Origin of the sequence: Dolichospermum planctonicum, from assembly GCF_005402965.1 — a bacterium.
Lineage (GTDB): Bacteria > Cyanobacteriota > Cyanobacteriia > Cyanobacteriales > Nostocaceae > Dolichospermum > Dolichospermum planctonicum.
This window is the reverse complement of record NZ_BJCF01000027.1, coordinates 1-57671: the sequence shown is the minus strand read 5'-3', so window position 1 is coordinate 57671 and position 57671 is coordinate 1. Positions and strand designations below refer to the sequence as shown.

At 37.3% G+C, this 57671-nt stretch carries 55 protein-coding genes, 2 pseudogenes and 1 riboswitch (1 of these 58 running past the window's edge); of the genes and pseudogenes, 31 read left to right on the top strand and 26 right to left on the bottom strand.

The window, feature by feature from the left end; all coding sequences use genetic code 11:
* On the bottom strand, positions 1-2418 hold the 5' portion of the coding sequence (locus FFO06_RS12770) for a DUF4347 domain-containing protein (protein WP_137908382.1). 1992 nt of this gene lie to the left of the window's left edge; the window shows 2418 of its 4410 coding nt (coding positions 1-2418); its start codon is at positions 2416-2418; the stop codon falls past the left edge of the window.
* A 1031-nt stretch (positions 2419-3449) separates the two neighbouring features.
* Between FFO06_RS12770 and FFO06_RS12765 the strand changes: the two genes are divergently transcribed.
* Positions 3450-4580 carry an acyltransferase family protein gene (locus FFO06_RS12765; protein ID WP_137908381.1) on the top strand — a complete coding sequence of 377 codons (1131 nt, stop codon included), beginning with the start codon at positions 3450-3452 and terminating at the stop codon, positions 4578-4580.
* A 122-nt stretch (positions 4581-4702) separates the two neighbouring features.
* On the opposite strand, the pseudogene FFO06_RS12760 reads toward FFO06_RS12765, so the two are convergent.
* The 5 genes and pseudogenes from FFO06_RS12760 to FFO06_RS12740 form a co-directional block, all read right to left on the bottom strand.
* Positions 4703-4918 (bottom strand): annotated as a pseudogene (locus tag FFO06_RS12760) (Uma2 family endonuclease); the annotation flags it as partial.
* A 34-nt stretch (positions 4919-4952) separates the two neighbouring features.
* Complete coding sequence (locus FFO06_RS12755; protein WP_137908380.1) at positions 4953-5363, bottom strand: type II toxin-antitoxin system VapC family toxin; 411 nt, start codon at positions 5361-5363, stop codon at positions 4953-4955.
* Between the two features lie 2 nt (positions 5364-5365).
* Positions 5366-5659, bottom strand: a complete 294-nt coding sequence (locus FFO06_RS12750; protein ID WP_137908379.1) for a hypothetical protein — start codon at positions 5657-5659, stop codon at positions 5366-5368.
* A gap of 225 nt (positions 5660-5884) precedes the next feature.
* A complete protein-coding gene (gene obgE / locus FFO06_RS12745) occupies positions 5885-6913 on the bottom strand; it encodes a GTPase ObgE (protein ID WP_137908378.1) in 1029 nt (342 codons plus the stop codon).
* A gap of 180 nt (positions 6914-7093) precedes the next feature.
* Positions 7094-7771, bottom strand: a complete 678-nt coding sequence (locus FFO06_RS12740) for a Mo-dependent nitrogenase C-terminal domain-containing protein (RefSeq protein WP_137908387.1) — start codon at positions 7769-7771, stop codon at positions 7094-7096.
* A gap of 186 nt (positions 7772-7957) precedes the next feature.
* On the opposite strand from FFO06_RS12740, the gene FFO06_RS12735 reads away from it, so the two are divergent.
* The gene (locus FFO06_RS12735; protein WP_137908377.1) at positions 7958-9070 is read left to right on the top strand and encodes a glutamate--cysteine ligase; all 1113 of its coding nucleotides are present in this window, start codon (positions 7958-7960) and stop codon (positions 9068-9070) included.
* 29 nt (positions 9071-9099) lie between these two features.
* On the opposite strand, the gene FFO06_RS12730 is transcribed toward FFO06_RS12735, so the two are convergent.
* Together FFO06_RS12730 and FFO06_RS12725 are read right to left on the bottom strand one after the other, a co-directional pair.
* Positions 9100-10923 (bottom strand): peptidoglycan D,D-transpeptidase FtsI family protein, encoded by a 1824-nt coding sequence (locus FFO06_RS12730; RefSeq protein ID WP_137908376.1) that lies wholly within the window; start codon positions 10921-10923, stop codon positions 9100-9102.
* Between the two features lie 87 nt (positions 10924-11010).
* On the bottom strand, positions 11011-11661 hold the full coding sequence (locus tag FFO06_RS12725; protein WP_137908375.1) for a hypothetical protein: 651 nt from the start codon (positions 11659-11661) through the stop codon (positions 11011-11013).
* Positions 11662-11896: 235 nt separating this feature from the next.
* On the opposite strand from FFO06_RS12725, the gene FFO06_RS12720 reads away from it, so the two are divergent.
* The 6 genes from FFO06_RS12720 (at position 11897) to FFO06_RS12695 (ending at position 17991) form a co-directional block, all read left to right on the top strand.
* A complete protein-coding gene (locus FFO06_RS12720) occupies positions 11897-12130 on the top strand; it encodes a hypothetical protein (protein ID WP_370743745.1) in 234 nt (77 codons plus the stop codon).
* A gap of 98 nt (positions 12131-12228) precedes the next feature.
* Positions 12229-12897: a glutathione S-transferase family protein gene (locus tag FFO06_RS12715; protein WP_137908373.1), complete on the top strand. Its 669-nt coding sequence runs from the start codon at positions 12229-12231 to the stop codon at positions 12895-12897.
* Positions 12898-12928: 31 nt separating this feature from the next.
* Positions 12929-13243: a hypothetical protein gene (locus tag FFO06_RS12710; RefSeq protein ID WP_137908372.1), complete on the top strand. Its 315-nt coding sequence runs from the start codon at positions 12929-12931 to the stop codon at positions 13241-13243.
* A gap of 135 nt (positions 13244-13378) precedes the next feature.
* Positions 13379-15670, top strand: a complete 2292-nt coding sequence (gene glgB, locus FFO06_RS12705) for a 1,4-alpha-glucan branching enzyme (protein WP_137908371.1) — start codon at positions 13379-13381, stop codon at positions 15668-15670.
* Positions 15671-15815: 145 nt separating this feature from the next.
* The gene (locus FFO06_RS12700) at positions 15816-16742 is read left to right on the top strand and encodes a phosphodiester glycosidase family protein (RefSeq protein ID WP_137908370.1); all 927 of its coding nucleotides are present in this window, start codon (positions 15816-15818) and stop codon (positions 16740-16742) included.
* Positions 16743-16764: 22 nt separating this feature from the next.
* Complete coding sequence (locus FFO06_RS12695; RefSeq protein WP_137908369.1) at positions 16765-17991, top strand: molybdopterin molybdotransferase MoeA; 1227 nt, start codon at positions 16765-16767, stop codon at positions 17989-17991.
* Positions 17992-18027: 36 nt separating this feature from the next.
* On the opposite strand, the gene FFO06_RS12690 is transcribed toward FFO06_RS12695, so the two are convergent.
* The 17 genes from FFO06_RS12690 to FFO06_RS12615 form a co-directional block, all read right to left on the bottom strand.
* A complete protein-coding gene (locus FFO06_RS12690; protein WP_137908368.1) occupies positions 18028-18720 on the bottom strand; it encodes a DUF4276 family protein in 693 nt (230 codons plus the stop codon).
* Positions 18717-19913 (bottom strand): AAA family ATPase, encoded by a 1197-nt coding sequence (locus tag FFO06_RS12685; RefSeq protein ID WP_137908367.1) that lies wholly within the window; start codon positions 19911-19913, stop codon positions 18717-18719. The genes FFO06_RS12690 and FFO06_RS12685 overlap by 4 nt, the downstream gene beginning before the upstream one ends.
* Positions 19914-20194: 281 nt before the next feature.
* Entirely contained in the window at positions 20195-22039 is a 1845-nt protein-coding gene (ftsH3, locus tag FFO06_RS12680) for an ATP-dependent zinc metalloprotease FtsH3 (protein ID WP_137908366.1), read from the bottom strand.
* Positions 22040-22193: 154 nt separating this feature from the next.
* Positions 22194-22328 (bottom strand): hypothetical protein, encoded by a 135-nt coding sequence (locus FFO06_RS22325; protein WP_268904599.1) that lies wholly within the window; start codon positions 22326-22328, stop codon positions 22194-22196.
* 11 nt (positions 22329-22339) lie between these two features.
* The gene (locus tag FFO06_RS12675; protein ID WP_137908365.1) at positions 22340-23551 is read right to left on the bottom strand and encodes an acetate kinase; all 1212 of its coding nucleotides are present in this window, start codon (positions 23549-23551) and stop codon (positions 22340-22342) included.
* A 265-nt stretch (positions 23552-23816) separates the two neighbouring features.
* The gene (locus tag FFO06_RS12670; protein ID WP_137908386.1) at positions 23817-24461 is read right to left on the bottom strand and encodes a universal stress protein; all 645 of its coding nucleotides are present in this window, start codon (positions 24459-24461) and stop codon (positions 23817-23819) included.
* A gap of 158 nt (positions 24462-24619) precedes the next feature.
* Positions 24620-24732: riboswitch (cyclic di-AMP (ydaO/yuaA leader) on the bottom strand.
* A gap of 236 nt (positions 24733-24968) precedes the next feature.
* On the bottom strand, positions 24969-25418 hold the full coding sequence (locus FFO06_RS12665; RefSeq protein WP_190372050.1) for a type II toxin-antitoxin system HicB family antitoxin: 450 nt from the start codon (positions 25416-25418) through the stop codon (positions 24969-24971).
* Complete coding sequence (locus tag FFO06_RS12660) at positions 25415-25576, bottom strand: type II toxin-antitoxin system HicA family toxin (RefSeq protein ID WP_199306414.1); 162 nt, start codon at positions 25574-25576, stop codon at positions 25415-25417. Before FFO06_RS12660 ends, FFO06_RS12665 begins: the two co-directional genes overlap by 4 nt.
* 89 nt (positions 25577-25665) lie before the next feature.
* A complete protein-coding gene (locus tag FFO06_RS12655) occupies positions 25666-26667 on the bottom strand; it encodes a transaldolase (RefSeq protein ID WP_137908363.1) in 1002 nt (333 codons plus the stop codon).
* A 132-nt stretch (positions 26668-26799) separates the two neighbouring features.
* Positions 26800-28230, bottom strand: coding sequence for a pyruvate kinase (gene pyk / locus FFO06_RS12650; protein WP_137908362.1), 1431 nt, complete (start codon positions 28228-28230; stop codon positions 26800-26802).
* Between the two features lie 118 nt (positions 28231-28348).
* Positions 28349-29374, bottom strand: coding sequence for a type I glyceraldehyde-3-phosphate dehydrogenase (gap, locus tag FFO06_RS12645; RefSeq protein WP_137908361.1), 1026 nt, complete (start codon positions 29372-29374; stop codon positions 28349-28351).
* Positions 29375-29774: 400 nt separating this feature from the next.
* On the bottom strand, positions 29775-30293 hold the full coding sequence (locus tag FFO06_RS12640; protein WP_137908360.1) for a DUF29 family protein: 519 nt from the start codon (positions 30291-30293) through the stop codon (positions 29775-29777).
* A 5-nt stretch (positions 30294-30298) separates the two neighbouring features.
* On the bottom strand, positions 30299-30817 hold the full coding sequence (locus FFO06_RS12635) for a DUF29 family protein (protein ID WP_137908359.1): 519 nt from the start codon (positions 30815-30817) through the stop codon (positions 30299-30301).
* A gap of 315 nt (positions 30818-31132) precedes the next feature.
* The gene (locus FFO06_RS12630; protein WP_137908358.1) at positions 31133-31462 is read right to left on the bottom strand and encodes a helix-turn-helix domain-containing protein; all 330 of its coding nucleotides are present in this window, start codon (positions 31460-31462) and stop codon (positions 31133-31135) included.
* Between the two features lie 236 nt (positions 31463-31698).
* Positions 31699-34080 (bottom strand): phosphoketolase family protein, encoded by a 2382-nt coding sequence (locus tag FFO06_RS12625; RefSeq protein WP_137908357.1) that lies wholly within the window; start codon positions 34078-34080, stop codon positions 31699-31701.
* Positions 34081-34329: 249 nt separating this feature from the next.
* Positions 34330-35481, bottom strand: a complete 1152-nt coding sequence (dnaN, locus tag FFO06_RS12620) for a DNA polymerase III subunit beta (RefSeq protein ID WP_137908356.1) — start codon at positions 35479-35481, stop codon at positions 34330-34332.
* An 86-nt stretch (positions 35482-35567) separates the two neighbouring features.
* Positions 35568-36329, bottom strand: a complete 762-nt coding sequence (locus tag FFO06_RS12615) for a DUF1995 family protein (RefSeq protein WP_137908355.1) — start codon at positions 36327-36329, stop codon at positions 35568-35570.
* 195 nt (positions 36330-36524) lie between these two features.
* On the opposite strand from FFO06_RS12615, the gene FFO06_RS12610 reads away from it, so the two are divergent.
* Positions 36525-37871: a DEAD/DEAH box helicase gene (locus FFO06_RS12610; RefSeq protein WP_137908354.1), complete on the top strand. Its 1347-nt coding sequence runs from the start codon at positions 36525-36527 to the stop codon at positions 37869-37871.
* A 94-nt stretch (positions 37872-37965) separates the two neighbouring features.
* Here FFO06_RS12610 and FFO06_RS12605 read toward each other — a convergent pair whose 3' ends face one another.
* Positions 37966-39108: a cysteine desulfurase family protein gene (locus FFO06_RS12605; protein ID WP_137908353.1), complete on the bottom strand. Its 1143-nt coding sequence runs from the start codon at positions 39106-39108 to the stop codon at positions 37966-37968.
* A gap of 141 nt (positions 39109-39249) precedes the next feature.
* Between FFO06_RS12605 and FFO06_RS12600 the strand changes: the two genes are divergently transcribed.
* From FFO06_RS12600 to FFO06_RS12490, 22 genes and pseudogenes are all read left to right on the top strand, one after another.
* Positions 39250-40881: a DUF655 domain-containing protein gene (locus FFO06_RS12600; protein ID WP_137908352.1), complete on the top strand. Its 1632-nt coding sequence runs from the start codon at positions 39250-39252 to the stop codon at positions 40879-40881.
* 281 nt (positions 40882-41162) lie between these two features.
* The gene (locus FFO06_RS21990; RefSeq protein WP_236097138.1) at positions 41163-41300 is read left to right on the top strand and encodes a hypothetical protein; all 138 of its coding nucleotides are present in this window, start codon (positions 41163-41165) and stop codon (positions 41298-41300) included.
* 276 nt (positions 41301-41576) lie between these two features.
* A complete protein-coding gene (locus tag FFO06_RS12590) occupies positions 41577-42914 on the top strand; it encodes a glycosyltransferase family 4 protein (RefSeq protein ID WP_201275454.1) in 1338 nt (445 codons plus the stop codon).
* 163 nt (positions 42915-43077) lie between these two features.
* A complete protein-coding gene (locus FFO06_RS12585; RefSeq protein ID WP_137908351.1) occupies positions 43078-43503 on the top strand; it encodes a hypothetical protein in 426 nt (141 codons plus the stop codon).
* 93 nt (positions 43504-43596) lie between these two features.
* The gene (locus tag FFO06_RS12580; RefSeq protein ID WP_137908350.1) at positions 43597-44433 is read left to right on the top strand and encodes an ABC transporter permease; all 837 of its coding nucleotides are present in this window, start codon (positions 43597-43599) and stop codon (positions 44431-44433) included.
* Positions 44434-44644: 211 nt separating this feature from the next.
* Complete coding sequence (locus FFO06_RS12570) at positions 44645-45415, top strand: Uma2 family endonuclease (RefSeq protein ID WP_137908349.1); 771 nt, start codon at positions 44645-44647, stop codon at positions 45413-45415.
* 21 nt (positions 45416-45436) lie between these two features.
* Complete coding sequence (locus FFO06_RS12565) at positions 45437-46075, top strand: hypothetical protein (protein WP_137908348.1); 639 nt, start codon at positions 45437-45439, stop codon at positions 46073-46075.
* Positions 46076-46192: 117 nt separating this feature from the next.
* Positions 46193-46645, top strand: a complete 453-nt coding sequence (locus tag FFO06_RS12560) for a DUF29 domain-containing protein (RefSeq protein WP_137908347.1) — start codon at positions 46193-46195, stop codon at positions 46643-46645.
* Between the two features lie 25 nt (positions 46646-46670).
* A complete protein-coding gene (locus FFO06_RS12555; RefSeq protein ID WP_137908346.1) occupies positions 46671-47138 on the top strand; it encodes a DUF29 domain-containing protein in 468 nt (155 codons plus the stop codon).
* Between the two features lie 100 nt (positions 47139-47238).
* Positions 47239-47850 (top strand): hypothetical protein, encoded by a 612-nt coding sequence (locus tag FFO06_RS12550; RefSeq protein ID WP_242025982.1) that lies wholly within the window; start codon positions 47239-47241, stop codon positions 47848-47850.
* Between the two features lie 100 nt (positions 47851-47950).
* Positions 47951-48147: pseudogene (locus tag FFO06_RS21985) on the top strand (ABC transporter ATP-binding protein); the annotation flags it as partial.
* Positions 48148-48159: 12 nt separating this feature from the next.
* Positions 48160-48474: a type II toxin-antitoxin system VapB family antitoxin gene (gene vapB / locus FFO06_RS12540; protein WP_137908345.1), complete on the top strand. Its 315-nt coding sequence runs from the start codon at positions 48160-48162 to the stop codon at positions 48472-48474.
* Positions 48455-49066, top strand: coding sequence for a retropepsin-like aspartic protease (locus FFO06_RS12535; RefSeq protein WP_137908344.1), 612 nt, complete (start codon positions 48455-48457; stop codon positions 49064-49066). Before vapB ends, FFO06_RS12535 begins: the two co-directional genes overlap by 20 nt.
* Before the next feature lie 162 nt (positions 49067-49228).
* On the top strand, positions 49229-50476 hold the full coding sequence (locus FFO06_RS12530) for an ABC transporter ATP-binding protein (protein WP_137908343.1): 1248 nt from the start codon (positions 49229-49231) through the stop codon (positions 50474-50476).
* Between the two features lie 24 nt (positions 50477-50500).
* Complete coding sequence (locus FFO06_RS12525) at positions 50501-51454, top strand: class I SAM-dependent methyltransferase (protein WP_137908342.1); 954 nt, start codon at positions 50501-50503, stop codon at positions 51452-51454.
* 9 nt (positions 51455-51463) lie between these two features.
* Entirely contained in the window at positions 51464-52288 is an 825-nt protein-coding gene (locus FFO06_RS12520) for an FkbM family methyltransferase (protein ID WP_137908341.1), read from the top strand.
* A gap of 17 nt (positions 52289-52305) precedes the next feature.
* The gene (locus FFO06_RS12515) at positions 52306-53211 is read left to right on the top strand and encodes a glycosyltransferase family 2 protein (protein ID WP_137908340.1); all 906 of its coding nucleotides are present in this window, start codon (positions 52306-52308) and stop codon (positions 53209-53211) included.
* Positions 53212-53541: 330 nt separating this feature from the next.
* Positions 53542-54105 carry an acyltransferase gene (locus FFO06_RS12510; RefSeq protein ID WP_137908339.1) on the top strand — a complete coding sequence of 188 codons (564 nt, stop codon included), beginning with the start codon at positions 53542-53544 and terminating at the stop codon, positions 54103-54105.
* Positions 54102-55064, top strand: coding sequence for a glycosyltransferase (locus FFO06_RS12505; RefSeq protein ID WP_137908338.1), 963 nt, complete (start codon positions 54102-54104; stop codon positions 55062-55064). The genes FFO06_RS12510 and FFO06_RS12505 overlap by 4 nt, the downstream gene beginning before the upstream one ends.
* A gap of 63 nt (positions 55065-55127) precedes the next feature.
* Positions 55128-56102, top strand: a complete 975-nt coding sequence (locus FFO06_RS12500; protein ID WP_137908337.1) for a glycosyl transferase — start codon at positions 55128-55130, stop codon at positions 56100-56102.
* A gap of 35 nt (positions 56103-56137) precedes the next feature.
* The gene (locus FFO06_RS12495) at positions 56138-57097 is read left to right on the top strand and encodes a glycosyltransferase family 2 protein (RefSeq protein ID WP_137908336.1); all 960 of its coding nucleotides are present in this window, start codon (positions 56138-56140) and stop codon (positions 57095-57097) included.
* Between the two features lie 117 nt (positions 57098-57214).
* A complete protein-coding gene (locus FFO06_RS12490) occupies positions 57215-57589 on the top strand; it encodes an FkbM family methyltransferase (protein WP_137908335.1) in 375 nt (124 codons plus the stop codon).
* Positions 57590-57671: the final 82 nt, after the last annotated feature.

Below are 57671 nucleotides of genomic sequence, written 5' to 3'. Positions count from 1 at the left end.
TGGGTCTGTGGTGGAAAGATTACCCACTACTGTACCAATAACTTGGTTTTCGGCAATTGTGCTGGTGGAGAGTGTGAGGTTGGTGGGTGCTTGGTTAGTAAACTCACTCACATTAATAATCTTTAAACCACCGTCACCATCAGCCACATAGGCGTAATTACCCACTACTTGCACACCCTGAGCATAGCCAGATGTATCATAATTGCCCTTGAGGGTGGGGGTAGTGGGGTTGCTTATGTCTATTATTTGTAGTCCTCCATACCAACCATCAGCTACGTAAGCATAGTTACCCACTACTTGCACACCCCAAGCATAGCCAGATGTATCATAATTGCCCTTGAGGGTGGGGGTAGTGGGGTTGCTGATATCAATGATTTGTAGTCCTGAATCATAATCAGCTATGTAAGCATAGTTACCCACTATTTGCACACCTCTAGCCTCGCCAGATGTATCATAATTGCCTTTGAGGGTGGGGGTAGTGGGGTTGCTTATGTCTATTATTTGTAGTCCTCCATACCAACCATCAGCAACATAAGCGTAGTTACCCACCACTTGCACACCATAAGCATCGCCAGATGTATCATAATAGCCTTTGCGGGTAGGGGTAGTGGGGTTGCTAATGTCTATTATTTGTAGTCCTGAATCCCTATAAGCAATATATGCGTAGTTGCCCACTACTTGCACACCTTCAGTAAAGCCATATGTATTATCCTCATAATATATATTATAATTGCCCTTGAGGGTGGGGGTAGTGGGGTTGCTAATATCTATTATTTGTAGTGAAGAACCATCAGCCACATAGGCATATTGACCCACTACTTGCACATCATAAGCACTGCCAGATGTATCATAATTGCCCTTGAGGGTGGGGGTAGTGGGGTTGCTAATGTCTATTATTTGTAGTCCTGACCAACCATGAGCTACATAAGCGTAGTTACCGACAACTTGCACACCTCTAGCATATTCATGTGTATTATAATTGCCCTTGACTGTGGGGGTAGTGGGGTTGCTGATATCAATGATTTGTAGTCCTGAAGTCCAATCAGCTACGTAAGCATAGTTACCGACTACTTGCACACCATAAGCACTGCCAGAGGCATTATAAGTGCCCTTGAGGGTGGGGGTAGTGGGGTTGCTAATGTCTATGATTTCTAGTCCTGAATTATCATAAACAACATAAGCGTAGTCACCCACCACTTGCACACCATTAGCATAGTTAGGTGTATCATAACTCCCCTTGAGGGTGGGGTTTGTGGGGTTGCTAATGTCTATGATTTGTAGTCCTGAAACACTATAAACAACATAAGCGTAGTCACCTACCACTTGCACACCTACAGCATAGTCAAAAATATCGCTATTCGTATCATAATTGCCCTTGAGGGTGGGGGTAGTGGGGTTGCTAATATCAATGATTTGTAGTCCTGAATCAAAATCAGCAACATAAGCGTAGTCACCCACTACTTGCACACCTCTAGCATAGCTACTATTATAACTGCCTTTGCGGGTGGGGGTAGTGGGGTTGCTAATGTCTATTATTTGTAGTCCTAAAAAACGATCAGCCAGATAAGCGTAGTCACCCACCACTTGCACACCCCAAGCATAGTCAGATGTATTATAACTGCCTTTACGGGTGGGGGTAGTGGGGTTACTAATGTCTATTATTTGCAGTCCTGAAAAACTATCGGCAACATAGGCATAGTTACCTACCACTTGCACACTATTACCATCATAAATATCGTAACTTCCCTTGACAAGGGGTTGGGCAGGGTTGCTAATATCAATGATCTCCAACCTATCCCCCACGGCATAGGCATAATTACCCACCACTGTCACAGCATTCGCATAGGTTAAAAAATCCCACTCTCCCACTAATGTGGGTGCAAATACTCCCTGGTAGGTGTTGAGGGTTTCCGCAACAATATCTGACAAATGTAGAGACGTTCTATGGAATGTCTCTGTAACGGGAATATTTACCTCTAACTGCCAATTTCCCCCTAATGCTGCATTGCCGGTTTTTGTGGTGGAGGCGCTAATGGTGGCGTTGGTAATTTGATGTAATTTGTGAATAAATTCTGCCCCAGCGTCGCCAGCAGCGACGTTACAGCCATATAGTAAAATATTCTGAGGTTGCCACTGTTGTAACTGTTGGGTGTAATTGTGAATATTGGTTAAGTTTAGTTGACTATTACCTAAATATAAGCATCCGGGCGCACCGTGGGAAAGGATGTGAATGGTGGTGATGTGGGGATGTTGTTGTAAAATTTGGCTAATTTGCTCGATTCCGTCTTGCTCTGGGGAAATAATAACTGTTTTTACGCCTTCGATAATTCCTGCTTGGAGGGTGTGATAGTCGGAAAGGGAGGCATCTATAAAAACAATTGTTGTTGCGGTTTGACGGAGAAAAGAGTTGTTAGACATAATTTTTTCCTTTGCACCTGGTACTGTTGGTTTTTGTTATATGGGGTAGAAAATGAGCAACTTCACGTAATAAAACCTTGTCATAATATAATTTTAATTGATTAAAGTCAGAACTACAACCGTATATTTTTAGATTTAATGTGTGTTAGTTAGTGTCACATACATAATACTCTGGTAACATTCATGCTTTTACATTTGTCAGAATCAGGATATCCAGGATGAAAGGATGTACAGGATGAAGATGGGGATTTTCTGATGATGTCAATGATTTAAAATGGTGCGTTACTAGTCGCTAACACACCCTACTCAAAAAGCTGTTCCCTGTCACCTATCACCTGTTACCTGTCACCTAATTTATGTCAGAATCAGGATATCCAGGATGAAAGGATGTACAGGATGAGGAGGGGGATTTTCTGATGATGTCAATGATTTAAAATGATGCGCTACTAGTCGCTAACACACCCTACTCAAAAAGCTGTTCCCTGTCACCTATCACCTGTTACCTGTCACCTAATTTATGTCAGAATCAGGATATCCAGGATGAAAGGATATACAGGATGAAGATGGGGATTTTATGATGATGTCAATGATTTAAAATGGTGCGTTACTAGTCGCTAACACACCCTACTCAAAAAGCTGTTCCCTATTCCCTGTCACCTATCACCTGTTACCTGTCACCTAATTTATGTCAGAATCAGGATATCCAGGATGAAAGGATGTACAGGATGAGGAGGGGGATTTTCTGATGATGTCAATGATTTAAAATGGTGCGTTACTAGTCGCTAACACACCTTACTCAAAAAGCTGTTCCCTGTCACCTATCCCCGTGGCGTAGCACCTGTCACCTAATTTATGTCAGAATCAGGATATCCAGGATGAAAGGATGTACAGGATGAGGAGGGGGATTTTCTGATGATGTCAATGATTTAAAATGGTGCGTTACTAATCGCTAACACACCCTACTCAAAAAGCTGTTCCCTGTCACCTATCCCCGTGGCGTATCACCTGTCACCTAATAAGATATTCTGTCTATGCGTCTGAGTTCACTTGATGTGTTTCGTGGTATTACCATTGCAGCGATGATTCTTGCTAATATGGCAGGAGTCGCTGATGATGTTTATCGTTCCCTGAGTCATGCACAATGGCACGGTTGTACACCCACCGATTTAATATTTCCTTTCTTTTTATTCATTGTTGGTGTAGCAATGACTTTTTCTCTGTCAAAATATACAGCAGAGAACAAACCTAACAAAGCAGTTTATTTACGTATTCTCCGTCGGGCTGCTATTTTATTTATTTTGGGTTTACTGTTAAATGGTTTTTGGAATCAAGGTATTTGGACATTTGATTTAAGTAGTATCCGCTTGATGGGGATATTACAACGAATTGCTTTAACCTACTTATTTGCATCTTTGATAGTTTTAAAATTACCTCAGAAAAATCAATGGCTAGTAGCAGGAGGATTACTAATTGGTTATTGGCTGATAATGATGTATATTCCTGTTCCTAATTATGGTGCAGGAGTGCTGACGAGAGAAGGTAATTTTGGGGCATTTATTGATAGATTAATTATTCCCAAAGCACATTTATATAAAGGTGATGGATTTAATTTCATGGGAGATCCTGAAGGACTTTTTAGCACTATTCCAGCGATAGTTAGCGTTTTAGCTGGGTATTTTACTGGACAATGGATCAAAGATAAAAAACAGGCTAATTCCCAAACTAGCATGGATTTGGTATTATTTGGTTTATGTTGTTTAGTAATTGCAATTATTTGGGATGTGGCATTTCCCATTAATAAGAAAATTTGGACGAGTTCCTATGTTTTATTTACCACTGGTTGGGCATTAATGTTATTAGCAGCTTGTTATGAGTTGATAGAAGTGAGGTTAATAAAACGCTGGAGTAAACCTTTTGAAATTATGGGACTAAATGCGATCGCTCTTTTTGTGGCTTCGGTAATTCTAATTAAAATTACAGTAAAAACCCAAATTGGTACAGGTGAAAATGCCATTAGTATCTATAATTGGATTTATCAAAATATTTTTGCATCTTGGGCGGGAAATTTCAACGGTTCATTTTTATTTGCACTTGTTACCCTGTTATTTTGGTATAGTGTTGCTGTTTTGATGTATCAGAAACGCTGGTTTATTAAAGTGTAAATAAAACTCTTGTGGGACGGGCATCTTGCCTGTCCAAATTCTGTAATAAATTCATTCTTTCACCTCAAAATCTACTTTATCATAGATATCTTCCAGCAAAATTTGACAAGCAATAGCAGCTAAAGCCGTTGGTCTGTAACAAAAACTTGATAGGGTTGACGTTTAAGAGCAAAATTTAGTATGGCATAAAAATTGCCAGCAAGTTGGTTGTGATCTGGTGTTCCGCCTGTCTTATGTATAATTAATCCATTAATATATTCATGTCGTATATCTGAATTTACTTCTAGTTCTAGATATTCTGCGGGTGAATAGTAGAGTGTTTCTTGTGCAATAGTCATGATATTTTAACTCCCAAGGCTGCAAGTTGTTCATTTATTCAAATAGTGTAGTAAACCCTTCTTGGGTAAAGTGTCTGTCATGAGTTAGTATTTCAGTAATGCCTAATTGCTTCATAGTTTGCATAGAAATACAATCTGTGAGGCTGTATTCTTTGTCAGCACGTTGTTTATAAAGTTCAAGCCCTGCTAAAAATGTTTTATGAGTTTGGGGTATAATCTGCACATAATCATTGTGCAAAATATCTTGAACTCTATTAATAGCATTTTGCCTTGTTTTACTATCATAAGTTGAGAAGAAATTGAGAAACTCTGTTAACACTTCATCCGTTGTTACTAGATAAACTGAAACAAGGTTTTTACTATAATTTATTACGGTTAAATGCCATTCATCTTTAGGATTAAATAAGGCAACCCAGTAAAAAGTATCTACGAATAATGTTTTCATAATTATTGTTTGGGTTTACCGTAAAGATAATGATCAATTTGTGCTGCACCATCTCTAGGTAATTGGGCAATAACTTCTTCTGTTAAATCTTGATTACCTTCTTCAAATATTTCCCAAATTGGTTTACTTTTCTGTTGCTGTTCACTAGATTCTATAGTTAATTGATTAGCAGAATTAGACTCATTAGTTTGTTGATTTCTTCTGTTTTTAGCAAATAATAAAAAATCTAACAATTCTTCAATGAGATTTTCTGGTATTTGTTCGATTTCTCTGATTAGTTGTTCTTTAGCTGTCATAGTTTTACCTCATTTCAGATTTTATTCATCTAGAGAATTAATACCCAAGGCTGCAAGTTGTTGATTTATCCAAGCTAATAATAATTTTATTCACTAAACGCCGAGAAGTTCCAGAAATACTGGAACTCTCAAACTAGATACCCGAATTAGTGTAAAACTAATTCCTACATTTTGAGTCAGTTAACACAATATTTGTGACTTTACTTAACAAAATCAACCCACCAATTAAACCAGAACTTCCTGGGCTGCCAACACATTAATCTCATCTAAAATCCGCCAAATTTCCTGCATCATAGGATCTAAACCAGTGCGAGTTACCGCCGAAATTATGAAAACTGGGGCTAAGGCCAGATGATTTAATTGTGTAGCTAAAGCTTGCAAATCAACGGTTTCCCTATCAACAGCATCTATTTTATTCAAAGCTAAAATTTGCGGACGTTTAGCTAAACCTCGTCCATAGGCTTTAAGTTCTTCTTGAATGGTATGATAATCAGCAATGACATCTTCACTTGTCGCGTCAATTAAGTGTAATAAAACCCTTGTCCGTTCAATGTGACGTAGGAAATCATGACCTAAACCCGCTCCATGGGAAGCACCCGCAATTAAACCAGGAATATCGGCGAAAACCGTACCATCACCCGTGGGTTTTTTGACTACACCCAAATTAGGAATTAAAGTAGTAAATGGATAATCGGCTATTTTGGGACGCGCAGCCGATAAAGAAGAAATTAATGTAGATTTACCAGCATTTGGTAAACCAATAATTCCCACTTCTGCTAACAGTTTCAACTCTAAACGTAATACCTTTTTTTCACCTTCTAAACCAGGAAGTGCATATTCGGGAACGCGGTTACGGTTACTTAAAAAATGTTGATTTCCCAGTCCACCTTTTCCACCTTCTGCAACTCGAAAAACTTGTCCAGGTTCAACTATATCGCATAGTAAAACACTTGTTACCGCATCATAAACAGCAGTACCACAGGGAACTTCGATAATTAGATCTTTCCCCCCTGCTCCAGTGCAATTATTTGGACCACCGCGTTCTCCGTCCTCGGCTTTAAACAGATGTTTATATCGAAAATCTAGTAAGGTTTGGAGGTTGGTATCAGCCACAAAAATTACTGAACCACCTTTGCCCCCATTTCCTCCAGAAGGACCCCCTGCGGGTACATATTTCTCTCTTCGGAAAGCGACAATACCATCACCTCCTTTACCTGCTTCTACTTCAATTACTGATTGGTCTATAAATTGCATAATTAGTCAGTTGTCAGTTGTCATTTTCTTTTTGAAAAATTACCAATATATTTTTCGGTAATTCGGTAATATACCATTTTCTAGTCCACTGAGGTACAAAATTATCTGCTTTTATCTGCGGTGAACTTCTCTATTTTTGTACCTATTTTGTACCTATGAGGATGGGAAATGCTATTAACTTTAAATATAAGGTGTAATATCCTCACCACAGTCATCTGCTAAGTATGAAAGAGCGCGGAAGCGTAAACCTACCATTTGTTCATAAAGGGGGTTAATTTTACAAAGTGGGGGAATATGAACTATTTTCCGGCCAAATAAAGTTACATCTCTTTCAAAGGGACATTGGGAAGGAATCATTTTACACAAAAACCGCGCTACTCTGGGATCTTGAATATCTAACCCGTCTAACCATTGACGCAAGGGATTTAAAACATCAGATGTTGGGGGGGGTTGAAGTCCAGCCGGTGGGGAATCTTGGGTTTGTGTGCTATCCTCTAGGGTATGACGTAAGGCTGTGAGTAAATTTTCTTGCAGTTCTAATTTTTGACATAATTGCTGAAGTAGATCATCTTCACTAGGAGAGTATATACCATCAGCGATCGCTACCATTACCGCTGTCCGCAAAAAATTTTCCGCTATGGGTGTACCTTTACCCAATATAGCCGCTAATTCATCAACTCCAATTATTTCTAGGCTATCCCATTCCACCGTAGGGGTTAATTCATTTTTGGTCAGATTAGTAATTAATTCCTGTTCTTGAGCATCAAAATTACCATCTGCCCAAGCAATTGTCAGTAATCCACGCAACCAAGCAATAATTTGTTCACTACTGTAAGGAGTTTGAGCAACACTGATCATCATAACTCACGCCTCAAAATTTTCTTAGTCAATATTCAGCTATCTTGAAATAGACAATAATTACTCATGTCCTTGATTTCTTTGAGAAATCAGGGATTTAAAGTTCTAGTCCTGCTTTCATATTATTCGCAACGGCATAAATTATGGGTATAATTGGTTATATTTATAATAAATCAGGTGTAAAGTATGTTTTCTTTTGGTATTGAACATGAAGTGGCTTTTCTTAATCATCAAGGAAAATTCGCCGATTTCCATAATACAAAATTTGCCGATTTTCAGCAAATTATTGATAGATTACCCATTTATGCCACTGACTACCCACAATTAAGAGTTGGTGATGCTGGAATTAAGAAAAAGCGTTGGTATATTGAAGGATTTGAAAGATTTAGCGAGTCTGAAGAAGTAATTGACTGTTTAGCTAAAGGGATTGAAATTAGAACCACTATCCATTCTACTATTCAAGGCGCAATTGATGAATTAACAGCCAGTTTTAATTTACTCTGTGAAGTTGCTGCTAATTTTGGTTTTTCGCCAGTTCTAGCCAGTTTTAACCCCTATACTTGCGTATTTCAGCCAGAACCTCCATTAAATGATTTTGAAATTAGACAATTACAAGCTTATCCAGATGAACAAACTGCTCATATTTACATGGTTTCTTATGGACCAGATTTGAATATTTCCTGGGAAAATTTGTCTACTGAAAAGTTAATTGATATTGGTAAAAAGTTGACCTATTACAGTCCTTATATCATTCCTTTTAGTTATAGTTCCCCTTTTTATGATGGTGATTTATGGACAGGTTTATCAGTGAGGACATTTATCAGAACTGGAAAAAGATCAGCAGCATTAGTTTTTGTGGAAACAGCAGAAGAAATAATCAAAAGTGTTCCCTCATTAACAAAAATTGCCCGCATTCCTTCAGAAGTGGGACGGATAGAATTTAAAGCCTGTGATAGTTGTGATAATTTTGCTATTTATGCAGGTTTATTAGCTTTATTAAAAGGTTTAGTATTAGATGAAACTTTACCAGGCAGAGCCATTATACCTGATACTAACTTACATCAAATTTCGGCAAAATATGGCTTTGAAAATGAAGATATTTTCCTTAATTCTACCAAACTTTTACAAACTGCGGAAATTGCCCTTAAAGATGATTCGGACGTTGAATTTTTAGCCCCACTAAAAGTCATTTTATCAGAGCAAAAAACAAAATCCCATGAATTAATTCAGTTATTTGAAAATTTAGGTTCAATTGAATTAACTCTCAAGGAGACCTATCACAAATTATCACAAAGATGAAAACTGCTGTAATTAGCAATACTACATTTTTAATTCTTCTCTAGGGTGCTAGGGGGAATTTTTTCAATGGGAATTAGTGTTTCCATAACAGTTTTAGCAATGGGTGCAGCTACTGTAGAACCATAGGCATTTTCTCCCTTGGGTTCGTCTACAATTGCAAAAACCACATAACGGGGAGATTCCACAGGTAAAATAGCGACAAAACTAGTAATTCGCGCACCTTTAATATATCCACCATTAGGACTGGCTTTTTGGGCTGTTCCCGTTTTTCCACCAATACGATATCCTGAAATTCTTGCCGCTTTACCAGAACCTTCATTAATTACTGTTTCCATCATTTCTACAACATGATGAGTAATTGTAGGTGAAAAAACTTGTCTTGGTTCTGGGAGATTAACTGAATAGTGTATCTGTTCTTGACTGTCAATTAGTCCTCGAACTACATGAGGTGTAACTAATTTACCACCATTAGCTAATGCTCCGTGCAGTTGTACCAATTGTAAGGGAGTCAGAGAAAAGCCTTGTCCAAAAGATGTAGTTGCTGGTTCAATAGCTGAAGAGATAAATTTTTCTTGATTTTTTAATTGACCGCTGACTTCAAAAGGTAAATCTGTTTTAACTTTTTGTCCTAGTCTTAAACGTTCTAGCCAATTGTAGTATATGGATGGTTTTAATCGTTGCATCATTCTTACCATGCCAATATTACTAGAAGTTTGTAAAATTTGAGGAATAGTCAATTGACGATAACCAGTTTTTTCGGCATTTTTGATAGTATGTGTACCAATTTGGATAGAACCAGGATCTTCAAATATATCATCTGGTTTAATGATACCATTTTCTAAAGCGATCGCCACATTTACAGGTTTAAATGTTGATCCCGGTTCATAAAGATCAGCTACAGTCCAGTTTTTAAATAAGGAAATATCAGACTTAGCATACTCATTGGGATTATAAGTAGGCTGAGAAACCAAAGCCAGCAAAGAACCATCAAGTGCATCCATGACAATTACTGCACCTCGTTTGGCTTTAAACTTAGTCATCTGTTGTTTTAAAGCCGTACGCGCTGCCCGTTGTAGACGGCTATCAATAGTTAATTGCAGTTTCAAATCATCAAAATGCAGTAGTCCCTGAGTCGCGTAATCTGGCATTAATGACCCATTACCAGTCTTACTCATTCGCACCGTTTGTCCAGGGCGTTCTAGCAACTTCTCCTGACTGTATTCTACACCGGCTTGGCCACGACGGTCAAGATTAACATAGCCTATCACATCTGCCGCCAAATCATCTTGGGGATAAAATCGGGAGTATTTTTGAATAAACTCAAACCCATTTAAACGTAATGATATCAATTTATCAGAAATTTCCTCGGATACACCAGAAGCTAATAAAATACCACTACTTTTACTTTGGAATATTTTAACTAGTTCGTCCTTATTTTTACCAATAATCAGACCTATTTTTTCGGCAATTTTCTCCTGAGAATAATCAAATAATTTGGGATGGGCATATAAATTATATACGGGGCGGTCAATAGCTAACACATTATTATTTCTATCTGCCACTGGACGACGAGGAATGTACAGGCGTAAATTGACCATTTGCTGATTTCGCGCCCTCTGAGTCAATTTTTTTCCCTGAACAATTTGTAGCTGATATAAGTTCAATGCTAACCCTACCATAGCAATCATTAACACACCCCATACAGCTAACAGTCGTAATTTGGTGTTGGGGCTGTTTTCTGGTATTTTCGGAGCAATATTTACCGGTGGGGGTTGTTTAAAGAACTTTCGTTCCCGTCTGAATACTAAATTACGTAAATTTCCGAATTTTTTTTGACTTGATAGCTTTCGCATTGCCATAACTTATGTTTGATAATTAACAATTAACAATAGACAATTACAGCAGATTTTACATCAATGCTGTATCAATTATTAATTATTTTAATATCCCAGTGGAGATGGAGGTTCTGGTTGTGGGTCTGGTTGGGAAGTTGATAATGACGACTGAGGATAATTACTAAATTTCGGTGGTAAAAAAATTGTTTTCTCAGAGGTGGGTGATACCAATTCCGTATCAGGCTTTTCTGCCTCTTGTGCCATCTTGCTAGTCAGTGTTGCATTAGCAGTATTTAACTGTCGCTCATGACGTTGTAGGTTTTTAAATTTGCGGTAAGACTGACTCCAAAGCTCTTGGGAATATACTGTCCAACCATAAACTATTAATGCCGCTACCACTAATACAAATGCTAAAACTGACGAATAGCGATTGACTTTATATAGACGTAGCAACCATACAGGTATAGTTCCAGTATCACTAATGTCATGTAAACTGGTACTTGATTGCTCTTGGGTATAAGCAATGGGTTTTTTACGTCGTTCTCGGATTGCTGTATTATTTCTGCCAAATACGGAAAAGTTGAGCCAACTATCCTGAGTAACGGGGGATTTGAGTGCTGTCGCTTCCCTAGCAAGTCGGGAGGAACTCTGTATTTTTTTATCAAGACTCCGAGAACGTCGTCTATTTAACAAAGGAGAGTTGCGCCAGAACCAAGTATTTTTTGCCAAAACGGCTGATTTACGTTCAAGAACCATAATTTTTCTAATGGTAAATACTCTATCTTCGATGATGATGATATCTTGCCTAAAGTTACATTTCTAGATCAAGTTGGAGCTATTCTAACCTTGAGGAAGGCAAAAATTACGATTAGTTCGTATTACATATAACCCACAGAAGTGTTACGAAACATAATAGGTTGAAATATGTAATGAGAAAGCCGTTAAAAAAAATCAATAAATAAGGTATCTTATTCAACAGGCGAAATATTTTATGCCCACAATTGGTGAAAGAGGAGTTATGAAGACAAAAGTTTTTGGTTTGGCTCTTATGTTAAGTCTTGCTACCATGCTTGGAGCTTGTGAAGGTGGCGGTGGACCAACCGCTACTCCTAGTTCTCCAGCAGCAACAGCGGGTGGTGAACCAGCAGATACTGGTGCTACCCCTAAAGCGACAACATCTCCCACAGCGACAACATCTCCTACAGCGACTCCCAAAAAACCTTAGTATAGGATTGTGAGTCTTAACTCCTGGGCTGGATTTAATTCTTGCCCAGAGTAAGTTCTTCTTGTTGGTTTTGCCAGTAATCAGAATAATGTCAATGTATGTTGCTACTGCAATTTAGTACATCCCATTATTGTCGCAAAGCTCGGTTAGCCTTGGGTTATAAGGGAATTAGTTATCAAACTGAAGATCTCACCCCAGGGCTACATATCTTGAAGGTAAAGTCGTTAACTGGGTTAACGACGCTACCTGTTCTATTACCCCAAATTATAGGACAACCTGAAGCTATTGCTGACTCTACGGAAATTTGCAAATTTTTAGAAAGTTATCAACCTGAACCTCCTCTATTTTTAACCGATTTAGCAGAGCAAAGTCAAGCTGCGATGTTAGAAGATTGGTTAGATGAAAGCATAGGTACGGCTACTAGGTTTGTATATTATCAATTTCGCGCTGGTGAGGGTAAAGCAATTGACCCATCACTATTTAGCCAAATGGTGATTAAAATAGTTAGACAACAATATGGTATTAATGATACTACTGTTGAATTAGCTCAAAAAAGACTCGCCAATGCTTTGTCAGTATTATCTATGTATTGGCAAAATAGCGATTATTTAGTGGGTGGCCGTTTGAGTATAGCTGATATTGCCGCAGCAGCTTTGTTGAGTCCTTTAGCACTAATTCCTGATTATCGTCAGCAATATCCGCAGGTTTTTGCACGCATTATCAATATCCACCAATTATGCTCTGAACCATTACCACCAGGACTTTAGAAATTAAAGCAGGATTCGGAAGGTTTGATAGATGAAACCCATACTTTTTTTTATTCTGAGTGTTACTACTAGTGTTTTGGTCGTTTTAGTAGGTCATTATGGTCAAACGGTAATGGCATTACCACCACAAGAAGATATACCAGAGGAGATATTGCGAACAGAAATTATTTTAGCAGCGCGATCGCCCATTGATGGTAAAGTGGTTACGCCGGCCGAATATGCCCAATTAGAAGCACAAATGGAAATTAGTCCGCCACCACGGTTAAATGCTACCATCCGCGATCAATTTTTTCTGTTACAAATACGGAAGGTATTATTACAAATTTTCCCATTTTTAAATATTTAGTGAAGAAAAGGGATAAACAATAAGTAATATTTATGATCAATAATCAATGACTAATGACTAATGACTAAAGATGCGAGAATATAAAGAGATAAAAAGTAGATTTAGCTAATCATCGTATATCACATAGGTAGCTTCATGTCCATAACCACGGTCGCCCCTGAACAGGTTAATCGCATCGTTCACAATCAACATCATGATCCGTTTGAAATCCTGGGTTCTCATCTCATCGAGCAAAATGGTAAAACTGTTTGGGCAGTGCGAGCATACCTACCAAATGCCAGTGCTGTATGGGTGGTAGTTCCAGAAGAGCGGAAAGAATACCCAATGGACACAGTGCATGATCCTCACTTTTTTGAATGTACCATTGAAACCGCAGAACTGAAAAATTATCAGTTACGGATTAAAGAAGGGGAACATGAGCGGGTTGTGAATGATCCTTATGCCTTCCGTTCTGCCCACTTAACAGAATTTGATCTGCATTTATTTAGTGAAGGCAATCATCACCGCATTTATGAGAAATTGGGAGCGCATACTACAGAAGTAGATGGTATTAAAGGCGTTTATTTTGCGGTTTGGGCACCCAATGCCCGCAACGTCTCTGTATTAGGAGATTTTAACCTGTGGGATGGACGCAAACACCAAATGCGGAAAGGACACACAGGGGTTTGGGAATTATTTATTCCCGAAATCGGTGTAGGAGAACATTACAAATACGAAATCAAAAATTTTGAAGGACATATTTACGAAAAATCTGATCCCTACGGTTTTCAGCAAGAACCACGTCCGAAAACAGCATCTATTGTTACAGACTTAAATTCCTACACCTGGAATGACGAAGACTGGATAGAAAAGCGCCGACATACTGACCCCCTCAGCCAACCTATTTCCGTGTACGAAGTCCATTTAGGGTCTTGGTTACACGCTGCTAGTGCTGAACCAGCCAAATTACCCAATGGGGAAAATGAAGCTGTAGTTGTGGTTTCCGAACTAAAAACCGGCGCCCGGTTTCTGACTTATCGGGAATTAGCAGCTAAACTCATTCCCTACGTCAAGGAATTAGGATATACCCACTTAGAACTTCTACCCATTGCCGAACACCCTTTTGATGGTTCTTGGGGTTATCAAGTAACTGGTTACTTTGCGCCTACATCCCGCTTTGGTACTCCCGAAGACTTTATGTATTTTGTGGATGAATGTCATAAAAATGGCATCGGTGTAATTGTAGACTGGGTTCCCGGTCACTTCCCTAAAGATGGTCACGGTTTAGCCTTCTTTGATGGTAGTCACTTGTATGAACACGCTGATTCCCGCAAAGGTGAACATAAGGAATGGGGAACTTTAGTATTTAACTACAATCGTCATGAAGTCCGTAATTTCTTGGTTGCCAATGCCCTATTCTGGTTTGATAAATACCACATTGACGGCATTCGTGTTGATGCAGTTGCTTCCATGCTCTACCTTGATTATTGCCGGAAAGCAGGGGAATGGTTGCCTAACAAATATGGTGGTAGAGAAAATTTAGAAGCTGCGGATTTTTTACGTCAAGTTAATCACCTGCTGTTTAGTTATTATCCTGGTGTACTGTCCATTGCAGAAGAATCCACATCTTGGCCAATGGTATCCTGGCCTACCTATACAGGGGGATTGGGTTTTAACTTAAAGTGGAATATGGGCTGGATGCACGATATGCTGGATTACTTCAGTATGGACCCGTGGTTTCGTCAGTTCCATCAAAACAACATTACCTTTAGTATGTGGTATAACCACAGTGAGAATTTCATGTTAGCTCTGTCCCACGATGAAATCGTCCATGGCAAGAGTAATATGATCGGTAAAATGCCGGGTGATCAATGGCAAAAGTTAGCTAATATCCGTTGTTTATTTACTTATATGTTTGCTCACCCTGGTAAGAAAACCATGTTTATGAGCATGGAATTTGCACAATGGAGTGAGTGGAATGTTTGGGCTGATTTAGAGTGGCATTTATTACAGTATGAACCACACCGACAGTTAAAAGATTTTTTCCAGTCTCTTAACTATTTTTACCGTTCTGAACCTGCTTTATACAGTCAAGATTTTGACCAAGCAGGGTTCGAGTGGATTGACTGTACTGATAACAGCCATAGTGTAGTTTCTTTTATCCGTCGTGACAAAAATTCCAGTGATTTTATCATTGTGGTTTGTAATTTTACTCCCCAACCCCATTCCCACTATCGCATAGGTGTTCCAGAACAGGGTTTTTATACCGAGTTGTTCAATAGTGATGCCCGTCAGTATGGCGGTAGTAACATGGGTAACTTAGGTGGTAAGTGGACTGATGATTGGTCTTTGCATAATCGTCCTTATTCCTTAGATTTGTGTTTACCTCCTTTGGGTGTGTTGATGCTCAAGTTGGATAAACAGAATTCAGCACAAGTGATAGGCTAGTTGTTTAGGGTGGGCATTGCTCACCCTATGTGTTTATTAGCGGTTATATTAATGCTTTATCTGATTTAAAAGAAGAATACTTTCACTGTATTTCCAAAAAGCGATCGCTTATGATTAGATAATAACTAAATTATCTAGAGTTAATATGAACACAAATAAATTATTTTTAATATCTATTGCGACAATAACAGCAGCGTTAATATCAGGTTCAGAGGATGTGATAGCTAATTCAAAAGCGAAACAGTCTGTTAACTGTCCTGGTAAAAATCCTCAATTTGGTATTGAGTTTTTTCAGACTAATAATAATGGAGAAAGATATAAAAAAGGGATTAATCATGTAATTGTTTTTAATCCTCAATCTCCCAAGTTAGATTTTAAAGTCAATGTCGGTTTAGATCATCAGATTTATGCTAAGGATTCTAGGGGAAGATTTCGCAGAGAATATGTACCAAAACAGTTTCGAGAAATTATCACTGATAGTAATTCTAAATTAAATGGTAAATCACCAATTGCAGCCATTAATGCTGACTATATAGATCCAAAAAATCAACCTCAAGGTTTAAATATTTCTCGCGGTGTTGAATATTCAGGAGTATTTAAAAATAGACGTTCTTCCTTTGGAATATCATCAGGAAATCCTCAACAACGTCAAGCCACCATGGGAACTGGAAGAAGAGGAACAAATATTCTCAATTATAATATAGTGGGGGGTAATGGGAGATTTTATAATCAAGGAAAATTCAAAGATATTTGTCAAGCTTTAGGAAAATTTGCTTGTCAAGGTGCTACTAATCGTTCTTTAGTTGCTATTACCAGTAAAGGTTTTGTAATTTTCCTGGTCAATGATATAAAAGCTAATTCTATTATTCAAGTTTCTGCTAACAATCAAGAATTACTACCCCATCAATTTGATAATGTTTTAACAGGAATTGCTAGAAATAACTGTTTAGGGACAATTCAGGAAGGAATGTTATTTGATGGGGGAATGTCTCCAGGATTGTTTTATAATAATAAAGTCTATGTCGAGAATTTAGGTCCAATTGGTTCGGTATTTTTAATTTATCAAAAGTAATCAAATCACAGATTTATTTACTATGTTATCAGTGAAAGATGCAGAAACGATTATTTTCAATCATGTCCAACCTTTAAATCAAGAAAATGATCTTGAAGTTGTGGATTTATTGACAGCATTTCAGCGGATTTTAGCAACTCCTGTAATTAGTTCTTTAGATTTTCCTCATTGGGATAATTCCGCAATGGATGGTTTTGCTGTACGTTATGAAGATGTACAAAATTGCAGTTCTGAAAATCCGACAATTTTGGAAATTGTCGAAGAGATTCCCGCAGGATATCAACCTCAAAATCCTATTAAACCAGGACAAGCAGCCAGGATTTTCACTGGTGCAATAATCCCAAAAGGTGCAGATACTGTAATTATGCAGGAAAAAACTAATTTACAGGAGAATCAAGTTTTTATTTTTGCTAGACCTCAACCCCAAGAATTTGTCAGAAAACAAGGAGACTTTTATCAAGCAGGAACAGAACTTTTACCAGCGGGAATTACCCTCAATGCAGCGGAAATTGCGATTTTAGCCGCAGCACAATTACCGAAAATCAGTGTTTTCCGTCGTCCACGGGTGGCGATTTTTTCTAGCGGTGATGAGTTAGTAACACCAAAACAAACTCTAAAACCCGGACAAATAGTAGATTCTAATCAATATGCTTTAGCAGCTTTAGTACGTAATTTGGGTGCAGAAGTGTTAACATTAGGAATTATTAAGGATAATCCTAGCGCGTTGACAGAGACTATCAATTATGCAATTAATAATAGTGATATAGTTATTTCTTCTGGTGGAGTTTCCGTAGGTGATTATGATTATATTGCTAATATATTAACATCTTTAGGAGCAGAAATTCATTTTTGTGCTGTGCAAATGCGTCCAGGAAAACCTTTAACATTTGCTACATTTCCTAATTCTCTTTATTTTGGTTTACCAGGAAATCCTGTTTCGGCTTTAGTCACATTTTGGAGATTTGTAGAACCGACAATTAAAAAACTTTCAGGAATTAATCAGGGTTGGGAAAGTAAATTTATCAAAGTGAAATCTCATTGCGAATTAAAATCTAACGGAAAAATGGAAACTTATATTTGGGGTAATTTAAAATTAAATGATGGTATTTATGAGTTTCAGCAAACAAGTGGTAATTTAAATTCGGGGAACTTAATTAATTTAGCTCAAACTAATGCTTTAGCCATTTTACCAGTAAGAAAAACCTTAGTTACTCCAGGAGAAGAAGTTTTAGTTTTGCAAATAGGATAAAAGGAAATCAACTCTCCGCACCACTAAGCATACTGCCTAAGAGATCATGAATTTGTCAATATACCCAATAAATTCTCCCAGACTAGGAACATTATTAGCAAGGTGGATATATAGAAACTCGTAATCTAAATTAGATGCAAGTCTATTGAGTTGTTTTTCACTCTTGTTATAACCTTTACCTACATAGTTATAAATCTGTTTTATATCATCAGCAGGATGAGGTCTTTGTTCCATATCATCACTCTTAGGATTAAAACCAAAAATTTCTTGAATTTTATCTGGTGTTAAACTGGTATCTATTTTGATAAAATGATTATATTCTGCTAAAAACCATGCTTCTACTTCCATAACAGCAAGCACTATATTTATAGGAATTGATCCTTTTGGTAAAGAATAATTTAAACCTCTTTGCAGTTTAGATGTTTCAGCTATAGGTATTGGATAAACATCTCTTAGTCCTATTATTCTCTCATATCCTTCTATAGATAAAGAATTATATAGTTCTCTCATATCTGACACAACAGTTTCATCATTGCATGAATTATAAATTAAAACATAAAATTTTGTTGCAGAAGTAACAGTATCTTTCATTATTACTTGAGCCGAGTTACTATTTTCTCTATATTTAATTTCTATAGAAATATGTAATTGGCCAGCAATTTCTTTTAGCAACTTTTGGACAAAAATTTGTTCCGTTTTACCCTCCACAAAAATAGCTAATTTTTTCACTGTTCTATATTCTCCTCATTACCAAACCCCTCTATATAGAATTGAGTTGCAAAAAAGTCAAAATTGTTTAATCCAGTAAATTTAAAATCATCAAATATTTCTTTTGAATTATGTATGTTATGAAGTTTAGCTAATCCTGGTTGTCTCTCAATTACTGACCAACATTCCAAAGGAACACCATTCATAATAAATCTATCATTAGTGGTCATAATTAACTGAACTAAACCAGTTTTTGCTTTATTAACCAGTAATTTAATCATTGCTGATGACCTTTCAAAATCTAGTCCTTCCCCAATATCATCTATTAAGATACAACTAGGCTTTTTAGCTAATAGTGAGTAGTTTATTTGAATAATTAAAGATAATACTCTAAACATCCCTTGAGATATTATTGATTGTTCAGTTTGATCTTTTAAATCACTTTCTTGAACATAAAGATATTGCAGTTTTACCTCTGGTAAATAGGATTTATCTTCTTGAAAAATCGAAGTTGATGGCGTTTTTGTACCAATTTCATCTATTCTGTAACCAACAAATAACATATCTGATTTGATAGATTCAATAAAACTTTCTCCTAACTCTTTTTCTCCTAATTTGAATATGCGAATTACATGATTTTTATTGTTGAAGTCTATATTTTTTTTGATTATCGCAACGCTTTCGGTATTAATTGCATCAAGACTACTTCTGCCTAAATCTGTTCCAAATTCGTAATACCTCAATAAATTTGCCCAAGTGTAAACTTCTTCAAAAAAAGGATGCTGGATAGAATCTCTTCGATGGAAAGCTGCGACTTCATTAGTAGGTGTTTGAAAATCAATTTCTTTTTCTAATTGTTTAGCCCAAATTTTGCCTTCACCTGATTTATCTCTCATGAGATAAAATTTAGATCCAATAGTGTAACTTTCTTCAATTACTAGACTATTCTCAACTTTCAATATGTAGACTTTTTTATTGTCTCCGTTATGAGAATCAAAAGTTAGTTTCCACTCTCTTAACCTACCATCAAGTCTACTGAGCTTTTCTTCACCAGATAGAAAATCTGATAAAAATTTAATACTTCTAAGCATTCTCGATTTGCCAGAAGCATTTTTGCCAACAATCAAGTTTACATTACCTAATTGACAACCATTTAAACACCACTCACTTGGCAAATCTTTATCTTGACAATATTCTATAAAGTCTAATTTCATATAGTTTTACTGATTACGTTGAATTAAGGTAACAAAAACGGCTGTTAGGTACTTATTATGCTATAGGAATAATATTTGATTTATGAAAAGATACTTAGGGTGCGTCAGATATTACAAATCTGTTGATTGAGAGAATTTATGCAGTATGACGCACCCTACAATACCTAATTTTTTTCAAGAATCAAATATGAGTTCTATAGATTAGCAATTCGCAAAAGAGAACAAGAAAAAGAGTAATTCCAGAAAAACCAGAATTACCCTTTTAAAAAGTTTAGGAAAAATTACGCAAAAGCAGCCATTTTCACATCGTTATTACCAAGAATTGCTTGTAATTCCTCAGCGTCTACGGTTTCCTTTTCAATCAGCATTTGAGCAATTTCATCTAAAACCTTGCGGTTATCGAGTAAAACTTCCTTAGCTCGACTGTAAGCAGTATCAACTAACTTCCGCACTTCTTCATCAATAGCAGCAGCAGTTTCTTCGGAGAAATCACGCTCAGACATAATATCTCGACCCAGGAACATATTTCCTTGTTGACGACCAAGGGCTACTGGACCCAAGCGATCGCTCATGCCAAAGCGAGTTATCATTTGTTTAGCTACTCTGGCCACTTGCTGTAAATCATTAGAAGCACCTGTCGTCACTTCCTCCTCACCAAAGATAATTTCTTCAGCGAGACGACCACCTAAAGCCACGGCCATTTGATTTTCCAGATACGCACGGCTATATAAACCAGTGTCCATGCGGTCTTCACTAGGAGTAAACCAAGTCAAACCACCAGCACGACCACGAGGGATAATGCTAATCTTTTGGACAGGGTCATAGTCAGGCATTAAAGCCCCAACTAAAGCGTGACCTGCTTCATGGTATGCTACTAAAGTTTTGCGCTTTTCGCTCATTACCCGGTCTTTCTTTTCAGGACCTGCTAATACACGATCAATTGCATCATTAATTTCATCCATCGAAATTTCAGTTAAATTCCGACGAGCGGCTAAAATTGCGGCTTCATTAAGTAAATTAGATAAATCAGCACCAGTAAAACCAGGAGTCCGACGGGCGATTTTATCCAAGTCTACATCTTTAGATAAAGTTTTACCACGGGCATGAACTCTCAATATTTCGCTTCTTCCCGCGTAGTCAGGACGGTCTACGACTACTTGACGGTCAAAACGACCGGGACGTAATAAAGCTGCGTCTAATACGTCAGGACGGTTGGTAGCAGCAATAATAATAATGCCAGTGTTACCTTCAAAACCATCCATTTCCGTTAGTAACTGGTTGAGGGTTTGTTCCCGTTCGTCATTACCACCACCTAAACCAGCGCCCCGTTGACGACCTACCGCGTCAATTTCATCAATAAAGACGATACAAGGAGCATTAGTTTTCGCTTGTTCAAATAAATCACGGACACGGGAAGCACCCACACCCACAAACATTTCCACAAATTCCGAACCGGAAATTGAGAAGAAAGGAACACCAGCTTCTCCAGCTACAGCCCGTGCAAGCAGGGTTTTACCAGTACCAGGAGGTCCAACTAAAAGTACACCTTTGGGGATTTTCGCACCAATGGCGGTAAAGCGATCAGCATTCTTTAAAAAGTCTACAACTTCGTTTAGTTCTAATTTGGCTTGGTCAATACCCGCCACGTCTCCAAAGGTAACTTGAGTTTGGGGTTCCATTTGCACTCTGGCTTTAGATTTACCAAAGTTCATGGCCTGGCTACCAGGACCGCCTTGAGCGCGACGGAGGAGGAAAAATAGACCAACTAGCAGCAACACAGGGAAGAATAAACTGCTGAGAGCCTTAAACCAAAATCCCTCGTCTGCTTGAGGTAGTACGGAAATATCAACACCTTTAGCTGTGAGGGTATTGATTAAATCAGGGTCATTAACTAAAGTAACGATCTTTTTCTTTTCGTCATATTTGGGTGTTACCAGGGCTGTAGAGCGGTCGGAACTCAAACTAACTCTCTCAACCCTACCCCGTTGAACTTCTTGGATAAACTGACTGTAGCGCCATGTCTCTCTGTTTTGAGGTTGTTTGTCAAAAAATGCTGTTCCTAGCGCAATGACAACTATAAAAAGGAGCGCGTACAGCCCCGTATTTCTCCATTTTTTATTATTCACCGATGTTGTTTCTCCTGTACTTGTTTGCTGCTTATACGTAGCTTCTCTAAGGAAGAGGACATTATGATAATTATGTTAACTTATCTTAAGATATCTCAAAATAGTCCTTTTGTCATGCTACAAATGATCTTCTATCCTCCACAAGTCTAAAATTTCAGAATAGTGGGACTTCTATTGTAATCATTCTCCACCAGACAAAGAAAGGCCAATCACCACTGACCACTAACCCATCAATTTTTTTCTGGTAATCTAATTCTGTTTGTACGGTCTGGCTTAGTGCCATTGTCATATTATTGCAGCTTATTGCAGCAATTTGTAACATTGTTGCGCTATTGCCCAATCTTCTTGAGTTTCTATAACTAAAACGCGCACCGTTGAGTCAAATGTAGCAATATCAATATCAATAGGTTGTTGTTGATTTTTCTCTAAATCAATTTTCAGTCCCAAAAATCCCCAGGGTTCACAAGCAGCTAAACGTATTTCTGCGGATTTTTCTCCTACTCCAGCAGTAAAAACTAATACATCTAGTCCTGCTAAACTAGCCAGCATCGCGCCGATACCAGACCGGAGGCGATGTACGTACATATCCCAAGCCAATTGGGCGCGTTTATTACCTTGTTCTTTGGCGGCTATCACATCCCTTAAATCACTTGATATTCCAGAAATACCTCGTAATCCTGAAAGTTTATTTAACATATTATCTAATTCTTCACTGGAGTAATTATACTGTTGCCATAAATAAATTAAAATACCTGGATCAATTGAACCACTGCGGCTACCCATCATTAAACCATCTAGGGGGGTAAATCCCATGGTTGTATCAATACTGCAACCATTTTTGATGGCAGCTAAAGAACAACCATTACCTAAATGACAAGTAATTATCCGCAGAGATGGTAAATCTTGACCAATAATTTCCGCAGCCCGATTAGCACAATACTGATGACTAATGCCATGAAAGCCGTAACGGCGAATACCTTTTTCTGCGAAATTATATGGGATTGGATAGATGGCGGCTGCATCTGGTAAGGTGCTATGAAATCCAGTATCAAAAACTGCCACTTGAGGAATATTGCCCAAACTTTTTTCCATAGCTTCAATACCTGCCAAAGCGGCTGGATTGTGTGCTGGTGCTAGATTACATAAACGAGCGATCGCCTGTTTGACATCTTCAGTAATTATTACAGCTTTTTTGTACTCTTGACCACCATGTACTACCCGATGTCCTACCACATCAATCACTGATAAATCATCAATTACCTGAGTTGCACCATGTATGAGAGTAGACAACAAATAAGCAAATTGTACCTGCGGGGAATCACTGACAATAGTTTCTTGTAGAGTTGCACCGATAGCCGTTTTAACTGTAATTTCCGCCTGATTTTTGTCTTGAGTCCAGTTGATTTTCCCTTCCCAGAGGGGTTGGGGTGCTAGAGGAGGAATTGTGGTTGTCATGTCATACAGACAACTCTTTTGGCTGCTAGAACCGGCATTGAGGACAAGTATTTTCATAAATTCAGATTTACGCCCTGTACTGATTTACCGCGACAAATTTAAGTTAGGAATTGATAAAAAAGCCACTTAAAGTATAAGTGACTTTTTCATAATTTCAATTTAATTCCCAGTCATTGAAAAAAGAGATTAAGTAGGTGAACGGAAAAAAACCGACATAAGTAACGAAAAGTAAAGTTGCCCAGTTAAGAGTTCCCAGTTAAGAGTTCCCAGTTAAGAGTTCCCAGTTCCCTTGTCATAACGAAAATTTTTAACGCCAACCTACTTATTTATCAAGACAATGGGGAATACCTAACACTGCACAAGGGAAATTTTTACCTAATGTTTCAATCATGGGATGATCCGTAGATTTGCAGCCTAAAAACAGAATATCAGCGGTTTCTAATTGGACAACTTTTTTAAGTTCTTTAGCAACATTACCAAAGCGCAGATGAGAACTAAATGAACCTTGCCATTCTTCAGCAAGAGTTTTTGCTTGCCAAATAATTCTATCTGCTTCCTGGAGAGAAGTTCTAGATTCTCTTGCTAACTGCGGTAAAATTGCTGTTCCTTTTGAGCGATTTAATCCCAATGCAACTGACTTTGATATATTCCCCAATTGATATTCTAATTGAGCTTGATTTTCAGGAACTTTGAAGATATCAAGAGACTGATGATTCAAGTTTTCTTCTACTACATAAACAGCTTGAACTGTAACTTGATAGTTAGTAGCTAAAGTCGTTTGGTGGGCAATCCAAAAAGCAATATCTAAGGCTGTATGACTTTGAGGAGAACCATTATAAGCAACAATTAGATTAGCTGATTTCGCCTTTGAACCTTTTTTAGAACATGATTTTTGAGTTCCTGGCAGTAAAACCATTTGTTCAATTAGGTCATCACGACCGATAGCACTTTGTAAACGTGCCAATATTGGTTTAATTTTCACAGTTTTAACTTCTCTCCCTTGAAACAATTGACCAATGAGAAGCGGGGATGACAATTTTAAATTTTAGATTTATCTGTAATCTAAAATCTAGAATTTATTAAGGAAGACCCAATCATAACTGGTATTACAGCCAAGATTTTGGGAGTTCCTTCCATTGCTGACGGAGTTAGCTGACGGGCTAAGACTGGAAGGTGTCTCTCATAAGATTAGCCCCAAATACTTGGTTCCTCCGCTCCAAATTCAGTTTTGATGAATTTGAATTAAGCTACCCACTAAAAATATAGTGACAGTATTACACTAGGTTGAGATAAAGTCAAGTTTAAGAATATTGAGTATACGCTTGTATTCAAGAGCTTGATTTATAATTTTTTCCAATTTTCCCCATATTTAATGATTTAAACTATTTTGATCTAGCCAAAATTCACAAGTTATAATTTAGCCATAATTGGTGATTAAACCCACATTCCGCATCATTGGAAACTGGAAATTTTGTCAAAGTAATTTAGATTGACTGAGATTATCCTGTGCTGCTCCCTGTGTAAATTGCTTAGAGGATGTTTTAACAGTGTATCTCATATCCGTAATTCCTGAAGCATTTTCCAACGATTCCCCCTTCAAATAACGTTCCAGTGCATCAGTCACCAAATTATTCAGATTCACCCCCCGTTGTTGAGCAAATAAGGCCGCTTGACGATGAAGTTGGCTACCTACACGCACATTAAAACTACCCTTAAACGGCTTCTCAGGCTCAATACTTTTTTCTTCACATAGAGCCAAATAATCATCAACTGCTTCCTGAAAACTAGCCCTGAGACTAACTACATCTTCCCTTTCAAAACTAATTAAACTGCGGATATATTCCACCTGTCCGTAGAAGATTTTATCGTCATCACTATAGTGAATAGACCCGAAATAATCCTTGTATTGCATCATGTTATTCATAGCAATTCTTCCCCTTGGAGAATCTCGATAATCTGTTGAATCTGATATCGTTTGAGAATATTTTGAGGATGGGGTTTATGCAACGTAATAATCACTCCCGCATCATTGAGAAAACGCCGCCGAGAACCTCCCCTTTTTCCCGTGCTGACAACGACCACAATTTATTACACTATCATCAAAAACTAAAAACAGATGTAGAGACGTTCCATAGAACATCTCTACAGGGGTTTCAAAGCACCGACATTGATTAAGCGGTGACTTTCTGACTTTCCAAACGAGTCAATCTTTCAGCTAATAGTTGTTCCAAGGAAATCAAAGCCTTGGTAAAACCATCAATACCTTCTGCTAGTTTATCAGAAGCCATGTGATCGCCATTGTGCATTTGCTCAAAAGTCGCTTGATCAATGGAAATTTTCTCAATTGATAAATCCGCTACCTTTGCCGGATCAAGTTTCCTGGGTAATTCCCCTACAGTATTTTGCAATTCTGCCAACAAACCGGGAGAAATAGTTAACAAATCGCAACCAGCCAATTCAGTAATCTCGCCCATATTACGGAAACTAGCACCCATCACCTCAGTTTGATAACCAAACTTCTTAAAGTAGTTATAAATGGTGGTGACAGATAATACACCTGGATCTTCCGCTGGCGGGTAGCTATCCCGGCCTGTATCCTTCTTATACCAGTCAAGAATCCGACCAACGAAAGGAGAAATCAACGTTACACCAGCTTCCGCACAGGCGATCGCTTGATGCAGACCAAACAGTAAAGTTAAGTTACAGTGAATACCTTCTTTTTCCAAAATTTCCGCAGCTTTTATACCTTCCCAAGTAGCTGCAATCTTAATCAAAACCCGCTCTTTGGCAACACCAGCGGCTTGATACTGACCAATCAAATTCCGGGCTTTTGCTACAGTTGCATCTGTATCATAAGATAACCGCGCATCTACCTCTGTAGACACACGACCGGGGATAATTTGCAAAATCTTTAATCCAAAGGATACCGCCAAACGGTCAAAAGCCAGAGATACCACCTGTGCTTGACTAGCACCTACACCAGCATCTTTTTTAGCTTTAAGCAGCGTTTGGTCAACTATATCCTGATATTCCGGCATTTGCGCCGCAGCAGTAATCAGTGAGGGATTGGTAGTAGCATCTTGAGGTGTAAACTTTTCAATCGCTTGAATGTCTCCGGTATCCGCTACCACAACGGTTACTGCCCGTAGTGCTTCTAGTAAGTTCTTAGGCATAACATACTCCAATGTCAGTGGTCAGTAGTCAGTGGTCAGTGGTCAGTGGTCAAGGAACAAGGAACAGGAAACAGAGAATTAGGGAATTAGGATTTCCCAATTAGGAATTATCAACTACCCATTTTAGAGGTGTCAAGGCATAATTGGCTGTCCAATAGAATGCACTTTAATTAAATTGGTTGTTCCAGGTGTACCAATGGGGACACCAGAGGTAATCACAACCTTATCTCCCTCCTTAACTAAACCACTATTGACAACTGTGTCTACCACATTAATAAACATTTCTTCCGCATTGCGAACAGGTTGAATGAGTAGGGGTTCTACACCCCAGGATAAAGCCAATTGACGGTAGGCGGTACAATCAGAGGTAAGGGCAATAATTGGTGTGCTGGGACGGTATTTAGAAACCAGTTTGGCTGTACTTCCCGACGTGGTATTACACAAAATTGCTTTAGCACCAGTTTCATAAGCAATGCGACATACCGCTTGAGACACTGATTCTGTCACTGTCAAACTACCGGCTTTCGGTACCCAAGAATGTCTATTTCCCTCTTGTAATGCTGTTTCTGTTTGTAGTGCAATATTGTGCATCGTTTGCACTGCTGCAATAGGATATTCACCCATGGCTGTCTCTCCAGATAACATAACCGCATCTGTGCCATCTAAAATAGAATTAGCAACATCTGTAGCTTCAGCGCGAGTAGGATCTGGCGCACTAATCATTGATTCTAGCATTTGCGTAGCTGTAATTACCGGTTTACCAGCTTGATTACAACGACGCGCAATTTCTTTTTGAATTAGCGGAACTTGATAAATAGGTACTTCTACCCCTAAATCACCACGAGCAATCATAATTCCGTCAGCAACTTCTAGAATAGCATCTAACTGTTCTACTGCTTCTGCTCTCTCAATTTTAGCAATTAGACGAATTTTTGAACCAGCACCCTCAATCATTCTCCGTGCAGGTTCGAGGTCTTGAGGAGAGCGTACAAAAGAAACCGCCACCCAGTCTACACCTAATTGTATCCCAAAGCGCAAATCCATTAAATCTTTTTCGGTAATCGAACTTAGAGGTAAAGGAGTTGCGGGTAAATTTACACCTTTATGAGAAGAAACCAAACCGCCAATATTAACATGAGCGCGAATTTTATCAGCGTCACGACTAGTAACGGTTAATTTTACTCGACCATCATTAATTAAAATTGGTTCACCACATCGCATCATAGCGAATAAAGTTGGTAGCGGTAAGGGTAACTCATCAACACTTTCACCCTTTTCTTGTAAAAGAAATGTCACCTCACTACCAGGCTCTAACATTAACCCTTCTGGTGGTAATTTTCCTAAACGAATTTTTGGACCACACAAATCTTGCATTATAGCAATAGGTTTGTTTAAGTCATTACCAATACGCCGTAAATTTTGAAAAACCTGAGCGTGAGCATCATAAGCACCATGAGAAAAATTTAACCGCGCCATATTCATTCCCGCTCTGACTATAGCTTCTAATTTTTCAGGTGAAGATGTAGCAGGTCCGATAGTACAAACAATTTTAGTGCGACGCATAATTGTGTAAGGAATAATGGTAAAGTAGCACACCCCATTAAGCCCTTATTTACAACAATTAACTATGGATAGGCAAACAATGCTAATTGATTGTCAACAATTAACAATGAATAATTATCTAAATTAATTGTTCTTTTTTCGCCATTGATAAGATTAAATCAACAACACGGTTAGAATAACCCCATTCGTTATCATACCAAGACACAACCTTAAAGAAATTAGAATTAAGTTCAATTCCCGCTCCTGCATCAAAAATGCTAGAATGACAATTACCCTGAAAGTCTGTAGATACTACTTCTTCATCTGTGTAACCTAACACACCAATTAAATTACCTTCCGCAGCTTTTTTCATTGCTAGACAAATTTCTTTGTAAGAAGTAGCTTTAGTAGTTTTAAAAGTTAAATCAACTACAGAAACATCAGGAGTAGGAACTCTAAAAGCCATACCAGTTAATTTACCCTTTAATTCTGGTAATACCAAAGCCACCGCTTTAGCAGCTCCCGTAGCCGAAGGAATAATATTTTGAGACGCACCTCGTCCACCACGCCAATCTTTACGACTAGGACCATCTACTGTAGGTTGAGTTGCAGTCATAGCATGAACCGTAGTCATTAAACCTTCAGCTAAACCAAAATTATCATTAATGACCTTAGCAATAGGGGCTAAACAATTTGTAGTACAACTAGCATTGGAGACAATTAAATCTTTAACGGGGTCAAACAAGTGATGATTTACACCCATCACCATAGTTTTTACTTTTTCCGGTTCTTTTGTTGGTGCAGAAATTACAACCCGTTTTGCACCAGCTTTAAGATGATTTTCAGCCCCAGCATAATCAGTAAAAAGTCCCGTAGATTCAACAACATAATCTACACCAAATTTACCCCAAGGTAGTTCCGCAGGATTTCGCATAGATACACAAGGGATAAAATGACCGTCAATAATAATACCGTCTTCTTTAGCTTCAATCTGACTTTTTAATCTACCGTGAGTAGAATCATACTTAAGAAGATACGCAAGATTATCGGGAGGAACTAAATCATTAATTCCTACAAACTCAATATGAGGATTATTCAAACCAGCGCGTAGCACAAGTCTACCAATACGACCAAATCCATTAATACCAACTTTCAACTTAGTCAAAATTAAACCTCCCGTATTAGGAACTTCAGCAATAACTGGCCGGGTTAATTCTAGTCCGACTTAGTTAATTCTTACAGTTACAAAAGGCATAAAGTTGATTTAACTGGCATATTTTAAGGTTTAATTATTAGTCATTGGTTATTTGCATGATCCGATACATTATTGAAATATCTGTATATTTGTTATGACTTACCGAAAATATTTCTAAAACCCTCTGATCTTCGTTTTTTTCGTTCCTTCGTGGTTAATTCCTTCCTGAATTGTGAGTAAGTCTTACAGCAAGTTTAGCTTGAGTGAGGTACATATTATGCGGGCAAGATGCCCGCACCACAAGAGTTTTATCACTGATATTTGTACTTTATAATAGCGGTAACTGCTGTATGTATATTAAATTAATATTTCACATTTTCCCTAACTTCCAATTTTCACCACCGGGTAACTGAACTAAAAGTTCAGCAATAGCTTTTGGTAAATCTTTAACAGAATATACATAAGTCAATTCTAAAAATTTCCTAGCGATAGAAATTACCTCTGCTCTATTGACCATTTCCGCTAATTGAAATTCATTATACATCCCACCGAAAACATCTAAACTAGCATCAGCTATAGCTAATTCAATTTCATCTTCTAACCAACTATCCCATTCATCTTGATTGATATAATAGGATTTTTGATTTTCTTTGAGATTAATATCTTGAATTTCTATTAATGAATTGCGAATAGAAGCAACCCAATAATTTGTTAATCTTTTCTCAATTTGATTTTTAATCAAATGAATTAACAACACTTTTAAAAAAGACTTAATTTGTCGTAATATGGCTTTTTTACTCATCCCCTCTAATTCATCAACAATAGCCAAAGCGTCGGTATAACGTTGTTCTAAGATACTATTTCTGAGGTCTATTAATTCCTGGGTCATATTGATTACCTTTTCCCTAACTTCCAATCTTCACCACCGGGTAAATTACCTAAATAATCATCAATAATATCTGGTAATTCTCTAATTTGATAATTATAGGTAAAGTTAATTAACTCAGTTGCAGTTAATATTAGTTGTGGTTTATTTAACATTTGGGAAAGTTGCTGACGCTTGAATTTTCCACTCATGACTTCTAAACTAGCGTCAGCTATTGCTAATTCAATTTCATCCTCTAACCAACTATCCCATTCATTTTGATTGATATAATAGGATTTTTTATTTTCTTTGAGATTTATTTTTTTAATTTCTATCAATGAATTGCGAATAGAAGCAACCCAAGAATTAGTTAATCGGTCTTCTATTTTGTTTTTAATCAAATGAATTAACAAAATTCTCAAAAATGCTTGAATATTCCGTAAAATGGCTTGTTTACTCATCCCCTCTAATTCATCAACAATAGCCAAAGCATCGCTGTAACGTTGTTCTAAAATACTATTTCTGAGGTCTATTAATTCCTGTGTCATATTTGATTTACCTCAACTTGGAAATTTACTAATCTCAATAAAGAAAAATTAAGAGTTTTGTAACATTTTTAAATATTATTATGGTCAAATTCGTGATATAAGTCCAATAAATTCTCTTGGAGTTCTTCTAAGGAATTTCCTTGAGTCCAATAATCAGGAGATTCTTCTAAGTAACCGATAAACATATCCTCGTCTTGCCAATAAATATATTTTTTTATATTTTTTTAGTGATTGTTTCCATGATCATCTCAACCTATAACTAAAGGCTTGATCTAATTATATCAGATTTTTTCAAAAATTAAACATCAACTAGCATTAAGCAATTTTTTGATAGACAACATTAATTTTGGGTTGAGATTTATCTGGCTGTTTATTTGTTACCATTATTTCTACATTTTGACCTAATTTAATTAAATAACTTAATAAATTTTCAATTGTAAATTCTTTGAGAATACCGTTAGTTAAATTATTTATTTGTTCAAGTTCTAATCCTAAAATTTGTGCGGCTTGTTGAGGTGTGATTTGTTGTTGTTCTAAAATATCTGTAATAACCGAAGCTAATTTAACTTTGGCTAGTTTTTCTTCTGCATTAGCAAATCCTAAATCTTGAAATATGTTGCCAAAACTGATTGTATAATCTAACATAATCTTGATCTCATGATTGTCTAGTTTGTGAAATTTGGATTGCTGTTTGTAATCGCTGGTAAATTAAATCAATAGTTTGTTGAGGTGTTTTGAATCATAGAAAGATATTTTTATAACCCTGGTCTTTACATTCTAGCATCAAGAGCAATAATCTTTTACAAGATTACACAAGCCCTAGATGTGTAGGGGTTTAGCAGTGCTAAACCCTTACCAATAAAATCAGAATGACTCAATTATTAATATGGCCAAGTCCAATCACGGATTTCTGGCATATCTTCACCGTGTTTCTGGATATAATGCTGATGTGAAATCAACTTATCTTGCAATTTTTGCTTAACATAAGCTGCTTGATAACCTAACTTTGGTACACGGTCAATGACATCCATAACTAAGTGGAATCTATCTAGATCATTCATGACCACCATATCAAAAGGTGTGGTTGTTGTTCCCTCTTCTTTATAACCACGGACATGAATATTTTGATGATTTGTATGCCGATAAGTGAGACGATGAATTAACCAAGGATAACCATGAAATGCAAAGATAACTGGTTTGTCAGTTGTGAAAATTATATCAAAGTCTTTATTACTTAAACCGTGAGGATGTTCGCTTTTTGGTTGTAGTGTCATTAAATCAACAACATTCACAACTCGCACTTTTAAATCTGGGAAATTTTGACGTAAAATATCCACTGCTGCTAAGGTTTCCAAGGTGGGAATATCCCCAGCACAAGCCATAACTACATCTGGTTCACTGTTTTGGTCATTACTAGCCCATTCCCAAATTCCTAAACCTTTAGTAGTGTGTTTAATAGCTGAATCTATATCTAAATATTGTAATGCGGGTTGTTTACCTGCCACAATGACATTGACATAGTTACGACTTTTTAAACAATGGTCGGTTACTGATAGCAAGGTGTTCGCATCTGGGGGAAGATAAACACGAATGATCTCGGATTTTTTATTAATTACATGATCAATAAAACCCGGATCTTGGTGAGAAAAACCGTTATGATCTTGCCGCCAAACATGAGAAGTGAGAAGATAATTTAAAGATGCAATTGGTCTTCTCCAGGTAATGTGACGGGTTGTTTTCAACCATTTAGCGTGTTGGTTGAACATTGAATCAATGATGTGAATAAAGGCTTCATAGCAGGAGAAGAAACCATGACGACCTGTTAACAAATATCCCTCTAACCACCCTTGACAGTTGGTTTCGCTGAGGATTTCCATAACTCGACCGTCGGGAGCTAAATGGTCATCTTCGGGGAGAGTTTCCGCATCCCAAGCGCGATTTGTCACTTCAAATAAAGGGTCTAGACGATTTGATGCCGTTTCGTCAGGACCAAAAACGCGGAAGTTACGGCTCTCGTCGTTTAGTTTCATGATGTCGCGGAGAAACTTACCAGTAACTTTTGTTGCTTCAGCGTTAATTGTTCCTGGTTTAGGTACTTCTACGGCATAGTTGGTAAAATCAGGCATTTTCAAATCACGCAGCAAAATTCCGCCATTTGCGTGGGGGTTGTCTCCCATGCGACGCTGACCTTGGGGAGCTAATTCTGCGAGTTCGGGAATCAGTTGACCATTGGTATCAAATAGTTCTTCTGGTTTGTAGCTTTTGAGCCAATCTTCTAATAGTTGCAGATGTTCCGGTTTACCAGCTATATCACTAAAAGGGACTTGGTGCGATCGCCAATAACCTTCTGTTTTCTTCCCGTCTACTTCCTTGGGACCTGTCCAACCTTTAGGAGTGCGGAGGATAATCATTGGCCATTGTGGTCTTTGTTGAACCCCATGTACTCGCGCTTCTAGTTGAATACCCTGGATTTCAGGAATGATTGTATCTAACACCGCCGCCATTTGTTTGTGAACTTCCGTAGGATCTGCACCTTCGACAAAGTATGGTTTATAACCATAGCCGATAAATAGACTTTCTAACTCTGCATCAGGTATCCGTGCTAATACTGTAGGGTTGGCAATTTTATAACCATTCAAATGCAGAATTGGTAACACCGCACCATCAGTAACAGGGTTAATAAATTTGTTAGAATGCCAACTAGTAGCTAAAGGTCCAGTTTCCGCTTCTCCGTCACCCACAACCGCAGCTACAATTAAATCAGGGTTGTCAAATACTGCACCATAAGCGTGAACTAAAGCATAGCCTAATTCTCCCCCTTCGTGGATAGAACCGGGGGTTTCAGGAGCGACATGACTAGGAATACCACCAGGAAAGGAAAATTGCTTAAATAATTTTTGCATTCCTTCAGCATCTTGAGAGATATTAGGGTAATATTCGCTATATGTTCCTTCTAAGTATGTATTGGCGACAAGTCCCGGTCCACCATGTCCTGGTCCAGCGATATAAATGGCGTTGAGGTCGTATTTTTTTATAACTCGGTTCAAATGGGCATAAATCAAATTTAGTCCTGGAGTAGTTCCCCAATGTCCCAATAGTCGGGGTTTGACGTGTTCTTGTTTGAGGGTTTCTTTCAGTAAGGGATTATCAAGCAGGTATATTTGTCCAACAGAAAGGTAGTTAGCGGCACGCCAATATGCATTAATTTTGCTGATTTCTGTGTCTGTCAACGGCTGAGGTGAGGTTGTGGTTATTAATGTCATTATCAACTCCAAAAAGGTATTTGCACCGAACAGGGTTATTGTAACTATAATTGTTTCTTCAGCACAAGCTAAGTATTTTTTGGGACTAATAGACTGATAATTATCATATAATGACAATGGCACCATGGATTATTTTTAGTACCAAGGTGAAAAAGCAATAAAATTTTTCTCGTCAAGAGTAGATATTATCAAGGGGAATTAGAAAAAAGTTAGGGAACGGATAAACATACGTTCTCTAACAAATAAAATCTAATTTCTCAGTTGTACGGGCATAGCTAAATAAGTCATTTTTAAACCACCCAAGGGAGTGAAAATAACTGGAGTTAAACTTTGATTTAGGTGCATTTGAATTTCTGAAGATGGTAGTTCTTTCAAGCCTTCCATGAGATATTTAACATTAAAAGCAATGTCTATATTTTCTCCCGAAATTTGCGCCGGTATTGATTCTGTTCCACTACCTACATCTTGCGCTTCACAAGATAAAGTAATTTCTTGATTAGCATTATCAATGCTAACTTTGACAATATTATTTTTCTGGTCTGCTAACACAGCAATTCGTTCTAAAGTGCTGATAAATTGCTTTCTTTCTAATGTTACTTGTCGTTCAAATTGTCGGGGGATTAATTGCCGATAAGCGGGGTATTGTCCTTCTAATGTCCGGCTTGTTAAACGTTGAAATGCCCAAGCAAATACAACTTGACCGTGATCAAGATATACATCTACTGTTTCTTCAGATGCGGAATTATGCCCTAACATCCTTTGTAGTTCCCGTAATGCTTTCGCTGGTACTGTCACTTCTACTTGTTCGCTACCCTCAACAGAACGCTCATTTGTGGTTTCTAGGACTGCTAAACGGTGTCCATCGGTAGCAGCAAATTCTAATGTATCCTGTTTTAATGTTAAATGTACACCTGTGAGAACTTGCTTAGTTTCATCTGAACTAGTAGCAAATAAAGAACCTTTTAAGCCTTCAATAAGTGCCGCAGTGGTAAGGGTAATTGCTTCAGCGTTTTCAATTACGGGTAATTCGGGAAATTCTTCCGCACCCATAGCCCGCACTTGATAACGTCCACTTCTGGGTTTTAGTGTTACAAGTATACCTTCTCCACTGCTGTCCCCTGATTGATCATCAAGGGTGATTTCCCCTTCTGGTAAACGAGAGGTGATATCTACAAGTAGTTTGGCCGGGAGAGCAATTTCCCCACTTTCTAATACCTCAGCACTAAAACTAGTACGAATACCTAAACTCAAATCAAAGGCTGTTAAACTAACTTGATTAGTTTGGGCATCGGCCTGTAATAATATATTAGCAAGTACCGGGTGGGTTGGTCGAGATGGAACTGCACGACTGACAAGGGAAAGATTACTACTGAGATCACTTTGGGAACAAATTAATTTCATCTTTAAATTCAATAATGGAGGAATTGGTTGTTGTAATTGGTAATGGGTAATTAGGTATTCACCAATTTTCCCATCACTACGTGATTCTAATTGCTTAAAGCTTTAATGAACCGCTGTAAACTCTTAAATAGACTGGGTTTTTTAGTAGGTGTCCCGTCGCTGGTGTTTTCCTTTTGTCCCCCCATAAGAATCGCGTCTAATTCGTCACCAGATGGTTTTTTAGGGAGTTCCGCAACTTTTTGATATTCTCCCTCTGTTTCTAACCATACTTCCCATTGTCCAGGATAGCAACGAAATAGGGCAGATTGATCATCTACAGCACGGATATAGTAAGAAGATTCAATGGTACTAATAAAGCGACGACGGGTTTCCCTGGCTGTGTAACCAATACCTACAATACTAGAATCTTCCAACCGGGGAGTTAACATAATTACGGGGCGTTCCCCTATAATTTCACACAGCTTTTCTAATTGTGGTACTTCTACCGATGTTGGGGCAATAAACAGGAAAATTTCATCTTCTGGCTGAATTTTCGCTGCTAAGGAAGCAGCCCTACCTGTACCGATATCTAAAATTTTCTCGCGTACAAGATTAATGCCTAAGTTAGACTCTGCTGATGTCCAGTCACGACGAGCTAAAGCAGCCGCACCCGCGTCAGCAAAGAAGACTTTTAGACCGGATTCATATTCAGTAAATAAAGGGAGAAATTGTTCTGCAACTGTCATGAATTTGAGTTCTGGAAATAATAACTCAACTTGAATCCGCATTATACCATCAGCTACAGCTGATTTTACCGCTTCACAGGACTGAGCGATCGCATCTTCTAGGGTTTTAGGTAGTTCAGCCATAGTTTACAAAGTCTTACAAAGTCGCTGGGTGAATATTTAATTCTCTCACTATAGTTATTGAATTCTGCTATCATAGGGGATTATGGCATTTGCCCCTAGTCTTGGTGCTTGCTGCCCATTGAGTATTTTAAACCATTCGTCCGCCTAAGACTGAAGCCGTGACCGGCGACAGGCCGATGTTATTTCTGGAGTTATATGTCTTTTTCTGATCTCGGCTTGTCCCCTGAAATTGTCCGTGCTGTCACTGAGCGAGGATATAATCAGCCTACACCAATTCAAAAACAGGCTATCCCTGTAGTATTATCCGGTGGTGATATTTTAGCTGGAGCGCAAACGGGTACTGGTAAAACCGCCAGCTTTACTCTACCGCTGCTACATAAGTTATCTACTCACAAGGTTCAAAACAATACTAACGGATTTTCAACAATTCGGGCATTAATTCTTACCCCTACGCGAGAACTTGCAGCACAAGTACAAGAAAGCGTCCGCGACTATGGTAAATACTTAAATCTCAATTCCATGGTCATGTTTGGGGGAGTCAGTATTGGTCCCCAAAAACAGAAATTGAGAACCCGTGTAGATATTTTAGTATCAACCCCCGGACGACTACTAGATCATGTTCAACAGGGAACTGTGAATTTATCTCGTGTGGAAGTGTTGGTATTAGATGAAGCGGACCGAATGCTAGATATGGGTTTTATTAATGATATCCGGCGCATTCTCTCGCTTTTACCCAAACAGCGGCAAAATTTGTTATTTTTTGCCACATTCTCTGATAAAATTAAAACTCTCGCAGCGGGGTTACTAAATAACCCGACAATGATTGAAGTAGCACGTCGGAATGTCACCGCAGCCACAGTATCACAGAAAGTTTATCATGTAGACCGGGAGCGGAAACGACAATTACTTTCCCATTTAATTCGAGAAAATAAATGGTATCAGGTATTAGTGTTTAGCCGCACTAAATATGGTGCTGATAGGTTAGTGAAGCAGTTGGGTGAAGACCGCATTCAAGCACTGGCTATTCACGGTAATAAGAGTCAAGGAGCGCGAACCCACGCCCTAGGTAAGTTCAAAGCAGGGACATTACAGGTATTAGTAGCAACGGATATTGCCGCCCGTGGTCTTGATATTAGCGAATTACCTTATGTCATTAACTATGATTTACCGAATGTACCAGAAGATTATGTACATCGCATTGGAAGGACTGGACGCGCTGGAGCAGAAGGTGAAGCGATTTCCTTCGTCTGTGTTGATGAACATCATTTATTAGCGGATATTGAGGAACTAATTCAGCAGCGTTTACCGAAAGAAGTCGTCGCTGGTTTTGCTGTCAACCCGGAAATTAAAGCTGAACCCATTCCTAACGGACGTAAAGCCCCTGCTGGTGGTACTTCGCGCAGTCCTCGTTCTGTTTCCCAAAAATCCCCTCAACAGCCTTCGTCACGGACAACAGCAGGAGGTAAAAAGTCTGGTTCTGGTTCTGGTTCTGGTTCTGGTTCTGGTTCTTCAGCACCGCGTCGTTCTGGTAAGGGTAGGTAATAACTGACTTGACTGCATTGCTGAATATTATGAATGTATATCACGCAAAGAATAACATTTTGAGCAATAGAGTTTTGACTTTTCCTGGTTATTCTTAATTCAACCTCTGTAAAACCTGTTTTAAAACCATTGCTGTCCAGTCAATATCCGCTGCTGTTGTTTGTTTTCCTAAAGTTAATCTAATTCCTCCCAAAGCCGCTTTTTCAGAATATCCCATTGCTAATAAAATCGGACTGGGGCTTAATTTTCCGCTATGACAAGCAGCACCAGCACTAATACCAATACCTGCTAAATTTAACTGACGTACCAAAGTTTTTCCGCTGATTTTTTCCCCGTCCGCAGTTGCTAAATAAAAACTAAGATGGTGGGGTAATCGGTTAGTTCTGTCTCCTGTGGGTATTAAACTGGGAATATCTGCTAAAATAGCAAATAAGCGATCGCGTAATTCCATTAATCTCACCCTTTCCGTCTCTAATTCCCGTGCTGCTAACTCCGCAGCTACCCCAAACCCAGCAATAGCTGGGGTTGCTTGCGTCCCTGAACGCAGTCCGGCCTCCTGTCCACCCCCAACCAACAACGGTTTTAATTTCACCCCCGGACGTACATATAAAGCCCCTGCTCCCAAACAACCATATAATTTATGACTAGATATACTTAGTAAATCTATTGGTAAATCCTGTACATCTATCGGTAAACGTCCAGCAACTTGCACCGCGTCAGTGTGAAATAAAGCACCGTGGATTTCAGTTATTTTACTTAATTCAGCAATAGGTTGGACTGTTCCTACCTCACTTTGTCCATAAATCACAGATACCAATACTGTATTATCTCGCAATACTGCTTTTAGCTCTTCGGGGTTGACTCTTCCTTGATGATTTACACCCAAACGGGTAATTTCCCAACCCCAATTTTCTAAGATTTTCGCCGGTTCAGAAATAGCCGAATGTTCTACACTGGAAATAATTATATGCTGGGGAACATGATAACATCCCGCCACCCCCATCATCGCTAAATTGTCCGCTTCCGTTCCCCCAGAAGTAAAAATAATCCCTTGAGGAACAGCGTTAATTAACCCCGCAACTTGCATTCTCGCTGTTTCTAAAACCAATGCGCCACGGTTGCCCCATTCATGTAAACTAGAAGGATTACCCCACTGTTGAGTTAAGACTGTCTGGATCATAGCGATCGCTTCTGGACGAGTGGGAGTAGTTGCACTATAGTCTAGATATACTTGCATAAAAATTAATCATTGAGTGGGAGTAATAATTTACTCATTGTCTTTTTTAGGTAAAAGTTTCGCACCAAGTCGCCAATTGTGATTTAATTATTATATTAAAATCGTATTCAAATCCCTGTAATTTACTTTAATTAGATTGCTGTGTCTATTTTCCCACAAATCCGCTATTTTTCCTGTATATTTTTGTTGCTATTCACCCTGACTATTTGTGAACGAGTTAAATCAGGAAATCAGCTTTTAGCACCATTACCACAAGATCCTTTAATTCAAGTTTACTTCAATAATTCTCAATCCTCCGAATATCGGGAAATCTATCGTCAAAAAACTCGCTTAGGGGACGATTTAGAAAAGCAAATTGTGGATACTATTTCTCAAGCTAAATCTACTATTGATATAGCTGTACAACAGTTGCGGTTACCAAAAGTTGCCCAGATATTAGCACAAAAACAAAAAGACGGCGTAAAAATTAGGTTGATTTTAGAAAGTAATTATTCTCGTCCTTGGAGTAGTTTCACTTCCGCAGAAATAGCCAAATTAGGAAAAAGAGAAAAAGAACAATATCAAGATTTTCAGAAATTTGTTGATCTCAATCAAGATCATCAAATCACATCAGAAGAAATTAGTCAACGAGATGCTTTAGTAATTATTAAAAATGCCCAAATTCCTGCAATAGATGATACTGCGGATGGTTCAAAAGGTAGTAATTTAATGCACCATAAATTTGTGGTTGTTGATCATCGTTTTGTGATTATTACTTCTGCAAATTTTACCCTGAGTGATACCTCTGGAGATTTTACAAATCCTAGTAGTTTAGGAAATAATAATAATTTACTCAAAATTGATAGTCCTGAATTAGCAACTTTACTCACCCAGGAGTTTAATATTATGTGGGGTGACGGTATAGGAGGAAAACTAGATAGTAAATTCGGACTTCAAAAACCTCCCCGTCAACCCAAAACAATCATCGTAGGTAATAGCAAAATCACAGTTAATTTTTCCCCAATTTCTCCCACTCAACCCTGGAATATTAGCAGTAATGGTTTAATTAATCAAACTTTATCCGCAAGTAGAAAAACCATTGATTTAGCATTATTCGTATTTTCAGATCAACAACTTGCTAATACCCTCGAAAACCTGCATGATCAAAAAGTCCAAATTCGGGCTTTAATTGAACCAGAATTTGCTTATCGTCCCTACAGTGAAGCTTTAGATATGATGGGATTTTCTTTAAGTGATAACTGTCAAGATGAAGTAGATAATCATCCTTGGAAAAATCCGATTTCTACCGTGGGAGTTCCCATTTTACCCCAAGGTGATTTATTACATCATAAATTTGCAGTTATTGACCATCAAACTGTAATTACAGGTTCACATAATTGGTCTGAAGCTGCTAATCATGGCAATGATGAAATATTAATTGTCATTGAAAATCCTACGGTAGCAAATCATTTTCAGCGCGAATTTAATCGGCTCTATGGTAAAATAAAAACAGGTTTACCAGCAAATATCCAATCTAAAATAGACGCAGAAGTTAAACAATGTCCCCAAATACAAAAACCATCATCTTCGAGAATTTCCACTCCGACTAAAATTAACCTCAATACCGCAACTCAAGCAGAATTAGAAACTCTTCCCGGAGTTGGTAAAAAGTTAGCCCAAAAAATAATTATAGCCCGACAACAACAAAAATTTACTTCTTTCAAAGATGTTGGCAAAATACCAGGAATTAGTGATAAAACCTTAGCCAAATGGGAGGGAATCATCATTTGGTAAATATTTTTTTAACAAATCGCAGACAATAAAGAGGTCGGAGAAAAGCGGATTTTTATCTCTTATTTATTACGGGGTTTATTTTGTCTTAAAAGGTAGTACATTATACTGAATAATCAAAGTATCCAAAAAATATTAACTTTTTTTAAGTTAACTTGCATTGTTTTCGTGATAGTGTTAGGTGTATACATAAGGTTAATTAACGTAATTTACAATCACCTATGTAAAAATAAAAATCAGCTTGAGCAAGCAAATATACAGTTTATATCAGCAAAAACCAAGCGGTGATAGGGATAGAAGATTTGAATGTATCTGGAATATTAACAAATGGTAAGTTAGCTAAAGCTATAGCTGATATGGGTTTTTATGAGTTCCGTCGGCTGTTAGCTTTTTTGTATCGGAGTTCGGGAACAAAAACGTAAAATAAGCTTCAAGCTTCAAGTACCTTTACAGAACTTTGGTTAACGGTAGAATAAAAAAGTTAAACCCTATAACCTTTTTTACTGTAAGTTTTTTGACTGTAAATTTTGTAGGAGTTTGGGTGTAGTTTTTAAATAAAAGCAGTGTTGTATATGCCAAAAACTTTGACAAAGATTCTCAATTTAACAATCACTAGACCGGGAAAATATTTATGTGTATAAATAATATAGTTATGTTATAGTTATGTGTATCATCAGGTTTTATATGGTAAAGTGTTTATGGTAGCAAATAACTTAATCAGTAAGATGCCATTAAGATCTTCCTTTAATAGATTGAATCAAGTTCATGGGTCTCAATTATCTGAATTTGGCAGTAATTGGATGAGTGTATCTGTGATCACAGAGTTTTTCCCGCCCGACTATGCGGCCACAGGACAGTTGATTGAGGAATTAGTGAATGAGCTAGAGAAACAAGGAGTAACCATTAAAGTATTCACAGGACAACCGGGGTACGCGTTTACTACATCTGAAGCACCAGCATCAGAACAAAGAGGTAATGTTCTCGTGCGTAGATCCCGGTCTACCCAGATGTGGAGTGGCAGAATTCGTGGTAAAGCTGTGGGAGGAGTTTTATTTACACTGCGGGCTTTTCTGCATATTCTTAGGAACTATGGCAAATCAGATGTATTCTTATTAACTTCAGCACCTCCATTCTTACCAGTAGCAGGATATTTTAGTCATTTATTATGGAAATTTCCTTATGTATGTTTAATTTATGACCTATATCCAGATATTGCGATCGCTCTGAGAGTGGTTGCCAAAAATCACTGGTTAGTAAAATTTTGGCGAGCAATCAACCGCAAGGTTTGGCAAAGTTCTCAAGGCATTATTGTCCTAAGTCCTGCTATGAAAGAGCGAGTGATAGCCATCTGTCCAGAAGTAGCTGACAAAGTTTCGGTGATTCACAGTTGGGGAGATCCCAAACTCATTGTCCCCATAGCCAAAGAAAACAACTGGTTTGCCAAAAAACATAATTTAGTCAACAAATTTACAGTTCTTTATTCTGGTAATATGGGCAGGTGTCATGATCTAGACACCATTTTAGCAACTGCTCAACAACTGCAAAACCAGCCTATTCAGTTTGTTTGTATAGGTGGTGGCCCCAAAAGGGAAAGCTTTATTCAAGACGTAGCTCGTTTAGGACTAAAAAACTTTCTCTTTCTCCCCTATCAAGAAAAGAACGTATTACCATATTCCCTGACAGCTTGTGACTTGGCATTAGTCAGTGTAGAAGAGGGTTTAGAAAGTTTAGTTGCTCCCAGCAAACTCTACCCAGCTTTAGCAGCCGGAAGACCCATAGCAGTTGTTTGTCCAAAAACTTGCTACTTGCCAGAGCTAATAGCAGATGGTAAATTTGGTATTGCCATTGAGAACGGAGATAGTAATGCTTTATCTGAATTTATTCTCCAATTAAGTAGCCATCCCCAAATTGCAGAAAAAATGGGTCAGTCCGCCCGCGAATATTTGCAATCAAATTTTACGCCAGAAATTATAGCCAAACAATACATCAACGTGCTAAACTATTCTAGGGATGGAAATTGCTCCCACAGCAATTAACCTGATTTTCCAAGAGTATATATAACTACAATCTAACCGCTCTAAAAAAATTAAATATCTGAGACTAGAATCAGGAGTTGGGCTTCGATGGTCATGTTGATCTCAGTCCCTCCCATGCAACCTTCTTGCGATCTATTGTTTAGTTATTGATCAGGGGGCCAAAGTGCAAAAAAGGTGTGACAAAAATCGGAAGCGTTCTCAGCGTAGAGCCATATACTGTCCAATCCATAACTGCTATATGGATAGTGTTAGCCAAAAATACGGACTATTTGCCGAAAAACCCGGACAACTACAGGCGCGGGGTATAGCCCGACGAGAAGCGATGATTTTAGTGGCGGCTAAAACCACAGTTTCCTTAGAAGGTGAGTGGTTAGAGGCTTTCTGGTGTCAAGAGTGCCAGGAAACAAGATGGTATCATGTACACAAACTTAAATCCAAATATGAGTTATGTCTTGCTTCAGCGGAAATGTGGCAACAAGCCACAGGTGTGATTGATCCCCATCGTAATCCCTCCGTGGGAGAGTTTACCTACAGGCAATCCCGCACACTTAATGGTAACAGTGTGAAAGATTTTTCAAATATGAATTGATATGAAAAAAGCACTCATTTGTGGAGGATCTGGACAAGATGGAGCTTATCTGGCTCAAATGATGGTAAAAGCGAGGTTAGCTAAGTCAAAATCATGAAACAAACAACTTCTCAGCCAGAACTAATCATAGAAGCAGGGCGCACAGAAAAGCAATATTGGCAAGACTTATGGCGATATAGGGAATTATTTTATTTCCTAGCTTGGCGAGATATATTAGTTAGATATAAACAAACAGCCATTGGTATTGCATGGGCATTAATTCGTCCTTTTTTGACAATGGTAGTATTTACAGTAGTATTTGGACAATTGGCAAAATTACCCTCAGAAGGTGCGCCCTATCCAATTCTTGTATTTTCTGCTATGTTACCTTGGCAATTCTTTTCCAACTCACTCTCAGAGTGTAGTAATAGTTTAATTACAAATTCTAACTTACTATCTAAAGTCTATTTTCCTAGATTAGTAGTTCCTACAAGTGCGGTAGTAGTGAGCTTTGTAGACTTTATGATTTCTGGAATGATTTTATTGGCTTTAATGGCATGGTATAACTTTGTTCCTAGTTGGCGGATTTTAACTTTACCATTGTTTATTGCTGTTGCCTTTGCTGCTTCCATGGGGGCAGGTTTGTGGTTAGCTTCCTTAAATGTCCAATATCGAGATTTTCGGTTTATTGTGCCATTTATTGTCCAATTTGGTTTATATATTTCACCAGTAGGATTTAGTAGTAGCATTGTTCCTGAGCAGTGGCGGTTTATATATTCCTTGAATCCAATGGTAGGAGTAATTGATGGTTTCCGCTGGGCAATTTTGGGTGGGAACTCCCAGTTGTATTTGCCAGGTTTTATTCTCTCCATGGGATTAGTGTTTTTATTATTAGTAAGTGGGATTTGGTATTTCCGCAAGATGGAACGAACTTTTGCAGATGTGATTTAAGATCAAATTCTCAAGTAGATAGATATACTATTCAAATCAAAAAATATAACCTGAAAGATTTTATGATTGGAGATCATATTTGTTATTATTCTGATTTAACAAAAATGCGTGATCATTATCCTCACTGGGATATGACAATTTCCTTAGAAGAGACAATTAAGCAGATAGTTGAATCTTGGCAACAGCGATTAAATACAGGAGATAATTAACAATGTATCAAAGTGATGTGTATAGCAAACCTAGCTATGAGCCATTACCTCCTCAACAAACACTGCCAACGATGTATGATTTACCTAGCGAAGATCCAGAGGAGCCAGGGTTGCCAGACGAATTTCACCTTTTACAACCAGAATTATTGCGTAGTACCTTTCGTCCACCTTCTTATGCAGAAGATAATGTATTTACAGCCAGCGACCTAAACTTATACTATGATATTAAGCATACACAATGGTATAAAAGACCAGATTGGTTTGCAGTATTAGGAGTATCTCGTTTTTCTGAACAAACAGAACTGAGATTAAGTTATGTTACCTGGTGTGAAGGAACATATCCCTTTGTAGTAGTAGAACTAATATCACCAGGAACAGAAAACGAAGACTTAGGTAAAAACTTAGGTAAAAACTTACGGGAAATTAATCAACCTCCCAATAAATGGACAGTATATGAGCAAATTCTGAGAATCCCCTATTATTTTGTCTACAACCGCTATACCAACGAGTTCCACTGCTTTGGGTTAGTAATGAACCGTTATCAACCGCTATCTATTAATGGACTAGGGGTATGGTTAGAAGAAGCAGAATTAGGTCTAGGATTATGGGAAGGAGAATATCAAGGATTAACCAGACAGTGGTTACGTTGGTATGATCAAGATAATAACTGGTTGCCTACACCAGAAGAAAGAGAAAAACAACGGGCAGATTTAGCTGAAGCAGAATTAGCTAAACTAAGACAGTTAATAGCAGAACAAGGAATTAATTTATAAGCAAAATTAAGGTTATAAGAAATGGCTTATAGTGACTTTACTCTAGAAAGAATCACTAAAATCTTTGGCATTAATATTGAAGAAAGAACAAATGTTTTCCCTGCTTTCGACGAGTTAACAGTTGATGCTTTTTTTATCAAATACTTACAAAATAATATTCCCTTAGCTCAAGCAATTAGTACAGAAAAAGCCAAATCAGAAATGATTATTGCACCTGTTTTAATTGAAGTAAGAAGATTATTAGATAATAAAATTAGTTTATTCTCAGGAATTGATTTTAATGTTAATATTGAGCAAGGTTTAAATGGATTTTGCGATTTCTTAATCGGTCTATCATCTCAACAGTTATATGTAACATCTCCGGTGATTGCTTTGGTGGAGGCAAAAAATGATAATCTGAAACAAGGATTCGCTCAATGTATTGCTGAAATGATTGCTGCTGCTCAATTAAATCAATCGGAGGGAAATAATATTGAAAATATTTATGGTTGTGTTACCAATGGTAATCAATGGGTGTTCTTGCAATTAACTGGTAATCTAGTGGTAGTTGATTTAGATGAGTATTATATCAATCAACCAGAAAAAATTATTAGTGTATTTGTGAGTCTAATTAAGTCAGAGTTAGAGTTGAATCTCAAACAAATCAGTAGAATTAGCTAAACTAAGATAGTTACTAGCAGAACAAGAAATTAATTTATATAAATTAATTTATAATTTATAGAGATTCCTGTTAACGATCAATATTTAAATTGTAGCTGATGTAGCTGAGTAAGTAAAATGCAACCCACACAAGCAAATTACCAGATTTATGAACAAGATTATCCTGAATGGTTAGGGATTACCCTTAACCAACTACAAAATCGGGATTTAGAAAATATTGACTGGGAACATTTAATTGAGGAAATTGCTGCATTGGGAAACGAACAAAGGCTTAAAGTAGAAAGTTATTTATTGAGACTTTTAATTCATCTACTATTGTATAATTATTGGAGTTCAGAAAAACATTGGTCAGGGAGAGGTTGGGAAAAAGAAATTGATAACTTTAGGCTGGAATTAGATTTATTATTGGAGTCTAAAGTTCTTTATAACCATTGTACAAAAATCCTAGACAAGATATACATCAAAGCTAGAAACAATGCCATTCGTAAATCTGAACTATCTCCAGAAATATTCCCTGAAAATTGTCCTTATTCCTTAACAGAAATTCTCAATCCTGAATGGTTGCCATGATCACAAGCAATCTAAATAATCAATTATGTTAGATTCTCAACAAGAGTTAAATACCTTATACCATCAAGATTTATATCAATGGATAGAAACTACTATTCATAAAATTCAGCATCAGAATTTAGACCAATTAGATTGGGAAAACTTAATCCTAGAGTTAGAAGATTTGGGCAACTCTCAAAAGTATGAATTAGAAAGCCGATTGCTAGTATTATTTGAGCATTTATTAAAATTAGCATATTGGCAAGAAGAAAGAGAATATAATAGTCGCGGATGGAAGGGTACAATTATAGAACAACGAAAACAAATTCAGAAACTTTTAAAAAGAAATCCTAGTCTTAAACCTTTCTGGTTAGAGATATTTTCAGAAACATATCTAGATGCTAGAGACATTACTATAGTCAAAACTGGATTGGATGCTGAGGTTTTTCCTAGAGAAGTATTTTGTACTCCTGAGCAAGCTATAGATGAAAATTGGCAACCAAATATCGTATAATTATACTGATGTATGTGTAGTTGGTAAAACCAGGGTAAATGCTTGTATCAAGCAATTCTATAATCTAAGAAAACAATGATAATTAAATTATCAGCAAAAAATGATGATACCTAAAATCAAAATCTTACAAGAGGATCAATCTTATACTTTTAGTTCCTACTTTGATTTACCCTATGAAACCGATGATATTTTAAGAGAATTTGATTATTCATTTATTAAAACAGAGTTATCTTTACCACAAACAGATCAACCTATAGATGAACTGTTACTCGTCAAAGAAAAGATGAGAAAAATTTTACCTTTGATTAGTTTAAGTAGTGAAACTGCTAGACGAGAAACTTTAGTAGCTCCGATTTTAATAGAAATTATTGCTATCTGTAACTGTCAGCTAAAAATTGAATATCCGTTAAGAGTGAGCGATCGCTTAAAAGGAACTTTAGATTATTTATTACAGTCTAGACATGATTTATTAGTGATTGAAGCAAAAAAAGATGATTTAACAAAAGGTTTTACTCAACTCGCAGTGGAATTAATTGCTTTATCTCAAGTTACGGAGCAAGATATATTTTATGGTGCTGTAACTATTGGTACTTTGTGGCAATTTGGTAAATTAGATAAAGTTGAAAAAACTATCTATCAAGATCTAAACCTTTTTAAAATTCCTGATGATTTGCTGGATTTAGGTAAAGTTTTATTAGGTATTTTAGCATAATAACATTATGGATAAATTTATCATCATTTCTCCTAATATGAGAATCTATAACTCATCGAGTTAATATTTTTCAAATTGATAGTTAAAGGATGTGTAATTGGATATTAAACAAGGGGATAGAATAGGAATTATTGGCCGTAATAGCGCAGGGAAATCTAATTTTAAAAAAAAATTAAGTTGCATTGCATGACAGAACCAACCTGTGGTAAAATATTTATAAAAGGTCGAGTTGCTAGTTTATTGAAGGTAGGAATATGTCTTGATTCTGAATTGACCAGTAGAAATAACATTGAACTTAAATAATTTAGGATGGTAGTTCTGTTTACACAAACAGAAGAAATTACTGAAAATATAATTCAAAAAATCCAAAATTTACCCCTAAAAAATCAACAACAAATATTGGATTATGTCGAATTTATTGCTAATAAATATCAACCGGAAAAAGTTGATCCAACTCAAAAACCCCAAAAACGAATTGCTGGACTTCAAGGAGGAAAAATTTGGATGAGTGATGATTTTAACAAACCTTTAGGTGATGAAATTTGGGCATCAGATACAGTTATTCATGAATTTCAATTGTCTCCTGACTTTCCTATAGCTAAATATGAACGAAAAATACAATAGTGCCAAAGAATGGCGTAAAGCAAATTACCGAAAACTAAAACAATATCGTGGAGAATGGATTATTTACACTAAGGATGGTGTAATAGCTCATCACCAAGATTATAGAATCATGACACAGCAAATTGACCTTCAGAACTTAAAATCTTCTGACTACATCACTGAGCGGATCTACGAGAACGAATTTGTTGAGCCAGTGAAGTTTTTCCCAGTGCGTTTTAGAACAGTCAAAAAACATGATTGGCAGCCAAAATACGAAGTCTGTCTAACTTTTCAAAATTCTAAACTCCTGGAAATGCTTGTAGATTCTGGTTCGGATATTAGCCTAATTACATTTTATTTAGGCACAGACTTAGGATATGCCCTCTCTCAAGGAGAAGTTCTGAGTAATGGAGAAGGAGTAGGGGGGAGTGTACAATATGTACTCCGACAAGTTGAAATGCAGATTGATGATTATACCTTTTCTGCTCCTGTGGCCTGGTTACAAAATGAGGATTGCCAGGAAGTTTTATTAGGTAGGGAAGTTGTGTTTGATTTATTTGATATTGAATTTAAACAAGCTGAGGAGAAAATCCTATTCAAATATAGAGGATAACTACTGGTGACTTATAAAAAAAGTGTGTTATAAGTGAGCTAGTTAGTAATATACTATGGGTAAGTAATCTGGCTACTTCTATAATTAAATGCTAAATTTAGCTTAATCTTGAGATATATAAGCCGTCAAATCAATAATTTTCAAATTGATAAATTAATACCTATGTCAGATACAGTTATTCGCGTTGAAAATCTAGGCAAAAAATATATTATTGGCCATCAAAAGCAGGAACGCTACACAGCACTGCGAGATGTCATTACTAATAAGGTTAAATCTATTGGTAGTTTACTAAATCCGCAAGCTAAGAATGAAAATCCGGCTTTTGAGGAATTTTGGGCTTTAAAGGATGTATCCTTTGATATTAAACCAGGTGATAGAGTTGGGATTATTGGGCGCAATGGGGCGGGAAAATCAACACTATTGAAAATTTTAAGCCGCATTACTGAACCGACAAAAGGGAGTATTAAAATTAAGGGTAGGGTGGCGAGTTTATTGGAGGTGGGAACTGGGTTTCATCCAGAGTTGACAGGGAGAGAGAATATATTTCTCAATGGTGCTATTCTGGGTATGGGTAAGGAGGAGATTAAGCGGAAGTTTGATGAGATTGTGGCTTTTGCGGAGGTTGAGAAGTTTTTGGATACGCCCGTAAAGCGGTATTCTTCGGGAATGTATGTGCGGTTGGCGTTTGCGGTGGCGGCGCATTTAGAACCCGAGATTTTGATTGTGGATGAGGTTTTGGCTGTTGGAGATGCTCAGTTTCAGGAAAAGTGTCTGTACAAAATGGAAGATGTTAGCCAAGAGGGAAGAACTGTATTATTTGTTAGTCATAATCTCAGTTCAATTTCTCGTCTCTGTAATTCAGGAGTTCTACTTAACTCTGGCAAGATAGTTGATTCTGGAACAATTAAAGATATACTGACTGCTTACAAAGATATATCAAGAAGCCCAATTACTTGTCGAAATAAGCAAGCATCTTTTGTTGTCAAAAGTAAAAATTTTCAATTAGAAGACATCAAAGTATCTTCCAATATAATATCTGTGCTTGAAGAACTACAGATCGATGCATTATTCTCAACAGACTCATTAGATATGGCAAGCGAGTATAGTGTTTTCTTTTGTTTCACGGATTCTAGTAAAAGTTATTACTCGTCAATCTTTTCTAAAGATGAGTCCATTTTTTTTAGATTTAATGAGACTTCTAAATTGAATGTCAGTTGCAAGTTGAATTTTCACACATTTTTACCAGGAAAGTTTTACATTGAAGCAGGTCTTTTTAACAAGTTTGGAGAATGTCAACTTTGGGTTGAAACTCACTACGAAATTCAGGTAAGAGAGGAAATGTTCTATGGTGGGAATTTTGATGGACGTTGTGGATACTCTACAACACGAGGAACTTGGAGTAATTTGTAGTTGAGCCAATTTATCTATATATTTATGTCTGTTTTAAATTTCTTTAAAAGAGTATCGTTTTATCCGAAAAGTTTGATCTTACGTTGGAAAATTCTTGTCGCTCGTAGACTTTTATTGAGTAATCATCCGCAGCAGTGGTATGCATTAGATAATTTAGGTATATACGGCTTTGGAACTGATTTATTGAGAATTGACTTTCTTCCTAAAAAAAATCCTCAACCTCTTTGGGGATATGAATCTCAACCTAATCGTGCTTTGTACGACCTATTAAATGCAGATATTTCTGATCAGATTCAACTTTTAAAATCTATTGTTGAACTTACTAAAGACTATACGCAGTGGTCTGAAAAAGAGGACGAAGAAAACCCAAATCTCCCATGGCGTATCAATGAGTTTTTACTACCATTTGATGCCGTTTCTTTGTATGGAATTATTCAGTATTTACGCCCGAAAAAATATATAGAAATTGGCTCAGGGATGTCTACTAGAGTCGCTTGCTTAGCAAAGTCTAAAGGTAATATCCCAATGGAAATGATATCCATTGATCCTGAACCTCGCCTTTCCATTGCACAATTGTGTGATCAAGTATATCGAGTTCGTCTTGAAGATTTTAATTGTGATGAATTTTTAAGTCTTGTTACTCCCGACACTCTGATTTTTTTTGATGGCAGTCACCGTGTATTTCCAAGTAGTGATGTAACTGTATTTTTTCTAACCCTTTTACCAAATCTGCCTAAAGGTTGCATTGTTCATATTCATGACATTTATTTGCCCAATGACTATCCACCTGAATTACAAAATCGGCTTTGGTCTGAGCACTATTTACTTGCAGCTTATCTTTTAGGTGGATCAAAGCATTTGCAAGTATTACTACCATGCGCTCATTTAGCCTCTAACCAAATAGCTAAAGAGCTTTTTGCGGAATCATTTGCAATCAAGGAATTTCCTGGTTGCAGCTTTTGGCTTAAAATAGTTTAAATTTTAATTATGAAACAACTACTACGTTCTCTCATTCATCGTCTGGGCTTTGAGCCATTACACTATACAGATGACGAATTTTTACAGGCAATACTAAAGACATATAACGAGCTACGTCTGAGTCCAGACAAGAAACAGCATTATTCTCTATCACTACTCCATATTGCTTCTCTCTACCATTTAAAGCAATCACTTCAATTAAACAAAATTGATTTACTCATCGATGTCGGCGCTAACCGTGGTCAATTCGCCCTTGATGCTAGACGAACAGGTTATAAAGGAGAAATAATTTCGTTTGAACCTATTGCTGCACATCAAGAATATTTGAATATTCTCGCAGCTAAGGATAACAAATGGAAAATCCTCCCTTATGCTTTAGGCGAAAAATGTTCAGAACTCATGTTAAATGTATACAAAGATGACTCCTTTAGTTCATTTTATGCAGTTAATGAACTCGCACAAAACAGCTTTGGGAATATGGTTGAGCTAGATCATGTCGAGCTTGTAAAAATACATACTATTGATGAAGTCGCCGAATCATTAGGGATTACGTCAAATCGACGTGTTTTCTTAAAAACAGATACTCAAGGGCATGATGCTGAAGTTCTTAGGGGAGGTCAGCAGACTTTAAACTATGTTCTTGGTATTCTTACTGAAGCTACTGTCAAGCCACTTTATGACGAGTGTGCTACATTTGAAGATTTAAGTAAACAACTTTTATCGATGGGTTTTGTGTATGGTGGAATGTTCCCAATTAGTTATATTCCTGACACATTAGAACTAATTGAGTTAGATTGTTACTTTACCCGCAAAGCTGAAATAGAAGTTTCTTGATTTAAAACTAGTAAATTATGATTTCTTGCAGCTTACTTATTCCATGCTATAACGCAGAAAAATACCTGCCCCGACTCTGGGAAACAGTTGAAGCTCAAACTGTTCCTTTTGATGAAGTTATATGTTACGACGATGGAAGTCAAGACAATACCGTCGAAGTAGCTAAATCTCTTGGGGCAAAAGTGATTGTAGGGAATAAAAATATAGGTGTTTCACACGCTCGCAATCAATTAGCAAAAGCAAGCAATTGTGATTGGATTCACTTCCATGATGCCGATGATATTCTTCACCCAGAATACCTAGAGAAAACTAAAGCCAAAATAGATTCAAGCATAGATGTAATTATCTGTAATGCAGATTGGGTTGACGAAGAAACAAGGCAACTTGTGATTGCACGGAAGTACCAAAATCAAGATTTTAAGAACAATCCTCTGATTGCAGCGATCGCTAATCCCATAGGTGTAATTAGTGGTCTTTACAGAAAAGATAAGTTTTTAATGGTTAAAGGCTTTAATGAGAATTATTCCTGCTGGGAAGATGCAGATTTACACGTTTGTCTAGCTGGATCGGGGGCTAAATTCTTAGTTGTTGAAGAAGTACTTGCCTTTTCTTTACGACACTCACATGGACTGAGCCAAAATCAACACAAATGTTGGCATTGCCGTTTTCAGTTTTTAAAAAAATATGCTAATGAATTTGACTCTTCAATTAATGAGGTTGTTATTGAGCAATTGGAAGTTGTGACAAGAGCTTTTTTAGGCTTAAATGATAAAGAACTGGCATTTGAATCCCTGAAGTTTTGTCAATTTCTAGGAGGTAATCCTCCAAAGACCCAAAATATTTTACTTCAATCATTGAAATCAATAATGCCTGCTTTTTGGTTAATTCAGATTCAGGATTTTATCCGCCGACAATCACTTTAGCAGTATTTACTTCCCTAGTAGTCTGTCAATATTAATTTTGTGTGTTAACGAAGTTTGAAAGTATTGCTAACAGACGGTTGTAAAATTTAATAACTCACAATTTCAAGCTTGACAGACTACTAGTTCAGCAAGTAATTTCAAGTATTTTTTTGCAATTTGTTTAAAAATCTAATTATAAACTCAGTACACCTTTATATTCTCGAATCCTCTTGCCCTTTGCCTCTTGCCTTCCTACGTAGGAAAATATGGCTAACGCCACGCTATGCCTGATGCCTCCGGCACGCTACCGCGAAGGGCACACTACGTGAACGCTATCAGGAATCAAACCGGATGCCTATATACAGATTTATTGTTAACAAGCTAAAATTATTTCGTAATTTCTTCGTAATTGCAATATTCAATTGGGGCAATGTAGAAATTGATTATTCTTGTTTTGTAGGTAAAAATTTTACTGCCAATTTGGGTTTGTCTTACGGACACAAAGGAAAAATCAGTATACTTGCCAAATCTGAAATTTCTCCCGGTGTAATTCTTGATTGCTGGGGCGGCTCGATTCACATCGCAGAAAATGTTTTCATAGGTCCGTATGTCGTAATTTATGGTCATGGAGGAGTAACGATTGGTAAAGATACATTAATTGCCATGCATTGTCGAATCCTGTCATCAAATCATACAATTCCCAGCCGTGATCTGAGAATTAGATCACAACCTGATGTACTTTTACCAGTAACTATTGGTGAAGATGTGTGGTTGGGGGCTGGAGTTACGGTTTTAGGCGGCGTAACTATTGGAGATGGGTGTATAGTTGGCGCTGGTGCAGTTGTTACTAAAGATCTGCCTCCATATTCGATCGCTGTTGGTGTTCCTGCAAAAGTGGTAAGAACTCGATTATGAATCCCCTTATTTCTGTTATCATCCCTACTCATAACCCTAATCAACTGCGTTTACAAAGAACACTTAGTGGGTTAAGTAAACAAACATTACCAAACAATCAATGGGAACTGATCATCATTGATAATGCTACCCCAGATCCTCAGTATGTTTCAAGTTTTGATTTATCTTGGCATAAATCATCAAAAATCGTTGTTGAAAATCAGCTAGGTTTAACAAAAGCAAGGGTCGCGGGAATTAAAGCTAGTCGTGGGAAATATATTATATTTGTTGACGATGATAATGTTCTTGATTCTAGTTATCTAGAAAATACGGTAAATATATTCTATGAAGACCCCAAATTAGGTGCAATTGGGGGGAAATCATTGCCAGAGTTTGAGGTTGAACCAGAATCTTGGGTTAAAGACTTTTGGATCTGTTTAGCCCTTAGAGACTTAGGTGAAGAAATTCAAAATTATTCATATTACAATTCCAGTAATACTGAAAAACAGTACCCATTTTTTGCTCCCATTGGAGCGGGGATGGCTTTACTAAAAGAAGCGGCAATTTTTTATGTAGATAGTCTTGCTAAAGACTCTAATCGAATGTCTTTAGATCGCACAGGTAAAAGTCTTCAGTCGGGTGGTGATTGTGATATCAACTTGACATTACTAGAAGCTGGTTGGGGAGTCGGTTATTTCCCTCAACTGCAATTAACCCACCTAATTTCTGCAAACCGATTGACAAAAGATTATCTTGCTCGGTTAAACTATGCCTCATCTCGTTCTTGGATTCAGGTGCTAGATTGTCATAAGATTAGACCTTGGAAAAAGATTCCTCAATGGAGTGTTTTACCAAGACAGTTAAAAGCATTTTTTAGCTGTCAAGCATGGAAAAGTTCCTCTGCTTTTATCCAGTGGAGAGGAAATTGTGGAATGTTTGAAGGACTAGCGGCTTTACATGGAAACAAAACTGGTTTATAGCTCTGACTAGCTCAACCGAAAAATCTAAATATTCTTGTATAAAAAAGTATTGTGTAATTAATAATGGCTCAAAAAATCACAAAAACACGCCAACTTATCAAGCAGTTAAAGCTTGGAGTGCTAGTTTATAAGCTTTATCATCTTCCTAAGAGTTTTATCCAAAGATTAACTCGTAAGGGTGCAGTAAATATGGCTGTGGACTTGCAAGCACAAATAGAAATGGAGAAAGCTACTTATTTGCTCCCACCATTACAACTCGACCAAGGAGTTACCGAAACATTAGATATTCATTTTCTAACTGGCAAAAGATTTTGGTATCAGACCTGTTTTTGTGCTTATTCCATGTCACAGTATATTCATGATTTTAGATTACGTCCAGTTATTTATGATGATGGATCTTTAGAAAAGCAGTATCAAGATGAGATTGTTAGAATTTTTCCCAATGCAAAACTTATTCTTAAACCAGAAATTGATGAATACATAGATAAATATTTACCAGAAAATAAGTTCCCCTATCTAAGAGAACGTCGGCTTAATTATCCTAATATGCGAAAATTAACCGATATTCATCTTAATTCTCAAGGTTGGAAGCTAGTTCTTGATTCTGATATGCTGTTTTTTCGCACTCCAGAGCTTTTGTTGAACTGGCTAAAATGCCCACAAAACCTATGTCACATGATAGATGTGGAAACATCTTATGGTTATTCGCCAGATTTAATGACTTCCTTAGCACAAGCAGAAATGCCTGAGCGAGTCAATGTCGGAATTTGTGGATTAAAAAGTGATGATATTGATTGGGAGCAATTAGAATATTGGTGTAAAACCATGATCGAAAAAGAAGGTACACATTACTTTCAAGAACAAGCTCTTGTGGCTATGCTTATGGCTGGTAAATCTTGTACAGTTGCCCCTGCCTCAGAGTATATTGTGATGCCAGAACGAGATGAGGTGATAGCACCTAAAGCTGTTTTACATCATTATGTTGCAGACTCTAAACCTTGGTATTTTCGCTATGGCTGGAAGCATATTCTGCGATGAGAACCATAGTTGAAGTCGCAAGTATTTAATAACTTATGAAGCCTTTAGTATCAATCTTAATTCCAGCTTACAACGCTGCACCATACATAGCAGAAACATTGGATTCGGCTCTGGCACAGACTTGGCAGAATATAGAAATTGTAGTTGTTGATGATGGCTCAACAGATAATACTTTAGCGATCGCCAAAATCTACGAATCAAAGAGAGTCAAGGTAATTAGTCAAGAAAATAAAGGTGCTAGTACAGCTAGGAATAGAGCTTTAAAAGCAGCCCAAGGAGACTTTATTCAATATTTAGATGCTGATGATTTGCTTGCACCGGATAAAATTGAACGTCAGTTAAAGCTTTCAGAATTTGATCGTAACTCAGATTATGTGGCATCAGGAGAATGGGCTAGATTTTTCCAAAACCCATCTGAAGCTATATTTACCCCACAAACTTTATGGACGGATATGTCACCCATTGATTGGCTTATTGCTGCTTGGGAAAAGAATTTGATGATGCACCCTGCGGCTTGGCTTGTACCGCGAAATATTTCTGACTCCGCTGGTATGTGGAATGAGAACGTATCATTGAATGATGATGGTGAATACTTTTGTCGCGTTATTCTCGCTAGTCAAGGCGTTAAGTTTTGTACAGGTGCTAAATCTTACTATCGGTCAGGTATTTCTGGTAGTTTAAGCGGTTCAAAATCTCGGAAGGCATGGGAATCTGCTTTTTTATCAGCAGAGTTATGTACAAATAATTTATTATCTGTTGAAAATAGCGATCGGACTCGTTATGCTTGTGCTTGTTATTGGCAATGTTTTGTTTTTATGGCATACCCACAAGCTAAGGATTTAATCCAAAAGGCTGAAAAAAATGTTCGTTCTTTAGGAGGGTGTGACTTAAAACCGGAAGGAGGAATTATGTTTAAAGTTATGCGTGAGGTTTTGGGGTGGAAAATAGCAATGCAGTTGCAAAAGTTGTACTATCTATTATATAGATATAAGTAGGTAAACTGCAAAAACCCGAAATATGTAACGAAAAGTAAAGTTGTCCATACCCTTTTGCTCATACCCTTCTCATAACGACAATTTTTAACACCAACTTAATTAAAAAGTAAACTAGTCATGATTGATTTCCTAAAACTTCTGAAAGAAGAAATTAAAAAACAAATTTTTAGTCAAGGATGGATTGTAAAGCAACTTCACGGACTATCATCAGGATTGGATATTTCCTATGATATTTCTAACAGGCTAGGAATAGTTGACTTAAGAACAATATTTGATTGTGGCGCACACAATGGTGAAACTGCCATTGACTTTAAAAATAAATTTCCTTCAGCGCAAATTTATTCGTTTGAGCCAGTTTCTAAAAACTTTATAACCCTTAAGAAAAATACTTCGATGTATCCACAAATCCATTGCTATCACTTTGCATTGGGAGATAAAGAAGAAACTGTTACAGCACTTCCCGGTGTTATGAGGTACAGTAACAACAATTAGTGAACCAATTTTTTAAATGTTGAGGATTCATCAAATCGAGAGCAACAGAAATAACTTTATCAACTATTTCAGTGGTAGTTGG

Excerpts from the sequence above, each read along its gene's own strand:
- FFO06_RS12765 (WP_137908381.1), top strand. The coding sequence starts at position 3,450 with ATGCGTCTGAGTTCACTTGATGTGTTTCGTGGTATTACCATTGCAGCG.
- FFO06_RS12755 (WP_137908380.1), bottom strand. The coding sequence starts at position 5,363 with ATGAAAACATTATTCGTAGATACTTTTTACTGGGTTGCCTTATTTAAT.
- FFO06_RS12750 (WP_137908379.1), bottom strand. The coding sequence starts at position 5,659 with ATGACAGCTAAAGAACAACTAATCAGAGAAATCGAACAAATACCAGAA.
- obgE (WP_137908378.1), bottom strand. The coding sequence starts at position 6,913 with ATGCAATTTATAGACCAATCAGTAATTGAAGTAGAAGCAGGTAAAGGA.
- FFO06_RS12740 (WP_137908387.1), bottom strand. The coding sequence starts at position 7,771 with ATGATCAGTGTTGCTCAAACTCCTTACAGTAGTGAACAAATTATTGCT.
- FFO06_RS12735 (WP_137908377.1), top strand. The coding sequence starts at position 7,958 with ATGTTTTCTTTTGGTATTGAACATGAAGTGGCTTTTCTTAATCATCAA.
- FFO06_RS12730 (WP_137908376.1), bottom strand. The coding sequence starts at position 10,923 with ATGCGAAAGCTATCAAGTCAAAAAAAATTCGGAAATTTACGTAATTTA.
- FFO06_RS12725 (WP_137908375.1), bottom strand. The coding sequence starts at position 11,661 with ATGGTTCTTGAACGTAAATCAGCCGTTTTGGCAAAAAATACTTGGTTC.
- FFO06_RS12720 (WP_370743745.1), top strand. The coding sequence starts at position 11,897 with ATGCCCACAATTGGTGAAAGAGGAGTTATGAAGACAAAAGTTTTTGGT.
- FFO06_RS12715 (WP_137908373.1), top strand. The coding sequence starts at position 12,229 with ATGTTGCTACTGCAATTTAGTACATCCCATTATTGTCGCAAAGCTCGG.
- FFO06_RS12710 (WP_137908372.1), top strand. The coding sequence starts at position 12,929 with ATGAAACCCATACTTTTTTTTATTCTGAGTGTTACTACTAGTGTTTTG.
- glgB (WP_137908371.1), top strand. The coding sequence starts at position 13,379 with ATGTCCATAACCACGGTCGCCCCTGAACAGGTTAATCGCATCGTTCAC.
- FFO06_RS12700 (WP_137908370.1), top strand. The coding sequence starts at position 15,816 with ATGAACACAAATAAATTATTTTTAATATCTATTGCGACAATAACAGCA.
- FFO06_RS12695 (WP_137908369.1), top strand. The coding sequence starts at position 16,765 with ATGTTATCAGTGAAAGATGCAGAAACGATTATTTTCAATCATGTCCAA.
- FFO06_RS12685 (WP_137908367.1), bottom strand. The coding sequence starts at position 19,913 with ATGAAATTAGACTTTATAGAATATTGTCAAGATAAAGATTTGCCAAGT.
- FFO06_RS22325 (WP_268904599.1), bottom strand. The coding sequence starts at position 22,328 with ATGACAATGGCACTAAGCCAGACCGTACAAACAGAATTAGATTACCAG.
- FFO06_RS12675 (WP_137908365.1), bottom strand. The coding sequence starts at position 23,551 with ATGAAAATACTTGTCCTCAATGCCGGTTCTAGCAGCCAAAAGAGTTGT.
- FFO06_RS12665 (WP_190372050.1), bottom strand. The coding sequence starts at position 25,418 with ATGAATAACATGATGCAATACAAGGATTATTTCGGGTCTATTCACTAT.
- FFO06_RS12655 (WP_137908363.1), bottom strand. The coding sequence starts at position 26,667 with ATGCCTAAGAACTTACTAGAAGCACTACGGGCAGTAACCGTTGTGGTA.
- pyk (WP_137908362.1), bottom strand. The coding sequence starts at position 28,230 with ATGCGTCGCACTAAAATTGTTTGTACTATCGGACCTGCTACATCTTCA.
- FFO06_RS12640 (WP_137908360.1), bottom strand. The coding sequence starts at position 30,293 with ATGACCCAGGAATTAATAGACCTCAGAAATAGTATCTTAGAACAACGT.
- FFO06_RS12635 (WP_137908359.1), bottom strand. The coding sequence starts at position 30,817 with ATGACACAGGAATTAATAGACCTCAGAAATAGTATTTTAGAACAACGT.
- FFO06_RS12630 (WP_137908358.1), bottom strand. The coding sequence starts at position 31,462 with ATGTTAGATTATACAATCAGTTTTGGCAACATATTTCAAGATTTAGGA.
- FFO06_RS12625 (WP_137908357.1), bottom strand. The coding sequence starts at position 34,080 with ATGACATTAATAACCACAACCTCACCTCAGCCGTTGACAGACACAGAA.
- dnaN (WP_137908356.1), bottom strand. The coding sequence starts at position 35,481 with ATGAAATTAATTTGTTCCCAAAGTGATCTCAGTAGTAATCTTTCCCTT.
- FFO06_RS12615 (WP_137908355.1), bottom strand. The coding sequence starts at position 36,329 with ATGGCTGAACTACCTAAAACCCTAGAAGATGCGATCGCTCAGTCCTGT.
- FFO06_RS12610 (WP_137908354.1), top strand. The coding sequence starts at position 36,525 with ATGTCTTTTTCTGATCTCGGCTTGTCCCCTGAAATTGTCCGTGCTGTC.
- FFO06_RS12605 (WP_137908353.1), bottom strand. The coding sequence starts at position 39,108 with ATGCAAGTATATCTAGACTATAGTGCAACTACTCCCACTCGTCCAGAA.
- FFO06_RS12590 (WP_201275454.1), top strand. The coding sequence starts at position 41,577 with ATGGTAGCAAATAACTTAATCAGTAAGATGCCATTAAGATCTTCCTTT.
- FFO06_RS12580 (WP_137908350.1), top strand. The coding sequence starts at position 43,597 with ATGAAACAAACAACTTCTCAGCCAGAACTAATCATAGAAGCAGGGCGC.
- FFO06_RS12570 (WP_137908349.1), top strand. The coding sequence starts at position 44,645 with ATGTATCAAAGTGATGTGTATAGCAAACCTAGCTATGAGCCATTACCT.
- FFO06_RS12565 (WP_137908348.1), top strand. The coding sequence starts at position 45,437 with ATGGCTTATAGTGACTTTACTCTAGAAAGAATCACTAAAATCTTTGGC.
- FFO06_RS12560 (WP_137908347.1), top strand. The coding sequence starts at position 46,193 with ATGCAACCCACACAAGCAAATTACCAGATTTATGAACAAGATTATCCT.
- FFO06_RS12555 (WP_137908346.1), top strand. The coding sequence starts at position 46,671 with ATGTTAGATTCTCAACAAGAGTTAAATACCTTATACCATCAAGATTTA.
- FFO06_RS12550 (WP_242025982.1), top strand. The coding sequence starts at position 47,239 with ATGATGATACCTAAAATCAAAATCTTACAAGAGGATCAATCTTATACT.
- vapB (WP_137908345.1), top strand. The coding sequence starts at position 48,160 with ATGGTAGTTCTGTTTACACAAACAGAAGAAATTACTGAAAATATAATT.
- FFO06_RS12535 (WP_137908344.1), top strand. The coding sequence starts at position 48,455 with ATGAACGAAAAATACAATAGTGCCAAAGAATGGCGTAAAGCAAATTAC.
- FFO06_RS12530 (WP_137908343.1), top strand. The coding sequence starts at position 49,229 with ATGTCAGATACAGTTATTCGCGTTGAAAATCTAGGCAAAAAATATATT.
- FFO06_RS12525 (WP_137908342.1), top strand. The coding sequence starts at position 50,501 with ATGTCTGTTTTAAATTTCTTTAAAAGAGTATCGTTTTATCCGAAAAGT.
- FFO06_RS12520 (WP_137908341.1), top strand. The coding sequence starts at position 51,464 with ATGAAACAACTACTACGTTCTCTCATTCATCGTCTGGGCTTTGAGCCA.
- FFO06_RS12515 (WP_137908340.1), top strand. The coding sequence starts at position 52,306 with ATGATTTCTTGCAGCTTACTTATTCCATGCTATAACGCAGAAAAATAC.
- FFO06_RS12510 (WP_137908339.1), top strand. The coding sequence starts at position 53,542 with ATGCCTATATACAGATTTATTGTTAACAAGCTAAAATTATTTCGTAAT.
- FFO06_RS12505 (WP_137908338.1), top strand. The coding sequence starts at position 54,102 with ATGAATCCCCTTATTTCTGTTATCATCCCTACTCATAACCCTAATCAA.
- FFO06_RS12500 (WP_137908337.1), top strand. The coding sequence starts at position 55,128 with ATGGCTCAAAAAATCACAAAAACACGCCAACTTATCAAGCAGTTAAAG.
- FFO06_RS12495 (WP_137908336.1), top strand. The coding sequence starts at position 56,138 with ATGAAGCCTTTAGTATCAATCTTAATTCCAGCTTACAACGCTGCACCA.
- FFO06_RS12490 (WP_137908335.1), top strand. The coding sequence starts at position 57,215 with ATGATTGATTTCCTAAAACTTCTGAAAGAAGAAATTAAAAAACAAATT.